Origin of the sequence: Clostridium sp., from assembly GCF_022482905.1 — a bacterium.
Lineage (GTDB): Bacteria > Bacillota > Clostridia > Clostridiales > Clostridiaceae > Clostridium_B.
Window position 1 is genome coordinate 1,730,148 of the sequence record NZ_JAKVOI010000001.1, and the last position, 57,671, is coordinate 1,787,818.

General features: G+C 38.9%; 56 protein-coding genes and 1 riboswitch (2 of these 57 cut by a window edge). Of the genes, 5 read left to right on the plus strand and 51 right to left on the minus strand.

The window, feature by feature from the left end; translation table 11 throughout:
* From LKE46_RS08595 to LKE46_RS08725, 27 genes are all read right to left on the minus strand, one after another.
* On the minus strand, positions 1–7 hold the 5' end (the start) of the coding sequence (locus LKE46_RS08595; RefSeq protein ID WP_291720586.1) for a hypothetical protein. It extends 335 nt beyond the left edge of the window; only the first 7 of its 342 coding nucleotides appear in the window; its start codon is at positions 5–7; the stop codon falls past the left edge of the window.
* Positions 4–1,734: a motility associated factor glycosyltransferase family protein gene (locus LKE46_RS08600; protein ID WP_291720589.1), complete on the minus strand. Its 1,731-nt coding sequence runs from the start codon at positions 1,732–1,734 to the stop codon at positions 4–6. The genes LKE46_RS08595 and LKE46_RS08600 overlap by 4 nt, the downstream gene beginning before the upstream one ends.
* An 88-nt stretch (positions 1,735–1,822) precedes the next feature.
* Positions 1,823–3,121, minus strand: coding sequence for a flagellin (locus LKE46_RS08605; protein WP_291720592.1), 1,299 nt, complete (start codon positions 3,119–3,121; stop codon positions 1,823–1,825).
* Positions 3,122–3,248: 127 nt separating this feature from the next.
* Positions 3,249–3,587, minus strand: a complete 339-nt coding sequence (locus LKE46_RS08610) for a flagellar protein FliT (RefSeq protein WP_291720594.1) — start codon at positions 3,585–3,587, stop codon at positions 3,249–3,251.
* Positions 3,588–3,641: 54 nt separating this feature from the next.
* The gene (gene fliD, locus LKE46_RS08615; RefSeq protein WP_291720597.1) at positions 3,642–5,366 is read right to left on the minus strand and encodes a flagellar filament capping protein FliD; all 1,725 of its coding nucleotides are present in this window, start codon (positions 5,364–5,366) and stop codon (positions 3,642–3,644) included.
* 147 nt (positions 5,367–5,513) lie between these two features.
* Positions 5,514–5,909 carry a flagellar export chaperone FliS gene (gene fliS, locus LKE46_RS08620; protein ID WP_291720600.1) on the minus strand — a complete coding sequence of 132 codons (396 nt, stop codon included), beginning with the start codon at positions 5,907–5,909 and terminating at the stop codon, positions 5,514–5,516.
* 110 nt (positions 5,910–6,019) lie between these two features.
* Positions 6,020–6,322, minus strand: coding sequence for a hypothetical protein (locus tag LKE46_RS08625; protein ID WP_291720603.1), 303 nt, complete (start codon positions 6,320–6,322; stop codon positions 6,020–6,022).
* Between the two features lie 131 nt (positions 6,323–6,453).
* Entirely contained in the window at positions 6,454–6,849 is a 396-nt protein-coding gene (locus tag LKE46_RS08630) for a flagellar protein FlaG (protein WP_291720606.1), read from the minus strand.
* A 22-nt stretch (positions 6,850–6,871) separates the two neighbouring features.
* Positions 6,872–7,087, minus strand: a complete 216-nt coding sequence (gene csrA / locus LKE46_RS08635) for a carbon storage regulator CsrA (RefSeq protein ID WP_291720610.1) — start codon at positions 7,085–7,087, stop codon at positions 6,872–6,874.
* Entirely contained in the window at positions 7,088–7,519 is a 432-nt protein-coding gene (gene fliW, locus LKE46_RS08640) for a flagellar assembly protein FliW (RefSeq protein WP_291720615.1), read from the minus strand.
* Between the two features lie 141 nt (positions 7,520–7,660).
* Positions 7,661–8,023, minus strand: coding sequence for a four helix bundle protein (locus tag LKE46_RS08645; protein ID WP_291720618.1), 363 nt, complete (start codon positions 8,021–8,023; stop codon positions 7,661–7,663).
* Positions 8,024–8,196: 173 nt separating this feature from the next.
* Entirely contained in the window at positions 8,197–10,179 is a 1,983-nt protein-coding gene (gene flgL, locus LKE46_RS08650) for a flagellar hook-associated protein FlgL (RefSeq protein ID WP_291720621.1), read from the minus strand.
* A gap of 14 nt (positions 10,180–10,193) precedes the next feature.
* The gene (gene flgK / locus LKE46_RS08655; RefSeq protein WP_291720624.1) at positions 10,194–12,065 is read right to left on the minus strand and encodes a flagellar hook-associated protein FlgK; all 1,872 of its coding nucleotides are present in this window, start codon (positions 12,063–12,065) and stop codon (positions 10,194–10,196) included.
* Positions 12,066–12,195: 130 nt separating this feature from the next.
* Positions 12,196–12,597 (minus strand): flagellar protein FlgN, encoded by a 402-nt coding sequence (locus LKE46_RS08660; RefSeq protein ID WP_291720628.1) that lies wholly within the window; start codon positions 12,595–12,597, stop codon positions 12,196–12,198.
* 17 nt (positions 12,598–12,614) lie between these two features.
* Complete coding sequence (gene flgM, locus LKE46_RS08665) at positions 12,615–12,887, minus strand: flagellar biosynthesis anti-sigma factor FlgM (protein WP_291720631.1); 273 nt, start codon at positions 12,885–12,887, stop codon at positions 12,615–12,617.
* A gap of 135 nt (positions 12,888–13,022) precedes the next feature.
* Entirely contained in the window at positions 13,023–14,288 is a 1,266-nt protein-coding gene (gene fliY / locus LKE46_RS08670; RefSeq protein ID WP_291720634.1) for a flagellar motor switch phosphatase FliY, read from the minus strand.
* Positions 14,281–15,276 (minus strand): flagellar motor switch protein FliM, encoded by a 996-nt coding sequence (gene fliM, locus LKE46_RS08675; protein ID WP_291720637.1) that lies wholly within the window; start codon positions 15,274–15,276, stop codon positions 14,281–14,283. Before fliM ends, fliY begins: the two co-directional genes overlap by 8 nt.
* A 32-nt stretch (positions 15,277–15,308) precedes the next feature.
* Entirely contained in the window at positions 15,309–15,713 is a 405-nt protein-coding gene (locus LKE46_RS08680) for a chemotaxis protein CheW (protein ID WP_291720640.1), read from the minus strand.
* A 15-nt stretch (positions 15,714–15,728) separates the two neighbouring features.
* Entirely contained in the window at positions 15,729–16,088 is a 360-nt protein-coding gene (locus tag LKE46_RS08685; protein WP_291720644.1) for a response regulator, read from the minus strand.
* A gap of 44 nt (positions 16,089–16,132) precedes the next feature.
* The gene (locus tag LKE46_RS08690) at positions 16,133–16,732 is read right to left on the minus strand and encodes a chemotaxis protein CheC (protein WP_291720647.1); all 600 of its coding nucleotides are present in this window, start codon (positions 16,730–16,732) and stop codon (positions 16,133–16,135) included.
* A gap of 14 nt (positions 16,733–16,746) precedes the next feature.
* Positions 16,747–18,789 carry a chemotaxis protein CheA gene (locus LKE46_RS08695; protein WP_291720650.1) on the minus strand — a complete coding sequence of 681 codons (2,043 nt, stop codon included), beginning with the start codon at positions 18,787–18,789 and terminating at the stop codon, positions 16,747–16,749.
* Positions 18,790–18,801: 12 nt separating this feature from the next.
* Positions 18,802–19,569: a CheR family methyltransferase gene (locus LKE46_RS08700; RefSeq protein WP_291725626.1), complete on the minus strand. Its 768-nt coding sequence runs from the start codon at positions 19,567–19,569 to the stop codon at positions 18,802–18,804.
* Between the two features lie 2 nt (positions 19,570–19,571).
* Positions 19,572–20,669 carry a protein-glutamate methylesterase/protein-glutamine glutaminase gene (locus tag LKE46_RS08705; RefSeq protein ID WP_291720653.1) on the minus strand — a complete coding sequence of 366 codons (1,098 nt, stop codon included), beginning with the start codon at positions 20,667–20,669 and terminating at the stop codon, positions 19,572–19,574.
* Between the two features lie 31 nt (positions 20,670–20,700).
* Positions 20,701–21,189 carry a chemotaxis protein CheD gene (locus tag LKE46_RS08710; RefSeq protein WP_291720656.1) on the minus strand — a complete coding sequence of 163 codons (489 nt, stop codon included), beginning with the start codon at positions 21,187–21,189 and terminating at the stop codon, positions 20,701–20,703.
* A 19-nt stretch (positions 21,190–21,208) separates the two neighbouring features.
* Positions 21,209–21,658 (minus strand): chemotaxis protein CheW, encoded by a 450-nt coding sequence (locus LKE46_RS08715; RefSeq protein ID WP_291720659.1) that lies wholly within the window; start codon positions 21,656–21,658, stop codon positions 21,209–21,211.
* Positions 21,659–21,696: 38 nt separating this feature from the next.
* Complete coding sequence (locus LKE46_RS08720; protein ID WP_291720662.1) at positions 21,697–23,649, minus strand: DUF342 domain-containing protein; 1,953 nt, start codon at positions 23,647–23,649, stop codon at positions 21,697–21,699.
* Positions 23,646–24,485: an aminotransferase class IV gene (locus tag LKE46_RS08725; RefSeq protein ID WP_291725627.1), complete on the minus strand. Its 840-nt coding sequence runs from the start codon at positions 24,483–24,485 to the stop codon at positions 23,646–23,648. Before LKE46_RS08725 ends, LKE46_RS08720 begins: the two co-directional genes overlap by 4 nt.
* 132 nt (positions 24,486–24,617) lie before the next feature.
* Here LKE46_RS08725 and LKE46_RS08730 point away from each other — a divergent pair, with 132 nt between their 5' ends.
* Entirely contained in the window at positions 24,618–25,262 is a 645-nt protein-coding gene (locus LKE46_RS08730) for an HAD-IB family hydrolase (protein ID WP_291720665.1), read from the plus strand.
* Positions 25,263–25,318: 56 nt separating this feature from the next.
* On the opposite strand, the gene LKE46_RS08735 is transcribed toward LKE46_RS08730, so the two are convergent.
* The 17 genes from LKE46_RS08735 to LKE46_RS08815 form a co-directional block, all read right to left on the minus strand.
* On the minus strand, positions 25,319–25,651 hold the full coding sequence (locus LKE46_RS08735; RefSeq protein WP_291720668.1) for a DUF1292 domain-containing protein: 333 nt from the start codon (positions 25,649–25,651) through the stop codon (positions 25,319–25,321).
* A 140-nt stretch (positions 25,652–25,791) separates the two neighbouring features.
* Positions 25,792–29,337: a pyruvate:ferredoxin (flavodoxin) oxidoreductase gene (gene nifJ, locus LKE46_RS08740; protein ID WP_291720671.1), complete on the minus strand. Its 3,546-nt coding sequence runs from the start codon at positions 29,335–29,337 to the stop codon at positions 25,792–25,794.
* Positions 29,338–29,865: 528 nt separating this feature from the next.
* Positions 29,866–30,933, minus strand: coding sequence for an undecaprenyldiphospho-muramoylpentapeptide beta-N-acetylglucosaminyltransferase (locus LKE46_RS08745; RefSeq protein WP_291720674.1), 1,068 nt, complete (start codon positions 30,931–30,933; stop codon positions 29,866–29,868).
* Between the two features lie 19 nt (positions 30,934–30,952).
* On the minus strand, positions 30,953–32,701 hold the full coding sequence (gene recJ / locus LKE46_RS08750; protein ID WP_291720678.1) for a single-stranded-DNA-specific exonuclease RecJ: 1,749 nt from the start codon (positions 32,699–32,701) through the stop codon (positions 30,953–30,955).
* Between the two features lie 121 nt (positions 32,702–32,822).
* Positions 32,823–34,046 (minus strand): M16 family metallopeptidase, encoded by a 1,224-nt coding sequence (locus LKE46_RS08755; RefSeq protein WP_291720681.1) that lies wholly within the window; start codon positions 34,044–34,046, stop codon positions 32,823–32,825.
* A 3-nt stretch (positions 34,047–34,049) separates the two neighbouring features.
* Positions 34,050–34,622 (minus strand): DJ-1 family glyoxalase III, encoded by a 573-nt coding sequence (locus tag LKE46_RS08760; protein ID WP_291720684.1) that lies wholly within the window; start codon positions 34,620–34,622, stop codon positions 34,050–34,052.
* A 99-nt stretch (positions 34,623–34,721) separates the two neighbouring features.
* The gene (glpK, locus tag LKE46_RS08765) at positions 34,722–36,215 is read right to left on the minus strand and encodes a glycerol kinase GlpK (protein WP_291720687.1); all 1,494 of its coding nucleotides are present in this window, start codon (positions 36,213–36,215) and stop codon (positions 34,722–34,724) included.
* Between the two features lie 35 nt (positions 36,216–36,250).
* The gene (locus LKE46_RS08770) at positions 36,251–36,811 is read right to left on the minus strand and encodes a glycerol-3-phosphate responsive antiterminator (protein WP_363316050.1); all 561 of its coding nucleotides are present in this window, start codon (positions 36,809–36,811) and stop codon (positions 36,251–36,253) included.
* Between the two features lie 94 nt (positions 36,812–36,905).
* Positions 36,906–37,610 carry an MIP/aquaporin family protein gene (locus LKE46_RS08775; protein WP_291725629.1) on the minus strand — a complete coding sequence of 235 codons (705 nt, stop codon included), beginning with the start codon at positions 37,608–37,610 and terminating at the stop codon, positions 36,906–36,908.
* 199 nt (positions 37,611–37,809) lie between these two features.
* Positions 37,810–40,671 carry a DNA topoisomerase IV subunit A gene (locus LKE46_RS08780; protein ID WP_291720693.1) on the minus strand — a complete coding sequence of 954 codons (2,862 nt, stop codon included), beginning with the start codon at positions 40,669–40,671 and terminating at the stop codon, positions 37,810–37,812.
* A gap of 42 nt (positions 40,672–40,713) precedes the next feature.
* Positions 40,714–42,663, minus strand: coding sequence for a DNA gyrase/topoisomerase IV subunit B (locus LKE46_RS08785; RefSeq protein WP_291720697.1), 1,950 nt, complete (start codon positions 42,661–42,663; stop codon positions 40,714–40,716).
* 113 nt (positions 42,664–42,776) lie between these two features.
* A complete protein-coding gene (locus LKE46_RS08790; protein WP_291720701.1) occupies positions 42,777–43,085 on the minus strand; it encodes an energy-coupling factor ABC transporter substrate-binding protein in 309 nt (102 codons plus the stop codon).
* Positions 43,085–43,837 carry an energy-coupling factor ABC transporter permease gene (locus LKE46_RS08795; RefSeq protein WP_291720704.1) on the minus strand — a complete coding sequence of 251 codons (753 nt, stop codon included), beginning with the start codon at positions 43,835–43,837 and terminating at the stop codon, positions 43,085–43,087. Before LKE46_RS08795 ends, LKE46_RS08790 begins: the two co-directional genes overlap by 1 nt.
* Positions 43,838–43,864: 27 nt before the next feature.
* A complete protein-coding gene (locus LKE46_RS08800; protein ID WP_291720708.1) occupies positions 43,865–44,689 on the minus strand; it encodes an energy-coupling factor ABC transporter ATP-binding protein in 825 nt (274 codons plus the stop codon).
* A 12-nt stretch (positions 44,690–44,701) separates the two neighbouring features.
* Positions 44,702–45,511 (minus strand): cobalt ECF transporter T component CbiQ, encoded by an 810-nt coding sequence (gene cbiQ / locus LKE46_RS08805; RefSeq protein WP_291720711.1) that lies wholly within the window; start codon positions 45,509–45,511, stop codon positions 44,702–44,704.
* 120 nt (positions 45,512–45,631) lie between these two features.
* Positions 45,632–45,819: riboswitch (cobalamin riboswitch) on the minus strand.
* Positions 45,820–45,859: 40 nt separating this feature from the next.
* On the minus strand, positions 45,860–47,596 hold the full coding sequence (locus tag LKE46_RS08810; RefSeq protein ID WP_291720714.1) for a methyl-accepting chemotaxis protein: 1,737 nt from the start codon (positions 47,594–47,596) through the stop codon (positions 45,860–45,862).
* Between the two features lie 34 nt (positions 47,597–47,630).
* Entirely contained in the window at positions 47,631–47,825 is a 195-nt protein-coding gene (locus LKE46_RS08815; RefSeq protein WP_291720718.1) for a helix-turn-helix domain-containing protein, read from the minus strand.
* Between the two features lie 314 nt (positions 47,826–48,139).
* Here LKE46_RS08815 and LKE46_RS08820 point away from each other — a divergent pair, with 314 nt between their 5' ends.
* Positions 48,140–48,559 carry a helix-turn-helix domain-containing protein gene (locus LKE46_RS08820; RefSeq protein ID WP_291720721.1) on the plus strand — a complete coding sequence of 140 codons (420 nt, stop codon included), beginning with the start codon at positions 48,140–48,142 and terminating at the stop codon, positions 48,557–48,559.
* Between the two features lie 108 nt (positions 48,560–48,667).
* Here the strand turns inward: LKE46_RS08820 and LKE46_RS08825 are convergent, their stop codons facing one another.
* Positions 48,668–48,985 carry a hypothetical protein gene (locus LKE46_RS08825; protein ID WP_291720724.1) on the minus strand — a complete coding sequence of 106 codons (318 nt, stop codon included), beginning with the start codon at positions 48,983–48,985 and terminating at the stop codon, positions 48,668–48,670.
* Between the two features lies 1 nt (position 48,986).
* Complete coding sequence (gene hydG / locus LKE46_RS08830) at positions 48,987–50,414, minus strand: [FeFe] hydrogenase H-cluster radical SAM maturase HydG (protein ID WP_291720727.1); 1,428 nt, start codon at positions 50,412–50,414, stop codon at positions 48,987–48,989.
* Positions 50,415–50,755: 341 nt separating this feature from the next.
* On the opposite strand from hydG, the gene pdxS reads away from it, so the two are divergent.
* Entirely contained in the window at positions 50,756–51,625 is an 870-nt protein-coding gene (pdxS, locus tag LKE46_RS08835) for a pyridoxal 5'-phosphate synthase lyase subunit PdxS (protein WP_291720730.1), read from the plus strand.
* A 2-nt stretch (positions 51,626–51,627) separates the two neighbouring features.
* Positions 51,628–52,191, plus strand: coding sequence for a pyridoxal 5'-phosphate synthase glutaminase subunit PdxT (gene pdxT, locus LKE46_RS08840; RefSeq protein ID WP_291720732.1), 564 nt, complete (start codon positions 51,628–51,630; stop codon positions 52,189–52,191).
* Positions 52,192–52,244: 53 nt separating this feature from the next.
* On the opposite strand, the gene LKE46_RS08845 is transcribed toward pdxT, so the two are convergent.
* Together LKE46_RS08845 and LKE46_RS08850 are read right to left on the minus strand one after the other, a co-directional pair.
* Positions 52,245–52,574 (minus strand): cytochrome C biogenesis protein, encoded by a 330-nt coding sequence (locus tag LKE46_RS08845; RefSeq protein ID WP_291720734.1) that lies wholly within the window; start codon positions 52,572–52,574, stop codon positions 52,245–52,247.
* Positions 52,575–52,576: 2 nt separating this feature from the next.
* A complete protein-coding gene (locus LKE46_RS08850) occupies positions 52,577–53,035 on the minus strand; it encodes a flavodoxin family protein (protein ID WP_291720737.1) in 459 nt (152 codons plus the stop codon).
* 121 nt (positions 53,036–53,156) lie between these two features.
* Here LKE46_RS08850 and LKE46_RS08855 point away from each other — a divergent pair, with 121 nt between their 5' ends.
* Positions 53,157–54,107, plus strand: coding sequence for an NAD(P)-dependent oxidoreductase (locus LKE46_RS08855; protein WP_291720740.1), 951 nt, complete (start codon positions 53,157–53,159; stop codon positions 54,105–54,107).
* 120 nt (positions 54,108–54,227) lie between these two features.
* Here LKE46_RS08855 and LKE46_RS08860 read toward each other — a convergent pair whose 3' ends face one another.
* The 3 genes from LKE46_RS08860 to LKE46_RS08870 all read right to left on the minus strand — a co-directional run.
* Positions 54,228–55,097 carry a DUF1002 domain-containing protein gene (locus LKE46_RS08860; RefSeq protein ID WP_291720742.1) on the minus strand — a complete coding sequence of 290 codons (870 nt, stop codon included), beginning with the start codon at positions 55,095–55,097 and terminating at the stop codon, positions 54,228–54,230.
* A gap of 145 nt (positions 55,098–55,242) precedes the next feature.
* Positions 55,243–57,240, minus strand: a complete 1,998-nt coding sequence (locus LKE46_RS08865; protein ID WP_291720745.1) for a methyl-accepting chemotaxis protein — start codon at positions 57,238–57,240, stop codon at positions 55,243–55,245.
* Between the two features lie 249 nt (positions 57,241–57,489).
* Positions 57,490–57,671: the final stretch of a glutamate-5-semialdehyde dehydrogenase gene (locus tag LKE46_RS08870; RefSeq protein ID WP_291720748.1), read on the minus strand. 1,075 nt of this gene lie beyond the right edge of the window; the window shows 182 of its 1,257 coding nt (coding positions 1,076–1,257); the start codon falls outside the window, past its right edge; it ends in the stop codon at positions 57,490–57,492.

A 57,671-nucleotide genomic window follows, 5' to 3' on the forward strand; every position in this document is an offset into this window, starting at 1 on the left:
ATTTCATTTTCCTCCCTTTACTATATTAGTAAAAGCGTTATCCATTATAAGGCATTTGTCAAGTATATATGCAAATTTTTGTTTATTTTTTTCAATATAGTTCTTGTTTCTATATAAAAAATCCAAATTTTCCAAAGCCGGTTCGATAATGTGCTTATACAATCCCAAATCACTTAATTTTTTATAACTTTCTTTTATATTTTTATGAATTTTTTTCTGATCTACTTCAGATTCTATATATTTTATAGATGTTTTAAGCACATCTATCAATTTCATATTTTCATATTTCAAGTTTTTTTTCATATTCTCCAGCTTTTTAGCATTAATTTCATTATTTATAAAATTGCTGTAAACATCATCTATATTTATCTCATATTTATCTTTCAAATTTTTCTCCGCATATTCATTAAAATCGATATTCTCTGCTCCTTCAATATCCAATCCGTCTCTTGTTCCATTTAAATACCTAATATTGGGATAAGCCTTGATGCAGGCTTCCATAGAAGTCCTCATGGACAGGAAAACAGGTGTAGTGTATACGTCCACATTATTTTTATTTTTTGTTTTTACATATCCTTTCTTTTTAATTTCCTCTGACACATTTGCCTCATAAATAGATCCTGACGCATAATTTCTGTCTGAACTATAACATAAATCCTGCCCTAAAAATATTATGGGATTACATCCCAGTTCTGATAGATTATATGCTAGAGAATTTGCTACCGAGGGACCGGAAAACAAATTAAAGGGGATTTTTCCAACGGAATTGTATATTTCACTGTCCATATTGTTGACATTCAATAGAAATTTTGGTCCTTGAAGATGATCAAGTACATCATAATATAATACACTTGAATAAAATACTGCCGTATCCCTGTTTAGTTTGATATTTTTAACTAATCTGACTTCATTGATCCAACCATCGAGCATACATGCTATATCCGCCTTGATTTTCTTATTTTCCAGTATATTTATTCCTGACCCAGCCGAAGCTATCAGCACTTTTCCCTGGAGCTTTTCCAGCATTTCTATATTATAATCCAGTGATGGACCGGCTGACACTACAACTGCAGGTTTATTGATGAAATTTTCCTTCAATTCAGTAACAGGACACATATTATCTACATATTTGAGATTGCCTATATAATTTTGAAACCACTGTGAATATGAAACTATTTCTGTATTAATATTGACCCTAAAAATATTAATTTTTTCTTTTATATTTTTAAACGTATTATTTATTACATCCCCATATATATTTTGATAGAAAGGCAGAACTACAAATTTTACATTTACTGACTTTTCAAATCCTATTGCATCATTATAAAATTTTCCTATTTTTTCTGAACTGTTGCCTAATATAAAATGAACATTTACTTTATTGAATAAATATTTTATATCCTCAATTTCAAGCAGTAATTTAAATATTTCTTCATCCGGTTCTACTATAAAATAGCGTATATTACTATTTAACTTTATCATTTCTTTCAATTCATATCCAAGTCCCAGTCCAAATAAAAATACAATATCGGGTTTATTTTCAAAAACATTTTTTGCAATAAATTTTGCCTGATACCAGGGATCATACTGGCTGTGAATTATAAAGCCTTTTCCACTTATATTTTTAGTTATGTTATTTGAATGATTTTTAGTCATAATTTTTTTTACAGTTATCAACTTAACTTTTTTTATCTTATCATATAAATACAGATTTAATTTTTTTATAAATTTCATATTTTTTTCATATGTAGTTTTTGTCATGTAATTCACCTTTTAATAAAAAAGCCAGCTCGAAAGCTGACCTTTTCATTACCCTTTAAAATTATCTCAATAATTGAAGAACCTGCTGAGGCTGCTGATTTGCCTGAGCCAGCATTGCCTGAGCTGCCTGAGAAAGAATATTATTCTTGGAATACTCGGACATCTCTGACGCCATATCAACGTCTCTTATTCTGGATTCAGCAGAAGTCAGGTTTTCAGAAGAAACTCCCAGATTGTTTATTGTATGTTCCAATCTATTCTGATAAGCACCAAGTTTTGCTCTCTGAGTAGATACATTTTCCAATGCATTATTTATTGTAGTTACTGCAGCGTTGGCTGATTTCTGATCTGAAACATTTATTCCACCAACATTCACTGCATCTCCATCAGTTAACTTTACTGTTGCAGTAAATACTGTAGCTGAAGCTCCGTTAACATTAGCCTTAAACGCTATACCATCTGATGAAACTGCTACTATTGTTCCATTATTGTCAACCAATGTCTTATCTGCATCATTATAAGTATAGTTTCCTGCCTGCAATCCTTTATTGTCAAATTGTGCTGTACCTTTATAACTTTTAGCTCCAGAAGCATCTTCTGCAACTGTAACTGAACCGGAAGTTACTTTTTGCTTAAATACTAATTCATCATCACCTGCTCCACCATCTGCAGCCTGAGTCTTATAAGTTAATCCATCTGTACTCGTTGCAACAACTTTACCGCTGCTATCTTGAAGGCTATAGGAAGCACCGGAAGCAACAGTAACTACTGAATATGTTCCAGCCTCTAAAGTATCACCAACTATAGTTGCAGTAGGTGTATAAGTTCCAGAAGCAGTTACTTCAGCCTTGCCAGTAATACCTAATGCAAATGATCTCATATCACCAATATCAAGTGTCAAATTCTGATTCTGATTTGCTCCTATCTGGAAAGTTCCGGAGAAAGTTCCATCCAAAAGTTTCTGGGTATTGAATTCAGTTGTATCTCCAATACGTCCAATTTCCTGTGCAAGCTGATCCACTTCTTTTTGTATCTGTGATCTATCAGAAGTTGTATTTGTATCATTTGCTGATTGAACTGCAAGTGTTCTCATTCTCTGAAGTATGCTGTGAGTTTCATTTAATGCACCCTCACCAGTCTGGATAAGAGATATGGAATCCTGTGCATTAGTTGAAGCTTGATTCAAACCATTTATCTGGCCTCTCATTTTTTCGGATATTGCAAGACCTGCTGCATCGTCTCCGGCCCTGTTTATTCTGAGACCTGAAGAAAGTTTTTCCATTGCCTTTGAAGCATTATTTGAATTGATGTTCATGTTTCTTAGGGCATTGTTTGCCATAAGATTGTGATTTATTATCATAATTTATTCCTCCTTGATTTTTGTATTGGACATCCTTGTCCAGATTTATAATTAAGCCTTACAGCTAATTACCTGTTAAATGTTACACTTAATTTATCGCTTATCTTTATTTAAACTTTACACTCTTTTATATTTTTTTGCTGAATATTTTTGCAGAACTCCCAATATTGCCATAGGCACTGCTGGCAGACTTGTTCCTGGATATATTATTAAGTTTTTCTTTTATAGATGAAGCTTTTTCCTTCAGCAGTCTGCCTGCTTCACTTTCAACTTCCCTTATATTCAGTTTTTTATAAATTTCTCTGGCTTGATTCTTATCCTTGTTGGAAATTAGTTTCTCCAAAATACACTGCCTTGTTTTCATTTTATTCTGAAGAGAATCAAAATCATCCTTTTTCAGGATCTCTATAATGTCCCTCGTGCAATTCTTATAATCCATTAATATGTTTTCAACAGTCCTTTTCATTGCATCACCTCTTAATTCAAGTGAAAATGTAAAGTTAATAATATAGCAATAACTCTAGCTCAAGTACATTGAAAGTGTTGACTGCTGTGCATTCAGCTGCTCCATGGCAGTTTCCAACTGCGTAAACTGATTGTAGTATTTTGTCTGGTCGTCATTCATTCTGTCCGTCAACGTATTTATAAGAAGCTGCTGCTGGTATATCTGATCCGGAAGAGTACCTGTTCCGCCGCCGCCTGATACACTGTAGTCATCCTGCAAATTGGCATACTTTGTAAGTGTACCGCTGTTCAGTGTAGTTCCTATTACCCCTACATTGTTATTTATAATGTCACTTATCCTCTGGAATATTCCTGACTGGTTGAACTTGTCAGTAGGATCTGTACTATCTGACGTAGTCGTAAACAGCTTCAGTATTTCATCTTCATGATTGTTAAGGAGATCCGTAAATTGCTGATCATCAGTTATACTGAGTTTTGCTCCTTCGCTGTAATCATCTGATGTATCAATTCCCAGGGAATTTGAACCTATGCTTCCAAAATAAATTGTGGATACATTTTTGCCGCTGCTGTCTACTACAGGAGTATTGAAAGCACTTGTAAGATCATTCAAAAGCTGTTCCAGGTTGTCATCATTTCTAAGTATGCCTTCCTTGGCCTTGTCCTCCCAGTTGGTTATATCTGTGTCACTCATACTGTCTTTCTGGGCATCTGTAAGAGGAGCATAGTCATAATCTTTTTTTTCACTGAGTTTGTCCTGTATTTCTCCGACCAAGTTGTTGTACTTGTCGATGAAGTTTGTAATAAGGTCATGGACTTTTGAAGTATCTTGCGTTACTGATATACTTGTTGGAGTATCCGAAGCACTTATTGTATCAAATTTTCCCCCAACATTATCTACAGATATATTTTCATCTGTAGAATTGACATCTAAAATACTGTATGTCACTCCATTTACAGTGAAATTATTTGAACTCTGCTTGCTCACTATATAACTATTTGAATCTGGTTCTTTTATGGCAACTAGGGCATCGTTACCAGTTCCCGTTTTATCTGTTACTCCAAATTTACTTAAAATATTATTGCTGTCAGTAACAGAAATTGTAGACTTGCTTCCTGGATTTGACGTCTGAATCGAAAACTGTCCTGTTAATTCATTAAATTTTGCAGTAACAGCTCCTCCTGTCTGATTTTTAATGGCATCTGCCAGATCCTGTATTGTAGATGATTCAGTTGCATCAAATGTTACAGTTTTGCTCCCTGCAGTACCTCCATTATTATAATTCAAGTCAAGTGAAATTTTACCGCTGATCCCAAGATCACTTAACTTAGTAGAACTTGTTACATCTTTTCCATCTGTCGTCTTTATGGTGTCTGTGCCTTCTATAGTTGCAGCCGATGCCAGCTGTTTTACAAGTATCTTATAAGTCCCTGCTGCAGCTGTTGATCCTGCCTTACCACTGACAGTGGTAGCATCGGAACTCGCTGCAGTCATATTGTTGTAGCTGCTTGATGACAGCATGTAATTTGCACTGTTTGTTATGTCGAAATAAGTGCTCTGAAGGTCTTTTACGTCCTTTATTATACTCTGGTAGGCCTCCTGTCTCCACTGTATAAGCTGCTGCTGCTGCTTTACCTTGTCTATCCTTGCCTGGTCTGCCGTAAGCATCTTCTTTACCATTGCATCTATGTCAAGTCCCGTGTTGAGTCCTGTAATTCTGAGCATGTTTCCTCCGCCTGCGCCGGTTGATCCTACCGGCATACTGCTCGTACTGTCTGCCATGTTTATACCTCCCTTTTTAAGATCTGAAGTTAAGAGTTCAAAGTTCAAATATCAGATTTGGTGGATTTTCCATTTTCAATGGAAAATCTTCATTTTTTGTTCTTTGTTCTTTGAACTTTATTCTTTACAATAATTATCCTCTGTCCACTATTTCATCGTCATACCCGTCCTGGACATCTTGTATGCCTGTTCCCAGGTGTCCTTTATATTTTCTATAAGTGGAATTACTTCATCCATTATCGCTGCATCCTTCTTTATATTCGCATCTGTAAGTCTTCTCACTATAAAATCATATACACTCATAAGTGATTGTCCCCATTTCCCCGCTTTTGAGACATCCAGGGTTGCCATGAGTTCATAGAAAATATTCTCCGCCTTGACTATATTTTCATGGGATTTTTTTACGTCCCTGTCAAGCAGGGCCTGTTTTCCTATCTTTGCAAATTTCACCGCCCCGTCTACCAGCATCAGCAGGAGCTGATCCTTTGAGGCATAGTTCACACTGTTGGTCTTGTACATATTATAAGCATTAGCTGTGTACAAATTAACACCACCTTTTTTAAAGATCAACGTTTAAAGATCAAATATCAGATTTGGTTGATTCTCAGTGTATACTGAGAATCTTCATTATCTATTCTTTGTTCTTTATTCTTTTATTTTTTCACGTCCAGTATGTTTCCTCTGCCGTCATCCTTTGATACAGTCTGCCAGTCTTCCCTGAAGGCCTTAACTTCAACCTCCTCCACCCTGCTGGCCTGAACCATTATTCTCTTCTTGTTCTTTCCCTGCTTGTATTTTTTGAGTTCTGTATCAAAACTCTTCTCACCGCTTTTACCTTTGTTTTTCTGATCATTGTTTATGAAAATTTCTCTTTTATTATGGACTTTACTGCTGCTTGTAGTTTCTTTTACTCTCTGCCTGACTTCAGGGTCTACTTTATTTAACCGGAATTCCATTACAACCACCCCGCTTTTTCAAAGTTTAAAGTTCAAATATTAAATATCAATTTTAGTGGATTTTTGGTATATATCGAAAATCTCCATTATCTGTTCTTTGTTATTTGTTATTTGAACTTTACTCTTTACAATCACGCTTTTTCATCCATAAAAAATCCTGACAGTTCACAGAACTTTTCCACCATGTCAATCAACTTTTTGGGAGGTACTTCTTTTATGACCTCATTTGTGCTGTCATCCAACACCTGTACGACAATATCATTGAATTTGCCGTACACTTCAAATTTAAGATGGGTCTGTGTCTCCTCCATTATCTTGTTTGCCTGATCTGCTGCATCTTTCATGTTCTTGACGTCTACGCCTGTGCCATTTGCACTTTTGAATATCTGATTCTCAAGAGCCTGCAGCTGCTGGACAGTACCACTGCCGCCTGCTGCAGCTTTTACAGAATCAGAAGTTGTTTCAAATACATTCGCATCTAAATTTAAAGGCAGCTGTCCTCCTTGACTCATACCTGTAACTTCCATGCCAAACACCTCTCTATTCAATCTATTTTTTCAATTTCTTCAGCAAACTCATGTCTGAAGTTGCTGCATTTTTATTTTCCTTCTCAATCTCGTCATAAAGCTCTTTTCTGAGTATTGTAACATTTCTCGGTGCCGATATGGAGAGCTTTACCGTACCCTCCTCTATCTTTGAAACTGTTATCTCTATATCATCTCCGATAAGAAATGACTGTCCTTTCTTCCTGCTTATAACCAGCAATCATGCTCCCTCCTTGAAAAGTTGATACTTTATAGGATAGCTGCTGTTATCCAGTATTATTTGTTCCCCGACTTTCCTATTTATATTTATGACAATAGGAGCTTTAAGATTTGCCGTTATATTTTCAATTCTTGAATTCAGGGTCACCGTATTCAATACCAGTACATCTTTTTCATTTTTTATCATAAGCTTGGATATAATACTGTCCCCCAGTTTGAATTCATAATCCTTTATTGCATTAAATGGAGACACCAGTACAATTCCTATATTGATATTCTCAATGGACTGGAGTATATAAAACAGATTGTTCTCCTCCGCCGGGAATATTATGAACTTTTTCAGATTTTCAAAACCCGGAATGCCCTTTTCAAAAGTAATTACATCATTTTCTTCGTACTGCCTTGTTCCATGGTATTTTGTCCTTAATTCCATTATCCCCACCACTTTATCAAAGTTCAATTATCAAAGTTCAATTATCAGAGTTCAATTATCAATTTTAATGGATTTTCAGTCAAAACCTAAAATCTTCATTAACTGATATTTAATATTTGAACTTTGTTCTTTAGTTAATTCTTAATCTTGTCTTAACCTTTTTGCAGTTGTCTTAACTGTAGCACATAAAATTTTATTAATTTCCCTGCAATCCATAATAATAAAATCAAACATTTTCCCATCAATATAACCAGTTTCTTTTAGAAGTTCGAGCCAATATTCCGTTTCTGAAGCTTCTTTTAAAGCAATATACATTTTAGATAAAAAATCTTTTTTACTCTGGGCAACTATACCTTCTTTAATATTTGCTCCTATACTCGTACCTGAACGGAGTAATTGCTTGGAAATAACATATTCTTTCTTATTTTCTTTAATATGTTTATACAGGTCAACTATTTTTATCGAAAACTCAAATGACTTCTTATAGACTACATTTTCTTTCAATCAATCAGCCTCCTAAACAATAATATCTAAAATTATTAACAAAATAATTATTGCTTAATCAGGCAATACCCTATCAAAGTTCAATTATCAGAGTTCAATTATCAATTTTAGTGGATTTTCGGTCAAAACCGAAAATCTTCATTAACTGATATTTAATATTTGAACTTTGTTCTTTAATTAATGTAGTCCATAAGTGTAGGCTGCATCACCCTTGCACTTGTCTGAAGACATGCAGTGTATACCGTAGACATGGTATAGTATTCTATTGTCTTCTCGGTTATATCGATGTCCTCGGTTTTTGAAAGTACCTCAGTCATGTTTATCTTCGTATCGTCATTCTGGTCTGACAGGCTTTCCATTCTGTTCGCTTTTGCACCTACTTCGGATCTTACCTTGAGAAGCTGTTTTGAGGCCTTGTCTATGTCCGAGAGATCATCATTGGTAAGTGCTGCCGTTGCCGCATCTTCATCATCTTTCCAGCCTCCCGCTCCGTCTTCAATCTGTCCTGCCAGATGATGGACTATTCTGTTCAGAAGTGCCGCCGTGTTGTCATCGGAACCCGTTCCATACTGCAGTATGTCCGTTGCACAGGCATTGTATTCCACTACAACTCCCTTTGACACTTCCATCTTTCTCTTTGAAGATATATTGTTCATTTCAACACTGGAAAATTGTTTGTTCTGCAGTGCTGACAGATCATCTATGGATGTATCGGTTATGCTTATATTGTCACTGCTGTTTACAGCCAGGAATTTTATGTTTCCATCATCTGTCTTTACAGCAGTTACTTTGTCTTTGAGACTGCCTGACTGTATCTGGTCATTTATAGTTTTCACAAGGTCATCAACAGTATTTATTGTAGATTTTGCACCTTCTTCGGTAGGATCTGCCGGAATGGAAACACTTGAGGATATATCCTCGAGTGGTGCCTTCTGGTCAAGTGTGAAGGTTATTGTCTGTCCCTTCCAGGAGCTTAAATCCACACCGTCTGTCTGAACTGAAGGAATATCTGAAAGTGAACTGCCGTCAATTCCAAGATATTTTATAGATATATTCTCTGAATCCGACGATTCGGCTGCAAGATTTCTTCCTTCCAGGGCCGACAGACTCAATGTAGATGCACCTTCTATTTCAATATCAGTAGCAGAAGTCGGTATTCCAAATTTCAATTTACCACCATCTGCCGTAACCTCCAGCTTACCACTGAGATCAGTATTGCCACCTATTGCAGTATTCAAGGCGGCAGTAACTGCCTCTATAGTCGGAGGATCGGGAAGTGAACTGCAGTCTATGGAAACAGGAACTTCTTTTCCATCCACACTGAAATCTATATCTACTGTTCCCTGCCATTCATCCGCATTGAACGCCGCAGTCTTACCATTTAAATTTTGTTTGAAAGAGACCATATCGGCATTTTTAATTGTAGTATCCTCTATTTTTATAGTACTGCTGCTGTCCTCTGAAGTAAATCTTATACCACCATCTTCAGTTCTGGATACGCTTATTTTATCTTTGAGGTTTGAATCAGCCTGGATCTCGGTATTCAGGTCATTTATTACATTATTTACATTGTCATAGCTTCCATCCAGCGTCACAGTTCCTGTTTTAATCTCTCCGGAAGAGCTGGTTATGCTGAAAGTTATATTGCCGCTCCATTCAGAAGCAATAAAGGGAGCAGTTGTTTCCACCTGGGGAGATTCCACCGTGTAATCCTCTGTCATGACAGGTTTTGAAAGTCCCCTGGTGCCTGCAAAAATATAATCACCCTGAAAGCTTGTGTTCAAAAGCTGGGCTATCTGGGATATTCTCTGATTTACTTCATCTTTTATCTTGCTTCTCTCATCGGAACCGTAAGCCGCATTTCCTGAACTGACAAGTTTGCTCCTTATACCTGACAGTACTGTTCCAATCTGACCAAGTGCGGTATCCGTAGTATCCATGAAATTAACTGCCGTAGTTATATTCGTCTTGTACTGTGAATTTGCATTTATATCTGTGTTCAGCTGCATCGACCTCACCACATTGAAGGGATCGTCGGAGGGCTTTGAAAAGTTCTTCATGGATGACATCTGCTGCTGAATCTTGCTTAAATTCTGCAGGTTCAGCTGCATGTCGGAAAGAAAGCTGTTTGCCAGCATTTTATTAGTTATTCTCAATATTTACACCACCCTTACTTTTTCAGTCCGTTTATGACTACATCGAGAAGTTCGTCCACCGTTGATATCATCTTTGCATTTGCCTGATAGCAGTGCTGGAACTGTATGAGGTTCGTCATCTCCTCGTCTATGGAAACACCTGATACGGAAGCTCTTGACTCATCGTAGCTTGCTAGCCTCGACGCACCGGTTGATATCTCATTTTTTGCAGTCTGTTCCTGGGTTCCAACCGTATTTATCGTCCCCCTGAAATAGCCGTCGAGAGTTGACCCTCCTGTGGTACTTGTCAGGGTATAAACCCCGTCCAGTGTATCATCGGCCTTGAAAATCCCGGTTTTGTCTATAAAATCTTCTCTTGAAGTGATTTCCCCGTTTTCGTCCATGCCCTGCACGTCCAAAAGTGTATCTCTCAGCTGTGCAACTGCCAGTGCCCTCTGTCCGTCCGTGCCTGTTGCAACAGCATTCCCCTGGGAATCATACTTCGTATCCGTCTTGATCTTTGACGGGTCCTCCATTATTTTAACATTCACGGTTATATTGGATGCATTTATGCCGTCTTCATATTCAGCAGTATAGTCAGCCCCGCTCTTGTCCTTGTAGTCTCCATTCACAAAGAAGTTGTTTATGCCTCCCTCCGGCGATCCGCTGCCGTCGGCTGTAAATTTGCCGTTCTGGCTTATTATGGCATTAACGGAAACCGCCAGTGATTTCGCAAGCTTATCAAGCCGAACCTGATAGCTCTCTATGTCATCCTGCACCGACATATAACCATTCAATTCACCTGTAGGCGGTTTGAACAGTGCAAGCTGGCTGAAGCTTGTAGGGGATGTCCCCTGTATCTTGTTGTCTCCGTCCACGCTGTATGCATTGCCGTTGTTGTCCGACCAGAGCACCCGGTATTTAAGGAGGTCATTTGCCTGTTCCGCAGTCATGTCATTTATGGTAAGTTCAACTTTGTTGGCATCCGACTGGATGCCCTTTTTATAATAGACGACTTTATAGCTTCCAGTGCCGTTCTCATCTACAGTATCTGGAGTTACTGCATTTATATAGGAGAAGGTAGCCACATTTGCATCATCCGGCTTTATTGACTGGACTATGTTTACCGGTTTGCCGTCAGCCCCTATTGGTGCCAGTCCGTTGTTGTCACCTGCACTTCCCAGTATGGAGGTATTTGTAGTTGTTACATCTATTCCGTCATAGCTTTTCTGATCCACACTTATACCGAACTTTTCACTCAGCTGGTCAAGGAGAAGATCTCTCTTGTCCATGAGATCGTTGGGATTGTTTCCGGATATGCTCACATCCCTTATCTGCTGGTTGAGCTGTGTAATCTGGCCCAGCATCTGGTTTATCTCAAGAACATCCGAGCTTATTCCTTCCTGGGCATCTTTTACAAGGTCCGTAAGCTGTGAATAGGTGTGGTTGAGGTTGTCGGTTAGCTGAAGTGCCTGCTGTGCCACTACGGTGGTGTTGTCCGAAGGTGAGGTGTTCAGATCCTGCCAGGAATCAAAGAACTTTCCCATAAGATCGGAAATTCCCGTATCCGTAGGTTCGTTCAGTATTCCCTCCACCTGGCTCAAGTATTTGTCCCTTCCCGTATAGAGACCGTTGATACCATTTTCTATCCTGTACTGGTAGTCAAGGAAGGTATCCCTTATCCTGTCGATTGAAGCTACCGTTACTCCTGTTCCAAGCTGTCCTGCACTGGCGGCATTGTTCATGCTGGGCATTGTATATGGCGAGGTTGTTACAAGATCCGCCCTCTGCCTTGAGTATCCATCTGTATTTGCATTTGCTATATTGTGGGATGTTACATTTAATGAAGTCTGCTGCGAAAAAAGTCCGCTTTTCGACGTATTGAATATAGAAAATAAACCTGGCATTCAATTCAACTCCTTCTTTTTCTAAAGTTCAATTATCAACGTTCAAATATCAATTTTGGTGGATTTTCGGTGACAACCGAAAATCTTCATTAATTGATATTTGTTTTTTAAACTTTGATCTTTAATTTAATTATCTGGTTTTTCCCAGGGCATTGTAGGTATTTGCTCCCCTGTTGGGATTGAGTGCCCTGAGCATCTGGTTCGTAAATCCAAGCCACTGCTTTATGAGTGCTTCATTGGTATCCTTCTGGAGCTGCATTTTTTCCAGAAGCTCCACTATGTCATCATATAGATTTTTCAGACTGGTGTCTCCCTTTTCAGCCACTATCTCCCTCATGGGTCTTTTCTGTGTTATCCTTCTTCTTTCTATCTCGAGCTTTGCAACATCCTTGCTTCTTTCATCTATGACCTTCACTATCTTGTCCAGAGAAAATACTTCCTTCTTCACAAGGTATCCGTTCTGCTCAAGAAGTGCTTCGTAGAGCAGCTGGAGCACCCTGTACTCCTCCTGCATTATTTCCTCCAATTTCAAATGTGGTTCACCTCCGATTATATCCTTCCCTTCATGGCATCTATTATCTTCTGTGCCACAAGCCTGGCATCTACATTATATGTGCCGTTTGACACCGCTTTTTTTATATTTTCAACTTTTTCCTTTGAATCTATCATACTTCCATCCATTGAATAGGAGCTGAGACTCTTCCCAACAGATGATATTGAAATGGAATCCCTGCCCCTGACTTCGTGATTTATGTCCTTTCCCCTTCTATTTTCACTGTATGGGTTCACCATTTGGTTTGAACCGATCCCATTGACTTTCATAAAAATACACTCCTAACTTAACTTAGCTGTTGATATTAGTATTATCGATTAGTTGGTTTCAACATTTATACCTGCAATAAAAAAACAGTATATTTAGAATTCATTTCTAAATATACTGCATTCCAATATAAATTATCAATCAATATCCGCTCCAAGAGACCTTATTTTATCTTCATCACTTACTATGCCTGTTATTCTCACTCCGAAGTTTTCGTCTATTACAACTACTTCTCCATATGCTACTTTCTTGCCGTTTACGAGTATTTCAACCGGTTCTTCCGCCAGCTTGTCAAGTTCTATAAGCGAACCCGTACCAAGGTTGAGTATGTCCCTTATCTTTTTCTTGGTCCTTCCAAGCACTACTGAAATCTGAAGTGGTACATCCATTATAAGATCTATGTTCTTAGGTACGACTTCCGTATCCCCGCTGTTTCCAAGAGGCTGAAAAGCTGCCTGATGCACGTCCACCGGATTCGGGTTCTGCCTTACAGGCTGGGCTGGGGTTTCTATAGGCTTTTCATTTATAGTTTCCCTCTGAGACCTAGGTTCCGGCCTTTGTGCCGCAGGTTTTCCGGAAGGCTGCGGTGCTTCCTGTGCCGGTTTTTCTGAAACCGGCTTTTCACTGGCTGCAGCACTTTCCTCTTTGCTTTTGGAATCAGCTTCAGGTTTGTTGATTCCTTCTTCCTGACCCATCATTATGGAAACTATTTTCTTTGCAGTTTTAATAGGAAGTATCTGCATTATATGGCTGTCTACAAGTTCACCTATCTTGAGGGAAAAAGAAACTCTTATGATTGTCTCGTCATCAGATATCGTCTCCGACAACGGTTCTGTCATATCCGTCCATATTCTCGATACAGGCGGTGATATATTTACCTCCCTCATGAACATCGTAGCCATGGAAGTTGCAGCAGAACCTATCATCTGGTTCATCGCCTCGGATACGGCACTTTCCTGGATTTCAGAAAGATTCGTAAGGCTTTCTTCACTGAGTTTTCCATCGCCGCCCATCATGAAATCTGCAATGACGGCAGCATCCCTTACCTCCATGACAAGCAGGTTTTCTCCTATTATACCGCTTGTATATTTGACTTCAAGTGCTATATTCGGCACTTTGAACTCACTTTTCAGTTCTTTGAGATTTGTTATTGTGACTACAGGAGTAGTTATATTTACCGGTTGATTTATTATAGTAGAAAGTGCTGTGGAGGCTGAACCCATGGATATATTCCCTATTTCTCCAAGTAAGTCCTTCTCTACATCTGACAGCTGTGAGTCTTTTACTTCATCTTCCTTTTTATCTTCCCCTGGATTCCCCTTGTCTTCTCCTCCATTTAAAAGTGCATCTATTTCTTCCTGTGAAAGGAAACCGTTACCCCCATTGTCATTCCCATTACTCATATTCTTCCACATCCTTATCTATTATATCTAGTATCTCAACGCCCATATTCTTACCAACAGTTCCAGGTTTCCCGCGATAGTATACCTGATCCTCAACCATCAGCTTTACAGGACTTGTGGTCTTTTCATTCAACGTGATGACGTCTCCTACATTCAGGCTGAGGAATTCCCTTACAGTAACATCCGCAGTTCCAAGAACGCAGGAAAGATTCATGTCAACTATATTCAGTCTGTCCCTCAGCTTCTGGCGGGATTCGCTCAGTACATCTTCATCACTGTCCTGAAACCAGTATTGTACTACAAGTTTGTCCAGTACCTTCTCTATGCTGAGATAAGGTATGCATATGTTGATAAATGTAGTATTGCCTCCCATTTCCACCGAAAAAGTTATAAGTGCTACAGGATCATTCGGTGCCAGAGTCTGGTTCAACGCAGGATTTGTCTCAATACCTTCCACTTCTGTCTCTATCTCCATTACATCTTCCCATGCAAGCTTTAAATTCGATATAAGTCCGGCATTTACAACATTTATTATATTCTTGTCTATGTCTGTAAATTCCCTGGCCTTGAATTTTCCCGTGCCGTTTCCTCCAAGGAGCAGGTCTATCACCTCAAATACAAACTGTGGATTTATTTCGAACAGCACCGATCCACTAAGCGGGGGCATTTTGAATATTGTCAAAATAGTTGGATTCGGTACTGAATGAATAAATTCCTCATAGGTGATCTGCTGCACGGATTCCACCTTTACCTTGACGTTGCTCCTTACCTGGCCGGTCAAATAGTTGGAAATTATTCTGGCATAGTTATCATGTATAAGTTCAAGAGTCCTTATATGCTCTTTGGAAAACTTCTGAGGACTTCTGAAGTCATAGGGCTTTATCTTCTGTTTTTCTTCTTCTTTGGGTACTTCATCTGGAGTAAGCTCCCCAGCAGACAAGGCAACTAAAAGGGCGTCTATTTCACTTTGCGATAATACATCTGCCATTACTTTCCCTCATTTCTTATGAAAATTCTAAGTTAAAAAAGTTTGTCTATATTAATCAATGTGACAACTCTGTCCTTGAAGTTTATGACTCCCTCTATGTATGCCTTTTTGTTTTCATCAGTTATCTTTTCAATCATGCTTTCATCTAGATCCAGTACTTCATCTACCTGATCCACAACTATGCCGACCAGTTCCTCTTCCATTTCAAGTATTATTATACTCTCTTCACTTTGTTTACTGTTTCCCTGTTTGGGAACATCCATTAGAAGATTTATATCCAGAATTGATATGACATTTCCTCTCAAATTTATTATTCCCTTTATGTGGGAAGGTGCCCTGGGTACCTTCGTTATTTCCATGTAATCATTTATACTCTGAACTTTTGAAGTTTCTACAGCAAACTGCTCATTGCTCAATTTAAATATAACTACCTGCATATATTATACCCCCCGTTAACCAAGTACTTTGTTTATTGCTTCAAGTACCCTGTCAGGCTGAAACGGCTTTACTATAAAATCTCTGGCACCTGCTTTTATAGCATCCATTACCATGGTCTGCTGCCCCATGGCCGAACACATTATAATCTTTGCATTTGGATTTATACCCTTTATCTGCTTTACAGCTTCTATTCCATCCATGTCGGGCATTGTTATATCCATTGTAACTACATCCGGGGATTCCTTTTTAAAGAGTTCCACGGCTTTGATGCCGTTGTTTGCCTCACCTACAATTTCAAATCCATTTTTCTCCAGTATGTCTTTAATCATCATCCTCATAAAAGCTGCGTCATCTACAATTAATACTTTTGCCATTTTTTTCCCTCCAAATTATTTACTCCTTAACTAATATTATATTATCATCCTATTCCAAGGCTTCCCAGTATTTTTTCGAGAGAACCTGGCATAGGTATATAATAAAAGTGTCCTTTTATTTCGGAATTATCTTCTATAAAAATAGTTTCTATATCAAGGACATATTCATCAAATTGTCCTGCTTCTATAAAAGTGGTAGACAGTATTGCCCCCAGCATATCATAGGTAACCGCCGGAACAGAAGGTGTTATAAAAAGTCCTGTGAATTTTGATATTGCGCTCATGTAGGAACTCGATATTATATTTCCTATTTCGCATATGGCCGAATTCCCCATCTCGGTAAGTTCTTCGGATTTTTCTCCCGTCAGCTTGTATACTATATTGAGAGCCGTTTCCTTTTCGAACACGAAGAGTATGTTTCCCGGCGTATCCCCAAGTATTCTTACAAGTGCACCGACAACAGGCTGATCTGCACCTATATTCTTGAATATGTCATTGAAAGGCACTATGTTTATGAACGGCACAGTCATGTCCACTTTTTTGTTCAAAAGCTGTGAAAGTGCTGTTGCAGCATTTCCCGTTCCTATGTTTCCAACTTCTCTCAGTGCATCTATCTGCAGCGGGGTGAGATTGTCATAACTCATAATACCATACCTCCCTAAACAAGAGCTGCAACATCCAGTATAAGTGTTACAAGTCCATCTCCAAGTATCGTAGCTCCAATGTATTCCTTCATTGATTTAAGTGTCTTGCCAAGTGGTTTTATAACTATCTCCTTCTGTCCGAGAAGTGAATCCACCATGAGACCGACTGTCTTTTCGCCTACTTTTACTATTACTATATAATTTTTGCTCTCGCCCGACTTTTTAAGTCCAAGCCTGTTGTACAATCTTATAAAAGGTATTACATTTTCGTTGTAGATTATGATCTCCTTGTTGTTGGACAACTTTACGAGATCCTCCCTGTAGTCTATGACCCTGTCTATATATCCAAGGGATATTGCCATGGTTTCCTCTCCGACTTTTACAAGAAGTGCCTGTATTATCTGGAGTGTAAGCGGAAGTCTTATGATGAAGGAGGAACCTTTTCCATCTTCACTTATAAGGTCAACCGTGCCGTTAAGTGAGGATATCTTGTTTTTTACTACATCCATTCCCACTCCTCTTCCAGATATGTCGGTTACTTCCTTGTTTGTGCTGAAACCCTGCATGAATATGAGATTTTTGATGTCATTTTCTGACATTCCGTTTGTGTTTATGCCTATGCTTTCAGCTTTTTCCCTTACCTTTTCCACATTTATTCCTGCACCGTCATCTTCAACTTTTATGACTGCCTGGGTTCCTTCCTGATATGCAATGAGTCTTACCTGCCCTACGGGATTTTTCCCCGCCTTGAGTCTTTCATCCTTGGATTCAATTCCATGGTCTGCGGCATTCCTTATAAGATGTATAAGCGGTTCTCCTATCTCGTCTATTACGGTTCTGTCAAGTTCTGTATCGGCTCCCTTTATTATGAGCTCCATATCCTTGTCCAGTTCAACGGAAAGATCCCTTATGAGTCTCGGGAATCTGCTGAATACAGTATCGAGAGGCAGCATCCTTATCTTCATTACAAGATCCTGAAGATCCGATGTGGTTCTTGCAACCTGCTCAAGTGTTTCATTCAGTTCTGCAGATTTATAGTTGCTGCTTATCTGTTCAAGTCTCGTCCTGTGTATTACAAGCTCGGACACCATGTTCATGAATTTGTCCAGTCTCTCAAGATCCACCCTTACGGATTGATGAACCTTCCTGTGGGGCTTTTGATTTTTAGCTTTTGGAGCCTTAGGCTTGCCTGTCTCGGCAGGCTTTGGTTTTACAGCCTTTGGAGGAGAAGAAATTTTTTTGCTTTCCTCTTTTATCTTGTTCTCCTTCTCTGCTTTTATATCCACATCCTGAACTTCGACATTGTCGACTTCCGATATTCCGTTGACGATATCCTTTATCTCATCCCTGGTTCTTGTAGAAAGGAGTACTATATCTATCTCCAGGTCAAAATTTTCTTTTTCCAGATCCTCGGTGCCCGGGACTGATTTTATTATCTCCCCGGCTTCCTCCAGACTCTTGAATATGAGAAATGCCCTTGCTGATTTCAGAAGAGTATTTTCACTCAATTCTATCTTTATCTGATAGGCATGATATCCCTTGTCATTTGCCTGTTTGATGACATTTATATCATACTCGTTCAGTTTGACTATAGGTGTCTGATCTTCATCGTTTGAAGGTTCTTCCTCTTTATCCGGTTTGTCTGGAATCTGGCTTTCCTTTTCTTCCGGCGGCTGACCCCCGCCTGCTATTTGCTCAAGTTCCTCCATTATTCCCTCAATCGGAGTTTCGTCATCTATTCCTTCCTCTATGTTCTTCAGCATCTGCTCGAGGGTATCAAGGCATTTGAACAAAACTGTAACTACATTCTGACTTACTTTGAGTTCACCCTCCCTAAATTCAGATAATACATCCTCCATCTTATGGGTAAGTTCCGCCATTTTATTGAATCCCATGGTGGCAGCCATTCCCTTTATCGTATGTGCAACCCTGAAAATTTCATTTACTTTATCTACGTTGTCAGGTTCCTGTTCAAGTTGAAGGAGCGACTCATTCAAAGTCTGCAGATTATCCATTCCTTCTTCCAGAAACATAGACATGTATTGTGATGTGTCCATTTGATTCCCTCCTTACAGTTTCCTATATATAAAGGTAGATGCCTTTTCGAAACCATATTCTTTATAATTATATATGCTTTCAGTGGCTCCCACAAATAATAATCCTCCTTTTCTCAAAGACTGGCTGAATTTTTCATATATCCTGTCCTTTATATCCTGATTGAAATATATTACTACATTTCTGCATATTATGAGATCAAAGTCCCTCTCATATGTGTCCAGTATAAGATCATGTTTTCTGAAAGTAACCATATTCTTTATACTGTCTTTTATGATATACTTATCGTCATTTTTTATAAAATATTTATCTAAATATTCTTTTTTAACATTTTTTACTTCCTGTTCAACATATTCTCCCATTTTTGCCCTGTCAATTATGGTGTTGTCTATATCGGTGGCAATTATGGTATGTCTCCTGCCCGGGGACAGCTCTTTCAGGTATATTGCCACAGAATAGGGCTCTGCCCCTATGGAACAGGCTGCACTCCATATCTTGATGGAATTGTTGTTTTTAAGGATTTCATCTTTCAATTTGGATTTCAATTCCTTGAATATCTCCGGATTTCTGAAAAACTCGGATACATTTATAGTTATAAAATCCAGGAACTTCTGTCTCTGTAGTTTGTCCTTCTTCAACAGATTTATGTAGTTCTCTATGCTGTCCACTCCTACCCTTGACATGAGGCTGTTTATTCTCCTGTGAAGCTGGTTGGGCTTATAGGCCGACAAATTTATGTTGAACTCCCTTAAAACCCATTTCTCAAAGTAATCCATATCCAGAATCATAAAGTCTTCCTCCTAATCGATACTAATTCTACAAGTTTGTCGGTTATATCCCCAAGCTTCAGAACCATTTCAACTTTTCCTGTAGAATAGGCCGCTTTCGGCATTCCATAAATAATACAGGTTGACTCATCTTCAGATATGGTTATTCCACCGCTGTCCTTTATTACTGCAGTTCCATCAGCTCCATCTCTTCCCATCCCGGTCAGGACAACACTTATGAGATTCCCGCCGTATACTCTTGCAGCCGATTTAAACAGCTTATCTACTGCAGGCCTTACCCCCCATATTGCAGGTTCTTTGTTCAGGTGCACCCTCCTGTCCTGTCCAACTTCCATGTGAAAGCCTCCAGGCGCTATATATATGGTATCCGGCACTATTTTCATGTTGTCTGAAGCCTCCACCACCTTTTGAAGGGAATTTGAATCAAGCCGTTCTGAAAATGCCTTTGTAAAGCCTACCGGCATATGCTGCACTACAAATGTAGGTATCCCGAAATTTTTAGGAAGCTTTGTTATAACAGAATACAGTGCCTTCGGCCCTCCTGTGGAGGCTCCGATTACAATTGCCTCTATGCTTCCGTTTACTTCATGAAGGTGCTTGTCTGTCTTGTCGTGAAGTACTTTTTTCGTCGTTCTGGTGCTTTCAGCTCTGGGACCGGATTGATTTTTCTGTCTGGATATCTGATAGGATAATTTTATTTTTTTTATCAACTCATCCTTGACTTTATCTATGTCCAGGGAAATGCTTCCTGAGGGCTTTGGTACAAAATCAAGGGCACCTGCGTCAAGGCACTCCATTGTCAGCTTGGTACCTTCCTTTGAAATACTGCTGAGCATTATTATAGGTATATTTATATTCCGCCTGTGCATTTCCTTCAGGGCAGATATACCGTCCATTTTAGGCATTTCCACATCAAGTGTTATTATATCAGGTACATTTTCTCCGGAATATTTTCCCGATAATTTTTCCAGCAGATCCTCTCCATTTCTGGCTGTTCCTATGGTCTCCATATCGGGTTCCCCGCCTACCATATCCGAGATAATTCTTCTCATCAATGCTGAATCATCTACTATCAAAACTTTTATTTTTTTCAAGTTATTATCACTCCACTATAAAAAATATATGTTATAATTCCTTAGTGCCCAATCCCACTGTGCGTATTTTTACGATTCCACTGGAAGTATCGAATATCATTGTCCTCCCTTTATTGCCGCCAAGGTCCTCTGCCAGTACCGGAATGGAGTATTTTTTAAGAGTAAGTTTAACTGATTTTCCATTTCTGCTGCCTATGTCCATTATCATGCTCTTATCGGAAAAGTTAAACATTGATGCTCCCCCTGCTATTTTGGCCTTCATGTTTTGTTTTTTCACACCCATGTTCTCCAATTTTTCTATGAGCATTGGAATGGCGAGATCTGCAAATTTCATAGGATTTTTTACAATACTGAACTGAGTACTGTCCGGAAGCATTATGTGCGCCAGCCCACCTACGGCTTTAAATCTGTCATACATGGCTATACCTATGCATGACCCCAGACCGATGGTCATGATTATATCGGGAGATGCTGCAGTATTCATATCTGCAATTCCAACTTTTATCTCTTTTATATCCATAACATTGCACCTTCCAATTTTATTGTATGAGCTGCTTTTCTTCCTCAGTGAGTATTGTGGAAAAATTCAGGAATATTATTATTTTTTCATCTATTTTTATAAGCCCCTTTACATATCTTCTGGATATACCGGATACAATATCCGGAGGGACTTCTATGGTTGACGGGTCTATGTCTCTTACTTCCGAGACAACATCCACTATAATGCCTATTTTATTTTCATTCTGTTTTGTTACAATAATCTTGGAGTCCTTTGTATTTTCACTTTCCTCAAGTCCGAACTTCTTTGTCAGAGATATAACCGGCAGTATACTTCCAGAATAGTTTATGACACCTTCCACAAAATCCGGTGAATCGGGAATTTTAGTCGTTTCTTCATAGCCAAGTATTCTCTCTACTTCCATTATGTCTGTAGCATAAAATTCCCCGTTTATACTGAATATCAATACTTTCAACTCTTTTTCATCCATTTTTATGAACCCTCCTCAACTTATTATATAAATAAAATTTATAACACAAATTTGTCCACTACCACATTTCCGTCTTTAAGATAGGCATGTACATTTTTACTCGGGGAATCCAGTACCGTTTCCCTCGTCCCTACCTTGAATACAGTGTTATGGTATGCTATATCGGCCCATATATTGCCTTCACTTTCAACTTCAATTCTAGTTGTTACACCTGCCACACTTCCTATAGTCCTGCACTTTATTTCATTTTTTGCCTTGAGACAACCTCCTCTGGCCACTGATCTTTCCCTGAGAAATTCGATTGACCCATTGGCTGTAATATTGGAAATGTATTCTCCCCTGCCTGTAATAACTACATCTCCCGAGCTCTCGATTTTTGAGTCCTGACAATATGCTATGACAACTTTTACCGGAAGTCTCAGTGTATTTTTCAATTCCTCTATTTTTGAATCCGCACAATCTATCAGTTCATTCAATTCCGTATAGTTTTCTATATTCACAGGTGCAATTCCTACAAGCTTCGACCTTATAAGCCTTATAAGATCATCATCTCCTACATCTTCAGTCTCGGGCTGGGATTTCATATCCAAAATTATATTTGCACATAATCTCAGTAGATTTTTAAACTTATTCTCCAGAAGTATTTTTATAATTTCTCCGTCTTTTCTCTCCTGACCAAATAAGTTGTACATTTTTATCTCATTGACAGCCGTTTCAAGATCCCTCATATTCCTTGTGAAATCGCCAAGATGCTCTATAGTCCTTACTTTGTCTACATCTTCGCCGCCTCCGCATATTTTGGAAGCAACTATGCTTCCCTTTATGATTATATTGCCCCTTGCACTCAATACAGACCTTTCCACATCCTTGTCTACGACAAGATTGTTGCCGCATTCTATTCCCATGCCTTCCTTTATGCTTCCATGAATGGTTATGTCTCCCACAAAACAGACATTTCCCGTCTTTAAATCAACATCCTTGTTCAATTCATGAACCTGATTTACATAAAATATATTTCCCTTTCTGGAGGGCTTCCCATCAATTGCCGCGACTACGGTGTCATCATCTTTTATCAAACATCCCGCACCTGCTTTTATATTCAGTTTCTTTCCGCTCTTGCACTTTACGACGTTTCCCATGATGTCCGATCCATCTTCGCCTTTCTTTCCAGGATGACGTACAGCTACAACTTCATCCTTCTTGATGGCATTTACAAGCCCTATGCTCTTAAAATCTATGTTTCCAACTGCATCTTCCTTAAATGAAGATGATGCCTTAAACTTGGCCTCTATATAGTCATCTTCACCGTCTACAACTTTCTTTCCCCTTGCTATAAGGATTCTCCTGCTGCTTTCTTTCATAAGCTTATTTAAGTTTTCTTTTATTATACCATAGATTATATTACTTTTTGCAATTTCTTCCTCTATGTCCTTTTCCGTATATTTCGGAGGATCTATTGTCTGCATGGCATATGGATGAAGTATAACTTCTTCCCCTTCTTTTTCATCTTTCAGACCATATATGATTTTGGAACTGTAGACAATTTCCGCATATGCTTCCATCCTGTCATCGGAGATGTAGATGTTGATCTGTCTCCGAGGTTCATTTTCTTCAAAGATGACTCTTATCTTGTTTGAACTGAATACTTCCATCTGATCTTCCACTTCAGTTCCATCCACCAGAACAGTCATACTGCCGGATTTCTTTATAATTGCAGGCTTTCTACCCTCTTCAGGATCTTTTACAATTATATTTCCATCCTCAACTTTTACGGTTCCATTGTTTTCATCTATTATCTCCGGTGCTTTCCGGGATAACTCCGAATTTCCATCTGGTTCATCAATTTCTACTTCTATGGTCACCTTTCTCTTGAAAAACCCCTTTTTGTCCTCCAGAAGCTTGTACCTCAAGTCTTTCTCTTCAATATTCAGCTGAGCAGCAGCAGCCCCAATACAATTTTGCAGTGAAGTCCCATGAAATACCTTTTTCAACCTTTCTCCCCCCTACACTTCAAATTTTTTATATCATCATTTACCCGTCTGTCATAGGCTCTCATTATCTCAATTACTATTTTATTTTGTGAAGAAGTAAATTCAACGTCATCTATTGATCTTACCGGAAGAACTTTTGGAGAAGTTCCCGATATAAAAACCGCATCAAATTTATCTATGTCCCTGTAGTTCACCTTTTTTTCTACTGCATCAATTCCCATTTCAAGGGCTATTTCCATTATAACCTGCCTCGTAGTGCCTGGCAGGACCTGCTCCACAGGGGCAGTAATGAGTTCGCTGTCCTTTATAAAGAAAATGTTTGATCTGCTTCCTTCCGTTATGTTTCCATTCCTGTCCACAAGTATGGCTTCAAATACACTCTTCTCTTTTATTCGAGTATCTATTCGTTTTCTAAAGTCCATGTCTATAATTTTTGCATTTGGATTTTCTCTTTCACCAAAAAATAAAAATGTATCCACTCCTTTTCTATATTCTTCAATGTCAGGATAATGATATTTTATAAAATACATGAGGAAATTATTTTCATGTTCGCCGTAATTGAATACAAGCTTCATATTTCCTGCACTGCACCTGTTTATATGTATGAGTTCAATTATACTTCTCTTTATGTCTTCCATAGGAATCCATAATTCCAGGCCGGCTACTCTGGCTGAATTTTCAAGGCGGCAAAGATGCCTCTCCAGAAACAGCGGTATGGAATCCACAATTCGTATTACCTCATATAATGATTTCCCTTCTGTCACGTATGTATCTTCAAATTCCCTACATTCCTTTACATTGTTGTTGAACAAGAAAAATTTACCGTAATTCTCCAATTGTATCACCTCTGAGTTCTTCTTATTATATTCTATCATTATCAACAGTGTAATTTCCACACAATCAGAATTTTATGTTATAATTAATTGTATAATTGCCAATTTGTCGATTGAAAAGGTGGATGATTTATTTTGGAAAGACTTGCAATATTTGATGTGGATTTTACTATAACCAAAAGGGAGACTCTTCTCGAATTTTATCTTTTCATGATAAAAAGACATCCTGTTTCAATATTACATGCCCCGCTGTCCATTATATCATCATTTCTGTTTATAACAGGGCTTATGGATGCAAAGAGAACCAAGGAGATTTTTATAAGTTTTATAAACGGAATTGATGAAGTGGAAATGAATTCTATTGTAAATGAATTTTATGACAAAAGGCTCTGCAAAATATTCTATGATGATGCAATTTCTGAAATTCGGAAGTTGAAATCAGAGGGATTTAAAATTTATCTGATTTCTGCTTCGGCTGAATTTTATTTGAATACACTGTATAATATAAAAGAAGTCGATAAGGTAATAGGAACGGCATTTTTAAAATCCGGGGGAAGATACAGAAACAAAATAGTAGGTGAAAACTGCAAGAGTGATGAAAAAGTTTCCAGGCTTAAAAATTACCTGGAGGAAGAAAACATAGAGGTGGATTTTGAAAATTCCTATATGTTCTCGGACTCTCTTTCAGATCTTCCACTGTTCAATCTTGTGGGAAATCCCTATCTTATAAATTTCAGGGGAAAAGATACAAAGGGAATAAAAGTGCTCCAGTGGAAATGACCGGCATATGTAAAATGGAGATAAATTCGTGCAGGCACGGATTTATCTCCATTTTTTTATTCTTCCAGTGATGCGTAATATTCAGAAACTTCATCAAATTCAGCATCATCAGGGATTACAAGTTCTCCCATATCTCCTTCTCCAACAACTTTGAATAAGTATACACTGCCATTTTCATGATTTTCAACTATAGCATATTCATTTTCTTTATATGCAAATCCATCTACAACTTCACACTGAACTGCATTTCCATTTTCATCTTCCAAATCCACCATGAGTGGTTCATGATCCCCACAGCCGCAACCGCAGTCTTCACCATGTACATTTTCATCTCCGCAGCTGCAATTTCCTTCTGACTCATTGTAGTCCTGAATTTTTTCGTTATCCATATACGGACCTCCTTTTAAGTGTTATGTTTTAATTTTACCCTTAACACTCAAATATTAAAAGCTTTTTTTACATTAAATAATATTTATTTAAAAAAAGACACAGAGCAGATAAAATCCACTCTGTATCCTTATATACACAATTATTTATAAAGATCTACCAATCTTAATAAATGTTCATAACGTTCTGCTGCAGCTTTCTCAGACTCACTGAACAACTTCTCTGCACGATCAGGGAATGCACGTTTCAAACGAGTATAACGTGTTTCATTGTTCAAGAAGTCCTGATAAGTTCCATCACCTGGCTTGGATGTAAGAGTGAATGGATTCTTTCCTTCAGCCTTACGAGTAGGATTGAAGGAGAACAGATTCCAGTATCCAGCTTTTACAGCTTTCTTCATCTCATCCTGGCAGTGGTTCATGCCGCCTTTAACTCCGTGAAGTTCACAAGGTGCATATCCAATGATAAGTGATGGTCCGTTATAAGCTTCTGCTTCAGCAATAGCCTTGACAGCCTGTGCTGGGTTAGCACCAAGGGCAATCTGTGCTACATACACGTATCCATAGCTCATAGCTATTTCAGCAAGACTCTTCTTGCCAACTTCTTTACCGGCAGCAGCGAACTGACAAACTTCACCGATGTTGGAAGCCTTTGAAGCCTGTCCACCTGTATTTGAGTACATTTCTGTATCGAATACCATGACATTTACATTTTCTCCTGAAGCAAGCACGTGGTCAAGTCCACCGAATCCGATATCGTATGCCCATCCATCTCCACCGAGAATCCATACTGACTTCTTAGCAAGATACTGTTTCTTGTCAAGTATTTCTTTAGAAGTTCCACAGCCTGCAGCAGCAGCTTTTTCAAGTTCAGCTACCAATGCATCAGCAGCAGCTGTGTTTTCTTTTGTACTATCTTTTGTTTCTATAAACTTCTTGGCAGCAGCTTTAAATTCATCAGATGCTTTGTCAGAAGCAGCAAGCTTCTCGATTTTGGCTATAGCCTGGTCACGAAGTGTCTTCTGTCCAAGATACATACCAAATCCATGTTCTGCGTTGTCTTCAAATAATGAGTTAGCCCAAGCTGGCCCTTTATTTGAATCCTTGTTAACTGTGAACGGACTTGTTGCAGCAGGACCACCCCAGATGGAAGAACATCCTGTAGCATTTGAAATGTACATCTGCTCACCAAACAACTGTGTAATCAAACGAGCATAAGATGTTTCAGCACATCCTGCACAGCTTCCTGAGAACTCAAGAAGTGGCTGATTGAACTGTGAACCCTTAACTGTGGTATCAGCTGGAACTCCAGGTTTCTTGCCTATATTAGCAACTAGATAATCGAAGACCGGCTGCTGGTCTGCCTGTGATTCCTGAGGTACCATCTTGATAGCCTTTGTAGGGCAGACAGTGATACATTCTGCACATCCCATACAGTCAAGAGGAGATACGCTTATTGCGAATTTGTATTCTCCAGCCTTTGGCTTGGTGTCAGCAACCTTGATATTCGAAGGAGCTGCTTTTACTTCATCTGCACTAAGCATGAACGGACGAATTGTTGCATGAGAACATACAAATGCACAGTTGTTACACTGAATACATTTATTTGGATCCCATTCTGGAACAGTTACAGCAGTACCACGTTTTTCATATGCAGAAGCTCCAATTTCATATTGTCCATCTGGATTTTCTTCGAATGCAGATACAGGAAGACTGTCTCCATCCATAAGTCCGATAGGATTCATAAGATTTTTAACAAGTTTAACTGTTTCCGGACGTCCTTTGAGTTCTGGTGCTGGAGCATCTGGAGCTGGATTCTTCCATGAAGCTGGAATTTCTATTTTATGAACAGCGTCTACACCGGCATCAATTGCCTTGTAGTTCATTTCTACAACTGCATCGCCTTTTTTGCTGTATGATTTCTTGGCAGCAGCCTTCATAAATTTAACGGCATCATCAATCGGCATAACATTTGCCAATTTGAAGAATGCTGACTGAAGAATTGTGTTGGTACGCTTACCCATACCAATCTCAATTGCCTTGTCGATAGCATTGATTGTATATAACTGGATGTTGTTGTCTGCTATATATTTCTTGGCATCGGCAGTCAATTTGGAATCCAGTTCGTCGTCTGACCACTGGCAGTTGATCATGAATATTCCGCCTGGTTTAACATCCTGAACCATCTTATATCCTTTAACAACATATGATGGGTTGTGACATGCAACAAAGTCAGCCTGATTTATGTAGTATGGACTTCTGATTGGCTTATCTCCGAATCTGAGATGTGATATTGTTACACCACCAGTTTTCTTGGAATCATACTGGAAATATGCTTGTATATATTTGTCTGTGTGATCACCCAATATCTTTGTTGAGTTCTTGTTGGCACCTACTGTACCATCACCGCCAAGACCCCAGAATTTACATTCTACAGTTCCAGGTGCAGATGTAATAGGAGCTGGTTTAACTTCCGGCAAACTCAGGTTTGTAACGTCATCAACTATACCGATTGTGAAACGAGCTTTAGGAGCACCTTTCTTCAATTCAGTATATACAGCAAACAATGATGAAGGCGGAGTATCCTTGGAACCAAGTCCATAACGTCCAGCTGTCAATACTATATCGTTAAGTCCTGCTTCACGGAAAGTTGTAGCTACATCAAGATACAATGGATCTCCCAATGCTCCAGGCTCTTTTGTACGATCGAGAACTGCAACTTTTTTAGCTGTCTTAGGTAAAACTTTAAGAAGTGCGTCAGATACCCATGGACGATACAGACGAACTTTAACAAGTCCAACTTTTTCTCCCTTGGCTGTCAGGTAATCGATAACCTCTTCAGCTACATCACATACAGATCCCATAGCAATGATGACACGGTCAGCATCAGGAGCTCCATAGTAGTTGAACAAATCATAGTTTGTACCAAGTTTTTCATTTATCTTAGCCATATATTTTTCAACAACAGCTGGTAATTTATCATAAGTTGTGTTGCTTGCTTCACGGTGCTGGAAGAATACATCTCCATTTTCATGAGAACCACGCATAGCTGGATGTTCCGGATTCAATGCATGTTCACGGAAAGCTTTAACTGCATCAAAATTGCACATTTCTTTAAGATCTGCATAATCCCATTTTTCTATTTTTTGAATTTCATGAGATGTACGGAATCCATCAAAGAAATTGATAAATGGAACTTTACCTTCAATTGCAGAAAGATGTGCAACTGGGCTTAAATCCATTACTTCCTGTGGGTTTGTCTCAGCAAGCATTGCAAAACCTGTCTGACGACAAGCATATACATCACTATGGTCACCAAATATATTAAGTGACTGAGTTGCAACAGTACGTGCCGATACGTCGAATACGCAAGGAAGCTGTTCAGCAGCAATTTTATACATGTTAGGAATCATTAGAAGAAGACCCTGTGATGCTGTAAATGTTGTTGTGATAGCTCCGGCAGCAAGAGAACCATGAACAGTTCCTGCAGCACCTGCTTCAGACTCCATTTCTACAACTTTAACCTGGTTACCGAAAATGTTCTCCTGTCCTGCAGCAGACCATTGGTCAATAACATCAGCCATTGGACTTGATGGTGTAATTGGATAGATACCAGCTACTTCTGTAAAAGCATAAGCTACGTGTGCAGCAGCTGTATTACCATCCATTGATTGTTTAGATCTTGACATATGAAATTTCCTCCTTTATTTTTAAAATCATAAAGTCACTTACAAAATTCAGCAAGCATTGATTTATCTAACCTTTATCCGTTAGATTTTTATATTTTTCTCCACCATGAGACAACAAGTGCAAATACACAAAATATCAGCTCATAGAGGAGGAGAATAAACATATTTTATTTTAACAAAAATCTATCAGTTAAAATCTCAACTAATATTATACTTTTATATTACAACAAAAAATTAAATCTGTAAATTATAAATTTATGCTGTATTAGTAAATTTTTTTGTTTGTATACCATAATACTACAAGTAATTTCAATATATTGATAACCTGTATCAACTATATCAAATATATATTTCATAAATATCAGTTAAAATAGCGAACTTATCCGCCTTTTAAAAAAGTCCAATCAGTCCACTAAATACAGAGCTTATTCCATATAAATATTTTTTTAACAATGTAATTGTCTACATTAACATTATAACATAAAATATTATTTAACAAAATATATTTTTCAAATATGTAATTTTAAATTATTTTATACTGTATTTCTCAATTACATCTATTATCTTGTCCGATCCATTTCCGGCACTGCTGCCTGCCATTTTATTTATATAGTCATTTCTGCTGCTGTAGAGCTCATCTATTTTTTTTACAAGCGTGTCGGGCTTCAAAACGTCCTCGCTCAATACCATGCTGTATCCCCTCTTTTCAAAGGATGCCGCATTCAATATCTGATCTCCCCTGCTTGATTTTCGCGACAGCGGAATAAGAAGGTTCGGCTTTTTCAGGGCAAGAAGTTCAAATATGGCATTCGCACCTGCCCTTGATATTACAATATCAGCTATATTCAGTACATGAGGCATATTTTCATTTACGTACTCAAATTGCAGGTATCCTTTTCTGCCCTCCATGCCCCTGTCAATATTTCCCCTGCCGCATATGTGAATTATGTTGTATTTTGAAAGCAGCATATCCAGTGAAGCCCTGACCGTATCATTTATAAACTTTGAGCCTAGACTTCCGCCGACTACGAGAATCACCGGTTTATCATCCTTGAAGTTGCATATTCTCTTTCCTATTATCCTGCTTCCGTTTATAATTTCACTGCGAATGGGGGTTCCCGTCAGAATGCCCTTCCCGTCTTTTATCTTGTTTAAGGATTCCGGGAAAGTCAAACATATTTTATCACAATAGGGTGCAGAAATCCTGTTTGCAAGACCCGGAGTAATATCCGACTCATGTGCTATGACAGGTACTTTGTTTAAATGTGCTGCTATTACTACCGGTACTGAAACAAAACCGCCCTTTGAAAACACTACATTGGGTTTTACCTTCCTTATTATAATAAATGCTTGAAATACTCCTTTTATTACTTTGAAAGGATCCGTAAAATTCTTTATATCAAAGTATCTCCTGAGTTTTCCGCTGGATATGGCATGATATTTTATTTTCTGAGAGGTTATTATTTTTCTTTCGATCCCGTTTTTGGTTCCTATATATTCTATTTTATAGCCTCTCTTCTTTAATCCCGGTACGAGGGCGAGATTTGGTGTTACATGCCCTGCAGACCCGCCGCCTGTTAATATTATCTTTTTCAAATTCTATTCCTCCCGAATATCAATTGGTTGAAATTCTAAAATCTTTTACAATAATCTGAATGGTCCTGTTATTGTTGTATTCATTAAAGACCGGGAAAAACACAATGTCAATATACATACTTTTAAAATCATTTGACAAGATTCTGTTGAGTCCGGTAGTACCCCATGACTTTTCCACAACATGCCTGAACCTGTCTCCACCGTTAAAGATCAGGGCATCCATCTTGTTCAAACTATTGTTCAACCTGCAGAACAACTTGACTGTATTTTTGTCTTTTCCCATAAAGAACACCTTGAACACCTCTACATTCTTTTCGGCAAATACAGGTGATGGATTCCCCACACCAAAAGGCTCAAGACGTTTTATATCTTTTATAATGCCAGAGGTTATACTCTCAAGGGGAAGTCTCCTGTCTATTATTATTTTAGGTATGACATCCTCATCTGTAAGGCTGCAGCTGTCATTAAGTCTTTTCCTGAGTTTATCTATGTTGTCCTCTTTTATGGACATTCCTGCCGCCATTTTGTGTCCTCCAAAATTTTCCATAAGATCTCTGCACCTTGACAGTTCTACGAACATGTCATATCCTTCTATGGATCTTCCGGAACCCTTGCTAAGAATCTCGCCCTTCGTGATTACTATAGATGGCAGATTGTATTTTTCTTTGAGCTTTCCGGCTACAATTCCCGCAATACTCTCATGTACATCGCCTTTGTATGCTACAACCACCCGGTCATGTTTCAATTCGGAATTTTCCACCATATCCACTATTTCCCCGAGACTTTTAGTTGTCATATCCTGTCTCATAGAATTGAGTTCCCTCAATCTGCCTGCAAGAAAAGCTGCCTCAGCCGTATTTTCCGCCATGAGAAGCTTTAGGGCTGTTTCTGCACTTTCAAGTCTTCCCGCTGCATTTATACAGGGCCCCAATACAAATCCTACATGATAGGCTGTAATATTTCCCGGTTCCAGAGAGTTTTCCTTTAAAAGAGCTCTTATACCCATATTTTGGGTATTGTTCAACGCATGTATTCCATGTTTTGCAATGATCCTGTTCTCGCCTACAAGGTCCACAACATCACAGATGGTGCCGATTGCAGCATATTCGATAAACTTCAGGGCTTCCCCTTCATCAACACCCATTTTTCTGTAGAGCACCTGGACAAATTTGAATGCAATACCTGCCCCACAGAGCATTTTAAAAGGATATGGACATTCCTCCTGTTTTGGATCTATTACAGCATCTGCGGGGGGTATGTCGGATGGTATGTCATGATGATCCGTCACAATCACCCTCATATTGAGTTCCCGGGCCCTTGCAATTTCTTTAAAGGCGGATATACCATTGTCACAGGTTATAATTGTGGAAATCCCCTCTGAATTCAACTTTTCTATTCTTTCCAGATTCATTCCATAGCCCTCTTTTATCCTGTCGGGTATATGGTACTTTACATCAGCCCCGCAGCGAAGAAGTGCATTATAAAGTATATAGGTGCTTGTTACACCGTCCGCATCATAATCCCCGTATACTGCAATTTTATCTTCCCTTGCTATGGAATCGCATATTATATCCGTTCCCGTTTCCACGTCCTTCATGGAAACGGGATCATGCAATTTGTCCATGGAGGGGTTTAGAAAATCAACTATTTCACTTTTTGAAGTTATCCCCCTGTTTGCAAGTATGGACTGAGTAATATCATCTATACCTGTTTCCCTGGAAATATTTTTATCCAGCCTGTGTACCCTGAGCATCCATCTTTTCTCCACAAAAATCCCCTCTCTATTATTGGAAATTTCAAAGTTTAAATATCAAAGTTCAAATTTGGTCAATTTTCGGCTGATACCGAAAATCTTCATTAACTGAACTTTACTCTTTGAACTTTACTCTTTACTTAAATATCTGTATGGAAGGATTGTTCATTACTTTGTCTATAACAGAATATATTTCTTCCGTTGAAACGGCATCAAGATCTTCAATCTCTTCATCAAATTTTGTGAAACTTCCATGCATCAGTTCACAGGTAGTGAGCTCCTTGCAGAGCTGAACCGATCTTTCCGCTTTCAACGCCCTTTTTATCTTTATCCTCTTTGACAGGTCATTTATGACATCCTCACTAAAATAATCCCCACCATTTTTGATGTTCTCAACAACATTGTCTATACTGCATATGCAGCTGTGTATCTTCTCTGCGGATGTACCCATTTTTATGGATAGAAGTTTTATACCTGTCTCATTTTTTATGCTGCTTCCTATTTCATAGGCAGCGGCATTTTCAGTTCTTATCCTGTCAAACAGAAAACTGCCTGTTCCCTGTCCGAAAGCACAATTGAACAGCATAAGCGCTTTAAATTCCCTGAAGTTCAGATCACTTATATCGAAAATATATTGAATTTTAGCTCCGCCCGTATTATTCCCGCTGCTTTCATATATGCCCGGCAGATTCACTTCATACAGATTTGTCCTGCAGTCCGGCAGTTCATCCCCGTCTTTAAATTTCTGAAAGTAGTGTTCCATCAGATTGAGTATATGCTCAAAATCAAGAGAAGATGAAAAACTGACTACACAATTGGATGGAACATAGAAGCTACTGTAAAAATCAACTATATCCTGCAGTTCAATTGTTTTTATGCTGTGCTTAGAACCTATTATAGTTTCTTTTATTCTCCTGTTTTTAAAGGAATTCATAAATAAAAGATCCTCACAGCACTGGTACGGATCGTCCTTCCACTCCCTGAGTTCCTGGGATATTACATCCATTTCGCCTTCAAATCCGCCTTCAGGAAACAGCGGGTTCAGCAGCATATCGGAATACAGTTCAACCGCCCTTTCAACATCCTGGTTCAGACAGCTTCCATAATATACTGTATACGGATAGTTGGTCATGGCATTTTCAAATCCGAATATACTGTCACACATGTTGTTTATGTCATTTTCAGTCCTGTTTATTGTACCTTTTGATATCATGTGTTCAAGTGCATGCGCTGTTCCAAAGGCAAATCTTCCCGTCTCATCAAGCGCCCCTGCATTAAACCCTATACATAGTGAAGTTATCTGCCCCTCTCTATGTTCATATATGATTTTCATCCCATTTTTCAAAGTAAAGTATTCCATTTTCTATTCACCATAATGCTGTTTTACAAGATTCATCAAAGTGGATTTCTCCACCCTTCTCAGAGTTTCGCCGTCTGCAATATTTTCAAGTATCTTGAATGCAAAATAAATTGACATTGCAGCTCCCCTGCTTGTTATTATATTACCGTCCTGAACTACAAAATCTTCTCTATAATCCACGCTGCCAAGTTCATCTTTGAAATTGGGGTTTGAAGTTACCTTTTTGCCCTCAATAATGCCCGCCTTTTTCAAGACTATTGGAGCAGCACATATTGCCGCCACAAATTTACCTTTTGAGTGGAATTCCTTTACAAGTGCCGTCACATTTTCATTGTCCCTCAAATTAGTCGCCCCGGGAAGTCCTCCCGGAAGTATTACGACATCATATTTATCCGGATCTATATTTTCAATTAATTCATCTGTTATTATAGTTGTATTTCTCGAGCTTGTTTTTTCCCTGCTGCCGTCTGCAGATGCAATTACACAGTTTACATCTCCCCTTCTCAGAATATCAACAGGTGTAAGAGCCTCTATATCCTCAAATCCATCAGCAAGCAGGACTACTGCATTTTTCAAAAAAATCCCCTCCTTTTATTAATATTATAATAATTATCACTGCTACTTACAAATAAAAAATCCTGCATCTCATACTGTATGCAGGATTTTTATAGTTTTCTACTGTTTTGCCCATCCCATGGATCTCTTTACAGCGTCATGCCACCCTTCCAGAAGCCTGGTTCTATTTTGTTCATCCATAACCGGGTTGAAATTTTTTGATAAAGCCCAGTTCTTCGCAACATCATTTCTGTCCTTCCAGTAGCCTGCTGCAATACCCGCAAGATATGCCGCACCAAGCGCAGTGGTTTCTATTACTTCAGGTCTGTCAACCTGGACATTCAATATGTCGGACTGGAACTGCATGAGGAAATTATTTGCGCAGGCCCCTCCGTCAACTTTAAGTGCCTTGAGTTCTATTTTTGAATCCTCCTCCATGGCTTTAAGCACATCATATGTCTGATACGCAAGGGATTCCACCGTAGCCCTTATGAAATGCTCTTTTTTGGTTCCTCTTGTAATGCCGACCATTATCCCCCTTGCATATTGATCCCAGTAAGGAGCTCCAAGTCCTACAAAGGCAGGTACAAGGTAAACTCCTCCCGTATCTTCCACAGCCTCACAGTATCTCTCGGATTCAGGTGCGGATTTCAGCATTCTGAGTTCATCTCTCAGCCACTGTATGGACGCCCCTCCTATAAAGATGCTTCCTTCAAGGGCATATTCAACTTTGCCGTCTATGCCTATTGCTATGGTAGTCAGGAGACCGTTCTTCGACTCCACTGCTTTTTCTCCTGTATTCATAAGCAGAAAACATCCCGTACCGTAAGTATTCTTTGCCATTCCAGGCTTGAAACATGTCTGTCCGAAAAGTGCAGCCTGCTGATCTCCTGCATCACCTGCTATTTGTATCTCCACACCAAACAGGGATTCATCGGTTTTCCCGTAGACACAGCTTGATGGCTTCACCTCGGGGAGCATTGATTCAGGGATGCCGAATATGTCCAGAAGGTCCTTGTCCCACTTTAACTCGTGTATATTGAAAAGCATGGTTCTTGATGCGTTTGTATAATCCGTCACATGAACCTTTCCCTTTGTAAGATTCCATATAAGCCAAGTATCTATGTTTCCAAATATGAGGTTTCCCCTGTCAGCCTCTCTTCTTGCCGTAGGAATATTGTCAAGTATCCATTTTATCTTTGTAGCTGAAAAATATGCATCCAGTACAAGTCCCGTCTTTTCTTTTATAATTTTATCCAGCCCTTTTGCCTTCAGCTCGTCGCAGAAATCAGAGGTTCTCCTGCACTGCCATACTATTGCATTGTAGATGGGCAGACCTGTTCTCCTGTCCCATACTATGGTGGTCTCTCTCTGGTTTGTTATTCCAATGGCCTCTATATCCTCTGCATTTATATTGGCCTTTAGAAGCGCCTCCGTTGCAACCCCGAATTGTGTGGCCCATATTTCCATTGGATCATGTTCCACCCATCCTGCTTCCGGATATATCTGCTTGAATTCCTTTTGTGAAGTGCTTACAGGTAATCCACTTTTGTTGAACAGTATGCACCTGGAGCTTGTGGTTCCCTGGTCCAGTGCCATTATATACTTTGCCATTCTACTTCCTCCTCAATATATCTTAATAAGTTTTTTCATAGATTCCACAATTTGCTGTCCGTTGTGGACACTGCCACAGCTCCTGCCGACAGTGATTCCATAACATCTTTTTTGTCTGTTATGAGCCCGCCTGCAATTATCGGGACTCTGATTTCCTTTTCAAGCACGCTTATTATTTTGCTTGCCACACCGGGCATTACCTCAACTGCGGTAGGATTTGTTTCATGTATGCTCTTTATTCCTGTTTTAAGCGACAGTGAATCTATTGCGAACATTCTCTGTATGGTATGCAAATCGAGCTGGTTTGCATATTTTATATTTGAAGCCCTGGTGCTTATTATACCGTCTGTTTTTACAGATTCTTTTATAAATCTGACAGCTGCCTGATCACCTCTGAGTCCCTCTATCATGTCCAAATGAATAAACACCAGTTTCCCACTTTTCTTGAGTCTGCTGCATATATCTTTTATGCTCAGTATGTCACCATATAACACAAATACTATGCCTGCACCGCTCTGAATCGATTTTTCCAGATCGGCATCATTTCTTAAAGCTGCTATAACCGGATTTTCTATCAGTACTTCCTTGAGTTTAATCATCAATATATACCTCTTTCAAATTAATTTGTTCACACTGTAAATACTATATATAACAATAACATTACAGCTGCAATTAATTCAAGAAACAAATCTAGAATACCGCTGTAAACAGAAAAGCTCCTGCCAGGCCTCCAATTATCGGTCCGACAACAGGCACCCAGGCATATGACCAGTCCGAATCGCCCTTACCTGCAATAGGCAGAATGGCATGTGCAATTCTCGGTGCCAGGTCCCTTGCAGGATTAATTGCATATCCGGTTGGTCCTCCCAGCGAAAGCCCAAGTGACCATATCAGAAGAGAAACAAAGAATACTCCAAATCCCGGTGCAGCTTTCTGAATTCCTATTCCGAGAATTCCAAATACAAGAGTTGCCGTTCCGAGAAATTCAGTTAAAAAATTCAGCGGTAATTTTCTTATAGCCGGTGCAGTACAGAATATACCGAGCTTGGCCGCCTTGTCTTCCGTCACTTCCCAGTGCGGCAGATATGTAAGCCATACAAGTGCCGCCCCGGCTATTCCTCCAAGCATCTGTGCACATATATAACCCGGTACCTGTGATACAGGAAATTTTCCTATTGCCGCAAGTGCCAGTGTAAGTGCAGGATTAAAATGCGCCCCACTGACATTTCCAAATATGAAAGCAGGTATTCCAACTGCAAATGCCCATCCGGTAGTTATAACCATCCAGCCTGCATTCTGTCCCTTGCTTTTTACAAGAGTGCAGTTTGCACACACCCCGTCTCCAAGATATACTAAAATCATCGTTCCAACAAATTCTGCTGCCAATTTTGTCATCATTTCTACCCCTACTCTTCCTATATGCTTTTAACCGATTACATAGCACATAAAATAATTTTTTCGCGAAAAGAAGCCGTCATTAATAAAGCTACTTTGCATAGCTTTATTAATGACGGCTCTCACACTCTCTGCCCTTTACTATATTTTATATTATAGTATATAGACCATACTATTTCAATAGTACCCGGTAAAATTCTCATGACTTTTTGATAGATACACTCTTTATTTTATCGTCTATATTATCAATTGCCTTTCCCTTTCCTCCTCTGTTCTGCAGCTTTATATCTGTCAGGGGTATCGTAGAATTCATACCTTTTGAATAGTTTATATCAAAGTAAAGCCTGCTGCTTTTTTTCAAGACATTTGAATAGATTACCCTGTCACTTTCCTCCAGTTTTATGCCAAGTGAGCCCGATGCAATTCTGCCGGAAGCATTCACGTCACTGCCCGAAAATTTTATTGACATGCCATTTCCCGTAAACATGATTATTTCTGAATCTTCATCCTCCGAATACACTATATCCGTTAAAATGTCATCCCTGCTCTTAAATTTATAGGCAGCCGCCCTGAGTCCCACATCTTCAAAGCGTTTCAGTTCCGTCTTTTTCACCATTCCATTCCGGGTAAAAAAGTATATATATCCGGTGTTGAAATTGTCAACGGAAAGCAGCTTCAATATGTCGGACCTATGGTGAATTTCAAAAAGATCTTCTATGTGTATGCCCTTTTCAATATTCTGCAGCATGATCGAGGGCATTGAAAACACATCCCCATTTTTTCCAAATACAAGCAGGGTACATGATGAGTTTGTATTCACACCAAAAGTCCTCCTGCTGTTGGAAGCTGATTTCAGCATTCCATCTTTGTCTATTGAGATATAGAAATCTTCATGATGCCGGCTATCTACAAAATCCACCTTTAAAATTCTATCTTTCGGGGGAAGGTGAAACATACTTGTACTCACTATATTTCTGTCCTCCGGGTCGATCTTAAGTTCAGGTATGGTAAAATCAAGTCCCAGCTTCGTAATTATACTCAAAAATGTTTTGCCTCTTTTTTCGGAAACCAGTCCGGCACTTAAAAGTTTTTCACCTTTCCTGAGTTTTATGGCCGAGAGTTTCGTATAGGCGGTCCTGAAGCCATTTACTGCAGTTTTCTTTATACCTCCAGTGTCGGTAAACAGTATGAAATTGTTCCCGTAATCCTCATTTTTCAGGCTTACTACAGAAACTATGCTTTCACGTGAAGTGTCCAGCCCCTTTATGACACTGTCAAGCTTCTCGCCTTTCTCCTTCCACTTGAACTCAGGTATATCGATTCCCTTCAGCTGGTACATGTTTCCTTGGTCCGTAAAAAACATTACTGTGTCCCCGGTGCTGGAGTTTAGAAGAAATCTATTGCAGTCACCTTCCCTATAATCTATTTCATCCACATTTTTGCTGGAACGATTATAGCTCTTATTCGATATTCTCTTTATAAAGCATTCCTTTGACATGGTAATTACAATGTCTTCTTCTATTATGATTTCATCAATCTGGATTTTTGCACTGCTGTCATCCTCCAGAATGGAAGTTCTCCTGTCATCCCCGTATTTATCCCTTATTTTTCTCAATTCACCTTTTATAACCTTGAACTGCTCACTTTCACTGGACAATATGAGTTCCAGTTTATCTATGTAACCGTACAGTTTCTTATGCTCTTTTTCAAATTCAACTATCTCAAGCCCGGTAAGTCTGTAGAGCATAAGTTCCAGTATTGCCTCCGCCTGGATCTTCGTAAAGCCGAACTTGTGTGCAAGATTATTTGAGGCATCTTTTCGTGAATTTGAACTTCTTATTGTCTTTATGATCTCATCCATTATTCCAATGGCCTTTATGAAGCCCTCCACTATGTGGAACCTCTTTTTGGCTTCGGAGAGTTTCTTTTGGGTCCTTCGTACAAGCAACTCCCTCTGGTACTTTATAAAGTACTCAAGTATGCTTTTCAGGGAAAGTACAACCGGTTTTCCCTCTGCAAGTGCCACCATATTGAAGGAAACGCTGCACTGGAGATCCGTCTTCTTAAAAAGGTATTTCAATATTTTTTCGGCACCCTCATGATCCATTGACTTTTTGAATTCAATTACGGCTCTTATACCGCTCCTGTCAGACTCATCTCTTATATCATAGATGCAGTCGAGAGTTTTGGAATGTTTTTTGTCTGCAGTCATTTCTGAAATTGTCTGAAGAAGTCTCGCCTTGCTTCTCCTGTACGGAAATTCCGTTATCACTATTGCAAGTCTTCCATTTTCCAACTTTTCTATAGAAGTCTTCGCCCTCAGGGTGACCTTTCCCTCTCCCGTACTGTAGGCGGATTTCAGTGACTCCCTGCCTATTATTATCCCTCCTGTGGGAAGATCCGGTCCCTTGACGTACTTCATAAGTCCATCCGTATCAAGATTCGGTTCATCTATAAGTGCTACTGCAGCATCTATTACCTCCCGCAGATTGTGGGGCGGTACATTGGTTGCGAGCCCTACTGCTATTCCAAAAGCACCATTTACAAGCAAATTGGGATATCCTACCGGAAGTACTTCAGGCTCCTTTTCAGACCCCGAGTAATTGTCTATCATATCCACTACATCATCTTCCATATGGCTCACCATCTCCACTGCAATTGGAGTGAGCCTGGCTTCCGTATAACGCATGGCGGCAGCATTGTCTCCGTCCTGGCTTCCCCAGTTTCCGTGGCCGTCTATAAGAGGCATTCTCGTAGTAAATTTCTGGGCAAGTATCACCATTGCATCGTATACGGAGGAATCACCGTGGGGATGGTATTTACCGAGTATGTCCCCCACTATTCTGGCAGATTTGTAATATGGCCTGTCTGGAAAAGCTTTCAGCATATAGGCTCCGTATATTATTCTCCTGTGGACCGGCTTCAGACCGTCCCTCACATCCGGCAGAGCCCTGTCCTTTGCCACCTCCACTGCGTATGGAAGATAGTTGTCCGGCATAGCTTCCTCTATTGAAATCCTCACTATATTCTTGTCCTTTGGTATTATTGTCTTTCTCGCCAAGTCAAACCGTCCTTTCTTTTTCAGCATGCAATTATGGATTGTTTAAAACTGCGCATACTTGTACATGTACTTTTTCCTCGGTGCCACAACATCTCCCATGAGTAGGGAAACCATTTTTTCCGCTTTTGCCGCATCATCTATGGTTATCTGCTGGAGTGTCCTTGTCTCCGGATTCAAGGTAGTTTCCCAGAGCTGATCAGGATTCATCTCTCCAAGTCCCTTATATCTCTGTATAAGCGCACCTCTCCCGACTTCCACCTTTGCTTTTGAGAGCTGCCTTTCACTGTAAGCATACCTTACAATCTGTTTTTTTCTGTTCTCCCTGTATACTTTATAAAGAGGCGGAAGTGCTATATACAGGTGCCCGTTTGAAATAAGCTGCCTCATGTATCTGTATATGTAAGTCATCCAGAGAGTCCGGATATGATATCCGTCCACGTCTGCATCGCTCAGTATTATTATCTTTCCATATTTCAGATCCTTTTCCTCATAATTTTCAAGTATGCCCGTGCCTATGGCTGCATTGAATATTTTAAGTTCCTCACTTCCAATTACATTTTCCAGGTTCTGCTTCTCAGTATTCATTATCTTTCCCTTTGATGGCATTATTGTCTGGAATCGCCTGTCTCTTGCCTGTTTTGCAGATCCACCGGCAGAATCGCCTTCCACTACTATGAATTCACAATTTGAAGCATCCTTCAACGTGCATACTGCAATTTTTCCTGCAAGGGGTGCCGCCCCTTTTCCTATTTTCTTTTTCTCCGCATCATTTATTTTCTTTATTTTTTCCCTTCTGGCCGCCGACTGAAGGGCATTGCCTATTATGGCAGAAGCAGTCTCCTTGTTGTCCTCTATCCATTCCGAAAGCTTCGTATAGGAGAGATCATTCATAAAGGTGTATGCCTCGGTATTCCCAAGTTTTGTCTTTGTCTGCCCTTCAAATATGGGATTACTTATCCTCACCTTGATTATGGCTGTCATTCCCTCTCTCAGATCATCACCTTCAAAATTTTCATTCTTGTACAGGTCCAGCTTTCTGCCACAGTCTTTGAACGCCCTTGTCATTCCTGTTTTGAACCCGCTTTCATGGGTCCCGGCCTCCCTGGTTGGAATATTGTTTACATAGCTTGCTATATTGTATGCAGTTGAATCCGTAAACTGTATGCAGACTTCCCCGTGAACATTTATTCCATTTATCTGTCTCTCACCTTCAAACAATATTGGATCCCTGTGAATGGGTGTCTTGCTTTCATTCAAATACTCCATAAAATCAAGGAGCCCGCGGCTGGAGTGATATTTTCTTTCCACCGGTTCACCGGATCTGCTGTCTACGAGCTTCAAGGTTATTCCTTTATTCTGGAATGCAAGCTCTCTCAATCTCTCATCTATTACATCCAGTTTGAAGTCAACTGTTGAAAACACCCTGTCATCCGGCATGAATGTAACCTTGGTTCCGGTAGAATCCGAAGTCCCTACTACCTGGAGGCCTGTTACGGATGTCCCGGGCATATTTTTCTTGAGTGACCTGTCATAGGCATACTCGAATCGCTGCCTGTATACGTGTCCATTTTGCCTTACCTCCACCTCCAGCCATCTTGAAAGGGCATTTACAACAGCTGCCCCTACTCCGTGAAGGCCTCCTGATGTCTTATATACACTGTTGTTGAATTTGCCTCCAGTATGAAGTTCTGTAAACACCATCTCAACACCTGTCTTTTTCTTTACAGGATGAACTCCCGTAGGAATTCCCCTGCCGTTGTCTTCTACAGTTACACTGCCATCTTCATTTAAAACAACTACTGCATAGCTTCCGAAACCGTTTGAAATTTCATCTATAGAATTATCCAGTATTTCCCATATGCAGTGATGGAGTCCCTTGCTCCCTGTAGAGCCTATGTACATTCCCGGCCTTACCCTGATTGGTTCAAGTTTTTCAAGGGAAGTAAGAGAATTGACATCATAGACTTCACTATCCGGGTTTATATGATCCATATTTTTACCTCCAAAGATTATTCATTATATAATTTCAGCTATTAAAAAAACCTCCTAATTTAATTATAGAAGGTTCAAAATTATTATATATATATAATTCAAATTATGCAAATCTATTTGATAGTTTTATTTCTCTCTACAAATCTTCCAAGGAAAAAGAAAAGAACACCTACTCCAATACCTGTCTGCACACAGAATAGAAGACTTTCAATTTCTCCGGGGAGCTCTCCTCCAATCAACTTTTCCATGACCGGTGTAGCCCAGGGTTTATATTCACTTCCCTTGATCTGTGAAACCACCTTGCTTCCCGCATCGTCAGAACCTCCGAATTCGGCACCTTTCAGGGTGAATAAAGGTACAACGGCAATAACCAGGGCAATGAGCAATAAAATTATAATCTTTTTTTTCGTCTTTCTATTCATCAGTTTTCTCCTTTCTTCAAAAATCCAATACCTGTCAGTTCGGATTTTGCGTAGGTTTCAAGGCACATGACTATAACAACACTTAAAATACCTTCAATGATGGCCAGCGGAACCTGTGTAGGAGCAAATACTGCAAGAAATTTGGCTGTAGATGCCGGTACGCCGCCGTTTGAAGACGGATATGCAAGTGCAAGCTGTATACTTGTCACACAATAAGTAAACAGATCACCGATCGATGCTGCCAGAAAAATACCCACATGTTTGTTTACCTTCAGCTTCTGACACAGTTTATAGATCGCATAGGACACCAGCGGACCTGCAATGGCCATTGAAAATGTATTGGCGCCCAAAGTAGTCAGTCCACCGTGTGCAAGCATAATTGCCTGAAAAATTAATACAATAATACCTAAGATTGATACTACGGTCGGTCCGAACAAAATTGCACCAAGTCCTGTACCTGTCATGTGTGAACAGCTTCCAGTCACAGAAGGTATCTTCAAAGATGAAACTATAAAAATAAATGCACCTACCATGGCAAAAATAGTGATGGTTTTACGATTTTGGGACAATGTTTTTTTAATAGACAGGTAACCTGCCACCAGGAAGGGAATACATACTGCGCCCCATATGATACAATATTTCGGCGGAAGATATCCCTCCATGATATGCATTGCATTTGCCACCGGAACTATTCCAAGAAACAATGCAAGAACTGCTGAAATTGTAACAGCTTTTTTTTCTTTAAGATTCATTTTATTTTCCTCCTTGTTGTCCTCAATTTATTTCAGAATTTTTTTTAATTCCTGTATATTTTTAGGATAACTTTTCATATTCTCCAGTAGATGTTTTTCTGCAAGCAATTCGCAGACTTCCAGCATGGTGGGCTGCTTCAGATTTGCCTGTTTTAAAGCTTCCATATTGTTGAAAATTTCCAGCGGCGTTCCATCTGCAATGATCCTTCCTTTGAAAAATACAAGTATCCTTTCAGCCCACCTATATGCAAAATCCACATCATGTGTGGAAATCAGGATTGTCTTGCCCTCCGACGCAAGTTTTGCCAGGACTTCCTCCAGCATCATTGCATTTAGAGGGTCCAGTGCTGCAGTGGGTTCATCAAATATAACAATTTCCGATTTCATGGCTATGATGTCTGCAATGGTAACACGCTTCTTTTCACCACCGCTCAAGTAGTGCGGCGGACGATTCTTCAAATCTGTAATGTTCATGTATTCCAATGCTTCTTCAACCCGTTTCCTCACTTCTTCTTTTGGAAGTTTTAAATTCATGGGACCGAACCCAACCTCTGCCATAACTGTAGATGCTATAATTTGATTGTCTGCATCCTGAAATACAATTCCAATATTTTTTCGAAGCTCCTTTAAATTTTTTCTATTGATAACCGTACCACGATAAATGATTTTCCCCTGTTCTGCCGTAATAACTCCGTTGACATTCAAGAAAAATGTTGATTTACCAGATCCATTTGAGCCAATCACGGCAATTTTTTCGCCTTCATATATATCCACATCTATTCCGTTTAATGCATGATCCCCATTTCCGTAAGTATAGTGTAAATTTTCAACCTTCAATATTATCTTTTTCATAGCTGCCCCCTCCTATTGTGTAAAAGTCCATAGTAAAATCAAGAAAATTATGAATAATACTGCCGGGGCAATATGTCCTGCTGCCAGTTCTTTTTCTTCCCTCCAAAATACAAGTTCTCCATCATAACATCTGGCTTCCATGGCATCATAATAAGCTGCAGCCTTTTTCAGGGAAATGATCAGCATGTTGCTTACAATACTTCCGAAAGTATGGCAGGAAGTTTTGAAATCACAGAAGCCCTGACGTGACTCAGCAGAATTTCTCATTTTAGTATAAGCATCCATCAAGATGAAAATATATCGATAGATTATATCCATCAATTCTACAATGAGCTTTGGTACATGGACTTTTCTAAGTACATATATAATCTCGGAAGATGGGCTGGACAGCGTCATCATCTGCACGGCACTCACGGCTGCAAAAACCTTCAGAATTAAAAAAAGCACTTCCCTAAGTTTTTGCCGGGACGTAAATACATAAAAGAAACCAAGATGCATATTATATTGTCCAATGGGCTGCCTTGAAAAATCAACGGCAATTGTAAAAGTCCCAAGTATAATGAATGCTATTGGAATAGCCAGTATCGACAAATATTCACGTGCTGGAAGTCCTCCCTTTACAATTGTCAGGTAAGCCATTGCAACAATAATTGAAATAGATACCAATGGGTTGTCCAAACCAATACACAGGATCAATGTTGCAATGGAAAAGAATACTTTGAAAGTAGAATTCCAATTATTTATTCCGGAATTATAGGCATATAAATCAATTGAAAAACCTTCCCCATGATGATGCCCGCACTTGCAATAATTTTTTCCCAATTCACTCCTCCTTTAATTATGCTAAAATTAAAAATCCCTCTCAACTCAATAGTCAAGAGGGTAAAAAAAGTCACGGCAATATAAAAATATCCCAGACATCCCCCTATACATCGTAGAGTTGATCGTACACCATTACAGGCAGGTATTCTGACTCAAGCATCATTGCCCTTATAACCTTCCCGGTTTCCCAGTGGCATATTTATAAAGGCTCATCTTTTACAGCGGCGGGACCGTGCAGGACTTTCACCTGACTTCCCTTTTAATCCAAAGCAATTTGCAACTTTGTCACCTGTAACGTATATTAACTTTTAGCATTGTTGTTTAGTCAAATATATCAAATATTCATCATTATGTCAATTCTGCTGCATGTTTTTCAAGTTTGAATTTGTCAATTATTTTATTCAGTTTTTCTGCCATTTCAGCCTGTTCCTGTGCCGCAGTATATATCTGTTCTATATTTTCAGAAGCATTATTTGTGCTCTCTTTGATAATATCCGTGTTGCTTGACGACTTTTCAAGAAGTTCGGCCATGTTTTGTGATGCACGGCTTATCTGATCCATAGTTGCACTCAGCTCCTCCGACATGGCAGCTATCTTTTCCGATGAAGAACTTACAACATCTGAATCTCTATAGTATTCACCGCTCATATTTTCAAAATTTTTGAACTGGGGACCTATTTGATCTTTCATGAATTTCAATATTTCACTGCTGTTGTCACAAATATTCCTGAAGGCGAACCCAACCTTTGATATGGTGTCCTCAATTTTTGTCACAGCTTCAGAAGACTGTTCTGCCAGTTTCCGTACTTCTTCTGAAACTACCGCAAACCCCTTTCCATGCTCGCCTGCCCTGGCTGCTTCAATTGCCGCATTAAGCGCAAGAAGATTTGTCTGTTCTGCAATGGATGCTATTGTATCAGCCATTGTTTTTATATCACCGACAATCTTTCCATCCTCGATGGCCTTCAATATGCTTTCTTCTTTTTGTCTGTACATGTTTCCTATTTTGTTCACGGCTTCGTTTATATTACTTTTGAACTTAATTGCCCTGTCCTTTGAATCAATGGATGTCCTGCTTCCTTCCTCCGCACTTTTAGCCAATTCATCAGCACTTGAATTGACTTCCTGTACAGAAGCACTTATCTCTTCCGAAGAAGAACTGTTTTCCTGAAGTCCATCTATTATGTTATTTGTCGAATCAATTATGTTTCTAAATTTAAGTGCTATATCTTCCACAAGAGATGACAGTCTGCTGCTTGTATCTCCCATATTTTTTGCATCTTTCCTGATTGTTCCTATAAGCTCCCTGATGTTTTTCTGGGCACTTTCAAGAGCGTTAATAGCCTGTCCAAATTCATCATTTCTTTCCAGCTTGTAGTCATGAGAAAAATCATATTTAGATAAATTTGTTGCAAAATCCACTACTTTCAACAAATGAATTCCTATATCCTTTGCAGTAAATATTCCTATAAATATAGAAAGCCCAAGTCCCAGCAGCATTATCACAATGCTCATAATGGTTGATCTATAAAACACCTGATGATTTTCACTATTGGAAAGCCCGGCATTCTTTTTATTATTTTCTATCAACAGAGCTAGATTTTTCGATATATTTTCTCTTACCGGGGATATGTCCTTATTTTCATTTTCCGCCTTTTTGTACTCTCCTTTTGAAGCAAGGGCAGCTGCCTTATCTGTAGAATTCATATATTGAACAAGCTGACTTTTTATGTTTGCCCATGGGCTTCTTTCAGAATATGTAGAATATACTTTGTTATATTCAAGTATATTTTTATTGATTCTATTTTCACTCCTTTTAATATCGGATAGAGTTTCCTCCCTTTCCCATGGCCTGTTTTGATATATGAGCTTCAAAAGATCCATCCTTATTTCAGTGACATTCTGTTCTGTATCAGTGAGAAGGTAAATACTGCTTAGATTCCTGCCATACATATTTTCCGAATTCGAATCAATTTTTCGAAGTCCGGTTATATCGGTTATGCCAATTATAAAAATTAGTAATGCAACGATTACAAAAGAAAGTACCAATCTTGTTCTTACCTTTAAATTGCTCAAGATATTCATTTCAAACCCTTCCTCTCAACTCTACAATAATTATTCAAAAGCTGTCCTCTGAACCACTTTCAATATCAATATCCAATCTTTCCACAATCAAGTTCTTGTACTTTTTTCCTGAGCGCCTTCCATTTAAAATATCAGTGAGGTAATTTTCATTTACCCCTATTTCACTTGATAATTCTCTCTGAGTCATATTCAGATCTATAAGTCTCTTTTTTACTTTGATGCCAAACATAGTTGTTTTTCTCCTACCTTTGATAGTATCACCCCCCTAACCTTATAAATCAACAACTACATTGAGATTTTCTGTTAATTTATGGAATTGAAATGCTAGTTAAGTTATATTTTAAATTAGAAGTGTGTTAAAATTATGGTATAATACCATATCTTAGTGTAATTATAATACTGAAATCAGTAAATGTAAAGTTGTACTACCACACTAAATTTCTTTAATTATTCTTGATAACGATCTTTAAGCTACTAATACATGGATCTATGAATTAAAATATAAATAACTTAATCTTATATTAGTCAGGAGGTATCTGTTCAATGTGTAATTTAGGTGAAAGACTGGAGCATATTTTAAAATATTTCAACACTACAAAAAAAGATTTTGCTCTGTCTATAGAATACTCTCCAGGAAATGTAACCGATTGGATAAAAGGGCGATACAAGCCGTCCAGCAGGGCACTTATAAACATAGAAAAAAAATACGGCATCTCACAGAGATGGCTTATAGAAGGCATGGGAAATATGTTTGTCAGATCACCCGGAAACATTATCATCGATATAAATGAAAGTAAGATTTCACTCGCAGCGAACGTTAACAACTGTAATATTAAACTGACAGGCGGCGAGGCAGACCTTATAAAAATGTATAGAAAATTGGATGAAAAGAACAGAAGAAAAGTTGCAGTATTCGTAGAAAAACTAATTAAAAGTTCCAATTTAGAAGAAAATCCAACATAGAATTATCTTTTTTGATGTATTTTCGTATCTTTTTCAGATATATGACTTTATACGCACGCTAATAGAGAGACAGATTATCATTAATCCATCTCTCCAATTCTATTATTTCTATATGTCTTTTGCGGCAGCAGCCGCTACCTTAAAGAGAGCTATCAAAATATCCTTCTCATAAGGTGGAACATTTTCAAACCCCTGTAGAAATACTACATGCCTTCCATCCAGTTCCACCTTTTCCTGGGGCATGAAGGTTTCCTCCCCGGCTCCTGCAACATATGCAATTCTCTTTGTAAATCTTTCCGAGAAGATAACCTGGGTTCCGGCGTAGAATTCAGCCGTATTTTTGCAGATAACTTCAAATAGCCTCTTTATATTTTCACATTTGAGTATCTCCTCAAGGTTGCGCACTACAAGTTCTTTAAAATCCACCTTATATATACACATCCCTCTGCCCGTCCGAGATCAGCTGGAGTTTCTTCCTTATTATATTTTGCTTCGCCTCGTCAAATTCCCCTATGGTCTGATCTATTACGCTGTTTCCTACTGCTTTTGTATCAGGAGATGCATAATCCAGCAGATATTCCTTGAAGGTAAATATGGCATTTGGAATACAATAATTGTGAATCAGGGACTTCTTGGCTATACTCATGAAATGGGACCCCGTTCTTCCACACCTGTAGTCTGCCGTACAAAAAGAAGGTATACATCCCTGTCTGCATACGTCCCTGACTGCCTCGTCAAGACTCCTCATGTCACCAAGCTGAAATTGCTCCTTCTCAGGTATGAGCCCCCTGTCATACTCGGTATATCCTCCAATTCCAATTCTTGATCCGGCATCAATCTGTGACACTCCAAGAGGCAGTACCTCTTCTCTGACTTTTGTACTCTCCCTTGCAGTTAAAATCATTCCAGTATAAGGCACTGAAAGTCTCAAAATCGCAACAAGCTTCTTAAAATCATTGTCCGATACTCTATATTTCGGTTCCAGAGTATATGGCACGTCAAGTGCCGGCTCTATTCTCGGGAAAGATATGGTATGAGGTCCGACTCCACCGAACATCTTTTCAAAATGAATTGTATGGTAAAGCAGCCCCATAACTTCAAATTTCCAATCGTAGAGCCCGAACAGGGCACCTATCCCAAGGTCGTCAATTCCAGCCTCCATGGCCCTGTCAAGTCCATACAGCCTCCATGCATAATTGGCTTTCACATCTCCATGTGGATGAATTTTTCTGTAGGTATCATGGTGATAGGTTTCCTGGAATATCTGAAATGTCCCTATTCCAGCTTCATGAAGCTTTTTATATCCGTCTACATCCATAGGTGCTGCATTTATATTGACCCTTCTTATTTCTCCCCTGCCAACTTTTGTATCGTAGACAGTTTTTATTGTTTCAGCTATAAAATCCGCATCATACATTGGATGTTCACCATACACGAGTATCAATCTTTTATGTCCTGCCCTTTCAAGAACCTCAACTTCACTTCTAAGTTCATCCATGGTGAGTGTCTTTCTCTCTATGGCGCCATTGTCCCTTCTGAATCCACAATAGAGACAATCATTTATACATTTGTTTCCAACGTAAAGCGGTGCAAAAAAGACTATTCTCTTGCCGTATACTTCTTCCTTTATCTGCCTTGCAAGCGCAAACATCTCTTCGAGAAGCTCCTCGTCCTGTATCTGAAGCAATTTTGCAGTTTCTTCCGGTTCAAGCCTTACCTTGTTTCTGGCCTTGTCAAATATGGCCCTTATTTCACTTTTTTCTGGATTTTTTGCCTCATCCAGCTGTTTCCAGATCTTATCATCATCGATAAAATCCTTGAATTCAGGATCAAGATACTTTTTATCTATCTTCATTGATTTCCTCCCAATAAAAAAATTAAACTCTCCAAAATAATGCTGAAAGTTTAACTAACTCATACAAAATCGTATCAAACAGAATACATTTTGTCATAAATATGTTCTATCAGCATTTTGCTCGGATAATTCTTTGCAATCTGGCATAGATTTTTACTTTATTCCTTAGAAACAGAACATCTATAACTAAAGATTTATCTATATTGTATACTTATAAGGTAGTGATTGTCAATAAAATTATTGATAATAATTTAACGCATAAATGTATCGATACATTTTTCAAAAAATCTATTTTCGTATACAATTTAATAAATCTCAAACAGAAATTGGAGGAAACAAACATGTCAAATTATAAATTAAATAAAAATTTAGCTCAAATGCTAAAGGGTGGAGTAATAATGGATGTAGTAAACAAGGAGCAGGCGTTGATCGCTGAAAAGTCAGGTGCCTGTGCAGTAATGGCCCTTGAAAGGGTACCTGCGGATATAAGAAAGCAGGGTGGCGTTGCAAGGATGTCAGATCCAGAAATGATAAAAGAAATCAAGGATGCTGTTTCCATACCGGTTATGGCAAAGGTCAGGATAGGTCACTTTGTTGAGGCACAGATCCTGCAGCAATTAAATATAGATTTTATAGATGAAAGTGAAGTTTTAACTCCGGCTGACAACTCCTATCACATAGACAAATGGAACTTCAAGGTACCTTTTGTATGCGGTGCCAGGAACCTCGGGGAAGCATTGAGGCGAATAGGTGAAGGGGCCTCCATGATAAGGACGAAGGGAGAAGCCGGAACTGGAAACATAGTTGAAGCTGTAACCCACATGAGAAGCATGATAGCTGAAATAGGAAAGGTAAAAAGTGCAAGGAAGGAAGAACTTATGAGTATTTCAAAGGAAATCGGGGCACCTTACAACTTAGTAGAATACATATGGAAAAACGGGAAACTTCCAGTAGTGAATTTTGCGGCAGGCGGCGTGGCAACTCCTGCAGATGCAGCACTAATGATGCAGCTTGGTGCAGAAGGTGTATTTGTAGGTTCGGGAATATTCAAATCCCAAAATCCCGAGAAGAGAGCCCGTGCGATAGTAATTGCCACAACCTACTATAATGATCCTGAGAAAATCGAAAAAGTGTCCGAAGGCATAGGCGAAGCAATGTCAGGGCTTGAAATCAAGGATATACAGGATAAATATGCAGAAAGAGGATGGTAGAATTGAAAATTGGTGTACTGGCACTTCAGGGTGGGGTAACAGAACATATCAATCACATTGAAATGCTCAATCAAAATGCAGTGGAAATAAAAAATCCAGATGATTTAAAGGATATTGATGCCTTAATAATTCCAGGGGGTGAAAGTACCACCATGGGAAAACTGCTGAAAGCTGCAGACATGCTTGATCCACTTCGCAAAAAGATAACGGATGGACTTCCTACCTGGGGAACCTGTGCCGGTATGATACTGCTTGCAGACTCAATAGAAAATTCAAGTCAGAGGTATCTTGGAGTAATTGACATAACTGTAAGAAGAAATGCCTATGGAAGTCAAATCGAGAGTTTCTGCGAGGAGGCATATATTCCTGAAGTATCAAGCTCAAAAATACCTCTTGTATTTATAAGAGCTCCTTATATTACACATATCGGAAAAGATGTAAAAGGTTTATGCAGCATCTCCGGAAAAACAGTTGCCGCAAGATGGAAGAATATTTTAGTAACTGCCTTTCATCCAGAACTTACAGAAAATTTGGAATTTCACAAATACTTTCTGTCAATGATCTAACCAATTTGCAGTTTACAATGCAGCATTTCGACACAGATTGTAAACTGCAAATTTTAATCACAATCTGCCATTGACAGTATATTTATAACGGGCACTTCATAGGGATGAACCCGTTTTATGGTTTCAACCGCTTTTTTCACCACAGTACTTTTACAGCAGAATTCAACCTTGCATTCTTCCTCCATACTTATCCTGCCGACTTCGCCTTCAAAAGGGCTGGCACCTTCAAGCGGTCTCCAGTATCCTGTAACTTTGGATACAGACATGCAGTTGTCATAATTTCCACCTATGCTCAAAGCTCCAATTTCATTCAGGCTTTCTCTCAGGTTGTCAACATATTCCTCTGGAATAAAAGTTTCTATTTTATAATTTTTAGAATTCAAGATTATTCCCCCATTTTTTCACTCAGTTCACCTGCAAATGCTTCTGCCGCCTTCAGGTCATCTTCATTCGGCCTTCCTTTTGCTATTCCACCTATTAATTTTAACGGTCCATAGGTGTCAAAACCTTTTGAAGCAAAGCTTCCAATAACATTGAATCCATGTTCAACAAGCTTTTCCTTCAATGAATCATTATATTCCGCTTTTCCCTGACCGCTGGTTGAAAATACAAAAGCTTTTTTGTCTTTCAATTTCGGCAGCCCGTCAATTAACCTCAAAATATTTTTGTGAAATTTTCCGTAAAATATTCCGGAGCCAAATCCTACCACATCATAATTCTCAATTTCCTCTATTTTTACTTTCCCTGCATCAACTACATCTGCTTTTAGTTTATTCCCAATTTGGAATGCAATTTTCTCAGTATTTTTATGTTCCGTGGAAATATAAATTATTAAGCTTTTCATTATAATATCTCCCCTTTCAGTGTGAATATCTATAATTATCATGATATCACTATTTAAGTGCTTTGACATTGTTTTTCACAGGGATTATACTTAAATCACAGTAAAAAATAGGAGGTATATCATGAAAAATACAGTGTTCCTGAATTCCAAAAAGCTGAATTTTGATGGCAGAATTGATTTTTCCAGGCTAGACAAATTTACCAAGGTCACAAAGTACGATACGAGCAATGAAGATGAAATTCTTGAAAGAGTACAGGGCCAGAACATAGTTGTCACCAAAGAACTTCCCCTTGGTGAAGAACTTATATCCAGGTTTCCACCATCAGTTGAACTCATATGCGAAGCTGGAACAGGTTACAACAATATAGCCATAAAATCCGCAAAAGAAAAGAATATAACCGTATGCAATGTTCCGGGTTACAGTACTGATGCAGTTGCCCAGCTTGCCATAACCTTCATACTCAACTTGAGCTCCTCACTTGCACTTCAGCAGGTTATGATAAAGCAGGACAACTTTGACAATTTTACAAAAGATCTTCAGGTTCCGCACTTTGAAATAAAAGGTAAAACTCTTGGAGTAATCGGTGCCGGTTCCATAGGTCAGCGTGTAATAAAAACAGCCCTGAGTCTTGACATGAATGTTTTCGTTTACAACAGAAGTATAAAACCTATAGAAGGTGTAAAATTTGTAAGCCTTGATGAACTTCTTGAAAAAAGTGACTTTGTAACAATACACTGTCCACTTACAGACAGTACAAGGCACCTTATAGACAGGGACAAATTAAAGTTGATGAAACCTTCTGCCTTTATTATAAATACCGCAAGGGGTCCTATAATAAATGAGTCCGATTTAATAGAAGCACTCAAAAGTGGCGAAATTGCAGGTGCCGCACTGGATGTCCAGGAAGTGGAGCCTCTTGATACAAAAAGCCCTCTCTTTTCAATGAAAAATGTTATACTTACTCCCCACATAGGCTGTAAGTGCATTGAATCAAGGCAGCGGCTGATTGAACTTTTAACGGACAATATAGAGTCATTTATCAACGGCAATCCTGTAAACGTAGTAAGCTAGATACTAAAAAAACCTATCGCACTAAAAAATTAGTGTGCTAGGTTTTTATCATGTTTACCTATATTCCTGAGCAATATACAATTTTTTGATTTTTGTAAATGAATTTATGACTTTATTGTTTTAAAACAAGCTTGAAAAAAAGTTTTTGATGGCCTCCATGATTCTTGCAAAAAATCCCTGGGCCTCAGGACTTGACAGAGTACCCTTAAGCTGGTTTGCAACATCGCCGAGCTGGCCTTTTATATCTCCAAAGTTCAAATTAAGTCCATTTATCTTGTTCATGAGTGAAATTATTTTATTCATGTCCTCATCGCTCAAGTTCACATTGTAATTATTGGTTACATTTTGAACTATATTTTTCATGTCTTCTTCGCTCTTTGGTTTTTCCTTTACGACCTGCGTCTTTATATCATTAATTAGTCCGGCTGCCTTATCCTTGCCTATTTTGTCTCCGATCTCCCCTGTAGTCATAAGCTCGTCATTTGCAACCTTTTTCTTGTCTTCATCTATTTTACCGCCTGCACTGCTGTTTTCATATCCCTTTAAAATACCTGTAAGTGCTGCAGTGCCTGATACACTAAAAGGTGCTGCTGCTTTGACATTGGCATTTTTTACACCTGCCGTGATCAGGGCATTTTTTATCATGCTGCTGCTCACCCATGATATGTTGTTTGTCGAAACATTCAGTCCGCCGCTTGTAGTAGGTTCTACATAGGCACAGGATATGGATCTTGTCCCGATTTGGTCGCTGCTTGCCACACCACTTAGATATTTTTTCTCCTCATCAATATTGACTTCTATTACATCTGCATCCTGTCTGCTTACCCCAAAATACTTGAGCATATCCTCCTTCTGGCTGGCTGTAAGGTCGCCGCCCAGTGTAACCACCTTATAGGAATCTGCATAAACTCTATTCTGCGATAAAGATATTACTACAGTTAAAGCCATAAACACCAACAATAACCTGTTTGCAATTCTTTTCAATTTCATATGCTAAAACCTCTTTCTCTACTTAATTTTATAATGCTGCCATAAAATTCAGGCACTACTATTTTATCATAAACATGATGAAGTAAAAAGGACGCCTTTAATAAAACGACAAGGCGTCCTTTTGTAATTCATACTGATTTAAATATCAAATAGTAAATTTGTCAACTGCCTCCCTAAGCTTGTTTGAAAGTTCCAGCTGACTCTCAGAATTAGACTTTATTATATTCACAGAGTTTGATGTTTCCTCTATATTCTCCTTTATGTCATCCATATTTACAGCAGATTTCTGCATATTTTGCGATACATTGTCCACAGCCCTGCTTACTTCATCAACTATAGTATTGAGTTCCTCGGACATCGAAGCTATCTCTCCAGACATCTTGCTGATAAAATCTGAATCCTCGTAATACTGGTTCCCTACGTCAGTAAATCCTTCCAGCTGTGGAATTACACTTTCGTTTATAAACTCAACCATATCTCTGCTGTTGTCATTATTGATCTTGAAGGCATCTTCCACCCCGGAAATCTTTTCCTTGATTTCTGAAACGGATTCTTTTGTCTGCTCCGCAAGTTTCCTTATTTCTTCTGCAACAACCTTGAAGCCTCTTCCGTATTCCCCTGCTCTTTCCGCTTCAATAGCTGCATTTAGCGCAAGAAGATTGGTCTGCTCGGATATGACTGCAATAGTATCTGCCATGTCTCTTATATTTTCTACTATTTTCGTGCTCTCAATTGATTTGACTATTTTCTCCTCCTTCTCTTTATACACATTTCGTACCTTTTCTATTGAAGTCCTGCTTTTAGACTGTATATCAAGCGACCTGCTCTTCAATTTATTGGCCACATTACTTCCATCCATCGACTTTTGTGACAGTTCATTTATGCTGGAATCAACCTCCTGCATGGATGCCGTAACTTCCGCCGAAGATGCACTTGTTTCCCTGACGCCTGATATTATATTTTCCATGGCTGTATTCATTTTTTCCGATTTCCCCGACAGATCCCCTGCTGTTTTTAAAAGATCCTCGCTGGATTCATTTATATACTTTGAGTTGTTCCTTATCTCCTTAACAAGTCCCACAAGTTCAAGCTGCATGATCCTAAAGGAATTGGAAAGCTTGCCTATTTCGTCTTTGTATCCAATGAGGTTTTTATATTTGTTTTCATCATATGTCATGTCAAAATTCGATATCTTTTCCGCCATGTCAGCCAGTACAAGCATAGGCTTCCCTATTTTTCTTCCAAGATGTATTGAAGCCAATATGCTTACCACCAGTACAATCACTACTATCAGCAATATAAACATTATAAGCTTTTTAACAGATTTTGTAACCTCGCTTACAGGCACTGCAAACCCGACAATCCAGCTGCTACAGGGTATTTTCGACATAGTAAAGTACTTTTCTTCACCATCATAATCCTTCAGTTTAACCAGGCTTTTTGTAAGTATCTGTGAAAATCGCCCGTTCATAACCTTGCTTACTTTTTTGGGCTCGTCTGAAGTAGGTTTGAATCCCTTGTATCTATGCACTACAAAGCTCCCAGCATGATCTATCATAAATCCATAGCTGTTGTCCATGGGTTTTGCCTTTTCAAGTATATTTGTGATAACTCCTACATTCATGTCATAGCCAAGCACCCCCACTATTTTGTTATTAATGACTACTGGCTTTGCTATGGTAACTATAATCTGCTTTGTATGTGCATCCACATAGGGCTCCGTGAATATGAGTCCTTTCTTGTTGACAGCTTCCATGTACCAGTCCCTCCTGGTGCAGTCATAATCGGAGGGCGGCACCCACCCAGCACCACTCAGCATGTCATTTCCTGCAGTACCTACATATACATCCAGAACATCAGAGTTGCCTTTAACTTCTTTCTTAAGATAAGGTACAACCTTTTCCGTGTCCAGCGTATTCATGCTTTCTATGGAATCTGCTATTTGACTTACTATTTTGCCGTGACCGTCAAGCCACCCGTTTATCTTCTCGGCATACTTGTCGGATGACACTTTCATGATATCTTTCGATTTATCCATTACTGCATTGTAGGCTATATAGTAGGTTATAACAGATACTATCAAAATACCGACTATACTTATCAAAGATGTTGTCAAAATTATTTTTGTCTTAATACTTTTCATTAAATCCCCCCATTTTCTACATGATAATATTATTTCCGCAATCAAGTCGACTTTTTATATCAAAATTCACTTTTTTATTATTAATTATATAGTAATTTTTTAAAAATATAAAGTAGATAATATAAATCCGCAAAAATATAAATATTATGATAAATTATTATTATTTATCAATACAGAGTTATTATTCATATAATTCCATATAAAGTAAAAAAATAAGGGAGCCTGAAAGGCTCCACCTCAACCGTGCGTTTATTTTCTTATCTGTCCACTGCCGTAGATTATATATTTCGATGTAGTGAGTTCATTGACACCCATAGGCCCCCTTGCATGGAGTTTCTGGGTGCTTATACCTATTTCTCCTCCAAAACCGAACTGTCCTCCATCTGTAAATCTTGAAGAAGCATTTACATATACGGCGGCCGCATCTATCT

Bases quoted from the DNA above. Each gene is read 5' to 3' on its own strand.
- LKE46_RS08795 (WP_291720704.1), bottom strand. From the start codon at position 43,837: ATGAATCTTAAAGAAAAAAAAGCTGTTACAATTTCAGCAGTTCTTGCA.
- pdxS (WP_291720730.1), top strand. From the start codon at position 50,756: ATGTCAAATTATAAATTAAATAAAAATTTAGCTCAAATGCTAAAGGGT.
- flgM (WP_291720631.1), bottom strand. From the start codon at position 12,887: ATGAAAGTCAATGGGATCGGTTCAAACCAAATGGTGAACCCATACAGT.
- LKE46_RS08810 (WP_291720714.1), bottom strand. From the start codon at position 47,596: ATGAATATCTTGAGCAATTTAAAGGTAAGAACAAGATTGGTACTTTCT.
- LKE46_RS08600 (WP_291720589.1), bottom strand. From the start codon at position 1,734: ATGAAATTTATAAAAAAATTAAATCTGTATTTATATGATAAGATAAAA.
- hydG (WP_291720727.1), bottom strand. From the start codon at position 50,414: ATGAAGATAGATAAAAAGTATCTTGATCCTGAATTCAAGGATTTTATC.
- LKE46_RS08860 (WP_291720742.1), bottom strand. From the start codon at position 55,097: ATGAAATTGAAAAGAATTGCAAACAGGTTATTGTTGGTGTTTATGGCT.
- LKE46_RS08755 (WP_291720681.1), bottom strand. From the start codon at position 34,046: ATGGAATACTTTACTTTGAAAAATGGGATGAAAATCATATATGAACAT.
- LKE46_RS08605 (WP_291720592.1), bottom strand. From the start codon at position 3,121: ATGATAATAAATCACAATCTTATGGCAAACAATGCCCTAAGAAACATG.
- LKE46_RS08710 (WP_291720656.1), bottom strand. From the start codon at position 21,189: ATGGATATAAAAGAGATAAAAGTTGGAATTGCAGATATGAATACTGCA.
- LKE46_RS08735 (WP_291720668.1), bottom strand. From the start codon at position 25,651: ATGGATAACGAAAAAATTCAGGACTACAATGAGTCAGAAGGAAATTGC.
- LKE46_RS08680 (WP_291720640.1), bottom strand. From the start codon at position 15,713: ATGCAGGTAGTTATATTTAAATTGAGCAATGAGCAGTTTGCTGTAGAA.
- glpK (WP_291720687.1), bottom strand. From the start codon at position 36,215: ATGGCAAAGTATATAATGGCACTGGACCAGGGAACCACAAGCTCCAGG.
- fliM (WP_291720637.1), bottom strand. From the start codon at position 15,276: ATGGCAGATGTATTATCGCAAAGTGAAATAGACGCCCTTTTAGTTGCC.
- fliW (WP_291720615.1), bottom strand. From the start codon at position 7,519: ATGGAATTAAGGACAAAATACCATGGAACAAGGCAGTACGAAGAAAAT.
- LKE46_RS08820 (WP_291720721.1), top strand. From the start codon at position 48,140: ATGTGTAATTTAGGTGAAAGACTGGAGCATATTTTAAAATATTTCAAC.
- LKE46_RS08630 (WP_291720606.1), bottom strand. From the start codon at position 6,849: ATGGAAGTTACAGGTATGAGTCAAGGAGGACAGCTGCCTTTAAATTTA.
- LKE46_RS08790 (WP_291720701.1), bottom strand. From the start codon at position 43,085: ATGAATAGAAAGACGAAAAAAAAGATTATAATTTTATTGCTCATTGCC.
- LKE46_RS08715 (WP_291720659.1), bottom strand. From the start codon at position 21,658: ATGGATGAAAAAGAGTTGAAAGTATTGATATTCAGTATAAACGGGGAA.
- LKE46_RS08775 (WP_291725629.1), bottom strand. From the start codon at position 37,610: ATGACAAAATTGGCAGCAGAATTTGTTGGAACGATGATTTTAGTATAT.
- flgK (WP_291720624.1), bottom strand. From the start codon at position 12,065: ATGCCAGGTTTATTTTCTATATTCAATACGTCGAAAAGCGGACTTTTT.
- LKE46_RS08815 (WP_291720718.1), bottom strand. From the start codon at position 47,825: ATGTTTGGCATCAAAGTAAAAAAGAGACTTATAGATCTGAATATGACT.
- LKE46_RS08695 (WP_291720650.1), bottom strand. From the start codon at position 18,789: ATGGACACATCACAATACATGTCTATGTTTCTGGAAGAAGGAATGGAT.
- fliD (WP_291720597.1), bottom strand. From the start codon at position 5,366: ATGGCAGACAGTACGAGCAGTATGCCGGTAGGATCAACCGGCGCAGGC.
- LKE46_RS08610 (WP_291720594.1), bottom strand. From the start codon at position 3,587: ATGAAAAGGACTGTTGAAAACATATTAATGGATTATAAGAATTGCACG.
- LKE46_RS08625 (WP_291720603.1), bottom strand. From the start codon at position 6,322: ATGGAATTCCGGTTAAATAAAGTAGACCCTGAAGTCAGGCAGAGAGTA.
- LKE46_RS08855 (WP_291720740.1), top strand. From the start codon at position 53,157: ATGAAAAATACAGTGTTCCTGAATTCCAAAAAGCTGAATTTTGATGGC.
- LKE46_RS08850 (WP_291720737.1), bottom strand. From the start codon at position 53,035: ATGAAAAGCTTAATAATTTATATTTCCACGGAACATAAAAATACTGAG.
- nifJ (WP_291720671.1), bottom strand. From the start codon at position 29,337: ATGTCAAGATCTAAACAATCAATGGATGGTAATACAGCTGCTGCACAC.
- LKE46_RS08865 (WP_291720745.1), bottom strand. From the start codon at position 57,240: ATGAAAAGTATTAAGACAAAAATAATTTTGACAACATCTTTGATAAGT.
- fliY (WP_291720634.1), bottom strand. From the start codon at position 14,288: ATGAGTAATGGGAATGACAATGGGGGTAACGGTTTCCTTTCACAGGAA.
- LKE46_RS08800 (WP_291720708.1), bottom strand. From the start codon at position 44,689: ATGAAAAAGATAATATTGAAGGTTGAAAATTTACACTATACTTACGGA.
- LKE46_RS08690 (WP_291720647.1), bottom strand. From the start codon at position 16,732: ATGAGTTATGACAATCTCACCCCGCTGCAGATAGATGCACTGAGAGAA.
- LKE46_RS08785 (WP_291720697.1), bottom strand. From the start codon at position 42,663: ATGGATCATATAAACCCGGATAGTGAAGTCTATGATGTCAATTCTCTT.
- LKE46_RS08685 (WP_291720644.1), bottom strand. From the start codon at position 16,088: ATGGCAAAAGTATTAATTGTAGATGACGCAGCTTTTATGAGGATGATG.